This window comes from Actinacidiphila guanduensis (genome assembly GCF_900103985.1).
In the GTDB taxonomy this organism is placed as follows: Bacteria; Actinomycetota; Actinomycetes; order Streptomycetales; family Streptomycetaceae; genus Actinacidiphila; species Actinacidiphila guanduensis.
This window is the reverse complement of sequence record NZ_FNIE01000020.1, coordinates 1-55,555: the sequence shown is the minus strand read 5'-3', so window position 1 is coordinate 55,555 and position 55,555 is coordinate 1. Positions and strand designations below refer to the sequence as shown.

The window sequence follows — 55,555 nt, the reverse complement described above, 5'->3', positions numbered from 1 at the left end:
GCGCGACGCCGGGCTGCGGCACATCGCCGCCCGCGCCTGGACGATGCCGGACGGCACCCGCACCGAGGTCTACCTGCTGCAGTTCATCACCGCCGGCTACGCGGAGACGTACCAGGACGACATGCAGGGCATGACGCTCAAGGCCGCGCCCGAGGCGAGCGAGGACGTCGGCCCGCAGCGCACAGGTGTCCCGGTCGGGGTGTCCGTGGACGGCCAGGCCGAGGACAAGCCGTACGGCGCCGCGGCGGTGAAGTTCGCCCGTCTGCGTTCGGGCGACGTGGTCGGCCTGGTGGTGCAGACCCGCAAGGGCGCCCTGGGCGCGGTGCCCGAGGTGCCGTTCGAGCAGACGGTCCGGCTGCAGGCCCAGCTGCTCGGCTGAGGCCGGGCCCGGTCCCGGCAGGGGTCCGGGCGGGGCCGGGGCGGCCGCGACCGCCCCGCCCCCGCCCACTAGACTGGTACAGCCCGCCCGACCAGCCGCTAGGAGCACGTCCGTGGAGATCCAGTACTTTTTCGACGCCCTGCTCATCCTGGTCTGCCTGGGCGTCGCCGCCTTCACCTTCTACGCGGTGAAGAAGCTGTACCAGGGCCAGCGCTGACATGATCGAGATCCCCTCCGACCTGCACCCGGAACTCGTCCCCCTGGCCTTCCTGCTCGGCCGCTGGACCGGCGCGGGCGTGCACGACTTCCCGGGCGCGGAGAAGTGCAACTTCGGCCAGGAAGTCGTCTTCAGCCACGACGGCCGGCCGTTCCTGGAGTACACCTCGCACACCTGGGTGCTGGACGACAAGGGCAACAAGGTCCGCCCGCTGGAGTCCGAGAGCGGCTGGTGGCGGATCGACGCCGAGCGCAAGGTCGACGTGACCACCACCCGCGACGAGGGCGTGGTGGAGATCTGGACCGGCGAATTGGCCGAGGGCAAACCGCAGATCGACCTGGTCACCGACGCCGTCGCCCGTCTCCCGCAGGCCGCCGAGTACAGCGGCGGCAAGCGGCTGTACGGGTACGTCAACGGCGACCTGATGTGGGTCGGCGAGAAGGCCACCCCGGCGGTGCCGTTGCGCGCCTACATGTCGGCCCACCTGAAGAAGGTGGTCGACCCGCGCGAGTGGGCGGCCGATCTGAAGGATCTCCCCGACGACGGGATCGCCTTCTTCAAGTAGGGCGGTCCTACACTTGCGGTGTGGCGAGCACCGACTGGAAGAGCGACCTGCGGCAGCGCGGCTACCGGCTGACCCCGCAGCGGGAGCTTGTCCTGGAGGCGGTCGACGCCCTTGAGCACGCGACGCCGGACGGCATCCTGTGCGAGGTGCGCAAGACCGCCTCGGGCATCAACATCTCCACGGTCTACCGCACCCTGGAACTGCTGGAGGAGCTGGGCCTGGTCAACCACGCCCACCTCGGCCACGGCGCGCCCACCTACCACCTGGCCGACCGCTACAACCACATGCACCTGGTCTGCCGCGACTGCGACGCGGTCACCGAGGCCGACGTGGAGCTGGCGGCGCCGCTGCGGGACACCCTGCGCGAGCGGTTCGGCTTCGAGACCGACATGAAGCACTTCGCGATCTTCGGCCGCTGCAAGGACTGCGCCGGCAAGTCCGGGACGGGGACCGGGGCCGGCGGCCGGGCCGAGGCGTAACCGGGTGACCCGGCGGTCGTACGCTTGACGGCATGACGAAGAGCCCTTTGCTGTCGCTTCCTGGCGCCGTCCCCGCAGAAGGCCCTGACGAGGGGGTCGCCGCCCACTACGGCGACCTCTTCCGCGAGCAGCGCGCCCTCGCCGACGGCACCGGCTTCGTGGACCTGTCCCACCGCGGTGTCGTGGCGGTCTCGGGCGCGGACCGGCTGTCCTGGCTGCACCTGCTGCTCACCCAGGCCGTGGAGCAACTCCCGCCGCACCAGGCCACCGAGGCGCTGATCCTCTCCGCCCACGGCCACATCGAGCACGCGCTCTACCTGGTGGACGACGGCGCCACCACCTGGATGCACGTCGAGCCCGGCACCCAGGAGGCGCTGCTCGCCTATCTGGAGAGCATGAAGTTCTTCTACCGGGTCGAGGTCGAGGACGCCACCGACCGCTACGCGCTGGTGTTCCTGCCGGCCGGCTCCATCACCCGGGTCCCGGAGGACTGGCCGGTGCGCGAGACGGCGTACGGGCGGGACGTGTTCGTGCCGCGCGCCGAGCTGGAGTCCTTCGCCGCGACCGCCGGGCCCGCGATCGGCGTCCTCGCCCACGAGGCGCTGCGCATCGAGGCGCACCGCCCGCGGCTGGGCCTGGAGACCGACCACCGCACCATCCCGCACGAGCTGGGCTGGCTGGACTCCGCGGTGCACCTGCACAAGGGCTGCTACCGGGGCCAGGAGACGGTCGCCCGGGTGCAGAACCTGGGCCGGCCGCCGCGCCGGCTGGTCTTCCTGCACCTGGACGGCAGCGAGGTGCGGCTGCCCGCGCACGGGGCTCCGGTGCGGGTCGCCGAGGAGGGCGCCGAGGGCCGCGCGGTCGGTTTCATCACCTCGTCGGCCCGGCACTGGGAGCTGGGGCCGATCGCGCTCGCCCTGGTCAAGCGCAGCACCCCGGAGCGGGCGACGCTGATCGCGGACGAGAACACGGCCGCCGCCCAGGAGACGGTCGTCGCGCCCTGAGCCCGCTGTCCCGGGTTGCTGGAGGCCGATGAGGTCCTTGGGTGAGGTTCTAGAGGTCGATGACCACCGTGAAGGGGCCGTCGTTCGTCAGCGACACCTTCATGTCGGCGCCGAAGACGCCCGTGGCCACGGTGGCGCCCAGCGCCCGCAGCTGGGCGACGACCTCGTCCACCAGCGGCTCGGCGACCGGGCCGGGCGCGGCCGCGTTCCAGGTGGGGCGGCGCCCCTTGCGGGCGTCACCGTAAAGCGTGAACTGGCTGATCACCAGGAGGGGCGCGTCGATGTCGGAGCAGGAGCGCTCCTCGGGCAGGATGCGCAGCGTCCACAGCTTGCGGGCCAGCGCGGCGGCCTTCTCCTTGGTGTCCTCGTGCGTCACGCCGACCAGGACGCACAGCCCCGGCCCTCCGATGGCGCCGACGGTCTCGCCGTCGACCACGACGCTTGCCTCGCTCACCCGCTGTGCCACCGCTCGCATGGCGTTCATTGTGGCGCCTGGGTCCCGGCCTCCCTCACACGGGTGGGGGCGGGGGCGGTTCGGCCGGTCGGCGGCGTCGCACAACTGTTGCGACGGCCGTTCGGGTGCAGGGCGCCTGCGCGGCGCCCGCGGCAGGTGGCAGCATCGAGCCGGGCGGTGCGCACATACGCCCGGAGGGGACCGAGAGGCATGATCACCACCGGCGCCGGAGAGACTTCCGGCACCGCACAACCGGCGGTGTCCGGCACTGCCGCGACCAAGGCCGCCGCCTTGGCGGCGCCCAGCAGGAAGGGTCAACCCATGCTGAAGGCCGACGCGACGGGCCCGCTACGGCCGCCCGCCCCGCGCAGCCCGCTCGCCGACCCGCCGGTGCCGGACTTCGGCGCCCTGGGCCTGGACGCGCTGCGCGCCCTGCGCCGCGACGCCCAGCGCGAGGAGGCCGACCTGTCGTACCTGCGGCGGATGCTGCACGGCCGGATCGACATCCTGCAGGCGGAGCTGCGCCGCCGGGACGGGGCCGCCGAGCCCTCGCAGGGACCGGCGGTCGTGGACCGGCTCTCGGAGATCCTCACCGACGGCCCGGCCCCGGTACGGTCCTCCGCGCGGCACGTCACGCTCGGCACGCCGCTGACGGAGGGGGTGCGGGGGCTGGCCGAGGAGATGCTCTCCGAGGTCGAGCTCTCCGACCTGGCCGCCCGCACCGACCCCGAACTGCGGGCCGCGATGGCCCGCCTCGCCCGCCACGAGCAGCAGGTCTCCCGCCGCCGCCACGTCCTGCAGCACACGGTGGACGCCTGCTCGGCGGAGATCACCCGCCGCTACCGGGAGGGCGAGGCGCACGTGGAGGACCTGCTCTCCGGTGAGTGACACCGCCGGCTCCCCGGCGCTCGCCGGCCCGGTACTCCCCGGGGCGCCCCCCGGTGCTCCCGGCTCCTGCGGGCGCCCCCCGCTCCTCCCCGCGCGCTACCGGGCGAGCAGCAGGGCCAGGGCCACCAGCCCCAGCGCCGTGCACACCGTGTTCTTCGCCCGGTGCCCGATGCCGATCAGCGCCACGGCGAGCGCGCCCGCCGTCCCGTAGCGGTACTGCACGACCTCTTCGGCGACGTAGGCGCACACATTCAGTGCGAGCACGGCTGCCACCTCCTCCCCCGTACGGCCGGTTCCCGCTGCCGGCCGTGACTCCATGGTCGCGGGCCAAGGGGCCGGCCAACCATGGGAGAAGTGCGCCTGACCTGCACGTTCTTGGTGGTGCACGCAGTGACAGGGGAGGGTCAGGGCAGCAGCAGGGAGCCGACAGCGGACGATCACGCCGGTGCCCGGCACCGCCATGGCGGGCGGTGCCCGGGCCACATCCTGCGCAGGGTGCGGACAACCGGCCGGGGATGCACCCCAGTTGGCTCCTGCAAGCAGCCAAGTGGCAGTCATCTGGCTGAGGTTGGCCGCTGCATGTACCGTCGCGACATGGAGGTCTACACGGAGGCGATCGACGCCGGCCGCACGTACCAGATGGTGGCCAACGTGCTCCGCTCCGGCATACGGGACGGGACCTACCCGCCGGGCAGCGAACTGCCCAAGCAGGAGCTGCTGTGCCGCCGGTTCGCCGTCTCCCGCTCGACCGTGCGGCGCGCGGTCAAGCAGCTGGAGACCGACGGCCTGGTCACCCTCGGCGGCCGCGGCCGCTCGCCGGTGGTCCGCGGCGGCGGCTCGTCCTCGTACACCTCGGGCGAGGCGGGCGTGGTGCTCGCCGCGGCGCTGAAGGACGCCTTCGAGGCCGAGCACGTCACGATCGACGCCTATTCGCTGTCCGGCGAGACCCTCAACCACGCGATCGGCCGCGAGGTCATCCGGATCCGGCAGAAGAAGCAGAACGGCGAGCCGATCCCGGTGTCGGTGACCGTACGCGCGCTGCTCGCCGACTCCGAGGCGCGGCTGCTGGTCGGCGAGCCGGTGGACGACCCCGCCGACACCCGGCCCCGGCAGCGGATCACCGCGTTGCTCCGCCGCCAGGCGCCCTACCTGGCGAACTGCTTCGAGTCGCTGACCGACTCCGGGCCCGAGCCGCGGGTGTCGGTGCAGATCCGCACGCTGGCCGCGACCCCGCTGTTCAAGGTCTACCTGCTCAACCGGGGGGAGCTGCTGCACGGCCACTACTCCTTCCAGCAGCGCTCGGTGCCGATGCGGCCCGGCGAGCCCGAGGTGGCCTTCTACGACGCGCTCGGCACCGAGTCGGTGCTCTTCCGGTTCACCGCGGCGGGCGACGACCCGACGTCAACGGCGTTCGTGCGGCAGACCCAGACGTGGTTCGATCAGCTCTGGCAAACGGTCGCCAAACCCGCAACACTCGACCGGTGACCGATCCCTCGCACTCCGCTGCCGGGCTCCTGGACAACGTCCGCTGCCTGCTCTTCGACTTCGACGGCCCCCTGTGCGGGCTCTTCGCCGGGCACCCGGCGGAGGTCGTGGCCGAGCGCATGGTCGCCTGGCTGGAGGAACGCGGGCTGGACTTCTACGCCGGCGCCGCGCCCACCGACCCGATGGAAGTGCTGCGGGACGCGGGCCACAAGCTCGGCGAACAGGACGTGGCCCGGCTGGAGGAGTTCCTGACCGGCGAGGAGGTCGCCGCCGTCGACGCCGCCGAGCCCACCCCGGACGCCGACCGGGTCGTGCGGGCGCTGGCCGCCGGGGGCGTGCGGCTCGCGGTGGCCTCCAACAACGGCCGCGCCGCCGTCGCCCACTACCTCGACCGCCGGGGCCTGACCGCGTACTTCGGCGACCGCCTGCACGGCCGCGCCGCCGACCCCGCGCTGATGAAGCCGCACCCCGACTCCGTGCGGCGCGCCCTGCGCTCCGCCGGCACCGCCCCGGCCGAAGCCCTCATGGTCGGCGACTCGGCCACCGACTTCCAGGCCGCCGACCAGCTCGGCATCCCCTTCCTCGGCTTCGCCAAGTCCCCCCGCCACGACCTGGCCCTGCGCCACGCGGGCGCCACGCACACCATCTCCGCCTGGCGCCCGCTCCTCACCGCCCTCGCCCCCGCCTGACCTCCGCTCGCGGCCCGGCCGCCCCGTGCGTGGTAGACAGGGGCTTGTGTGGAAGCGGTACCTGCGGGCGCACAAGGCCGAGGGGGACGAGTTCTGGCTGCGGCGGAAGCCGCCCGCGCTCGACCCCTCGTACGGCGACGCGCGGCTGGCCCGGGCCCGGAAGGCCGCTGGGCGGCGGGACTGGGACGGGGTGCTGGCCCAGCTGGCGGCGGCCGGGGACGGCGAGGAGACCGCGTTCCTCGTCCAGGGCGTCGGGCAGGTCGCCGGGGTGGAGCGGTGGATCGGGGAGCACGAGGGGACCCGGGCCCGGCTGGTGGGCGGCGCCCGGCAGATCGCGTGGGCCTGGCAGGCACGGGGGCGGGGCCCAGAAGAGGCGGTGCCGCGGCCGCAGTTGGAACTGTTCCGGCAGCGCCTGGAGACGGCCGAGGCACTGCTGCGGGAGGCGGCGGACAGTGCTCCCGGGCAGTCCGCGCCCTGGTACTTCCTGCTGATGAGCGGGCACGGCCTGGACCTCGGGGCGGACGTCGCGCGTGAGCGGTTCGAGGCCGTACGGGCCCGGGACCCCCAGCACCACGCCGCCCACCGCGAGCGGCTGCTGCAGCTGCCCCTCGCGCAGATGCCCGCCTTCGCCCGGGAGGCCACCGCGTCGGCGCCCGAGGGCAGCCCGCGCGGGGAGCTGGTGGCCAGGGCCTACCTGGAGCAGTGGCGCGAGCGCGGGGCCGACCCCGACTCCGCTTTCCTGGCCGAGCCGAGCGTCGCGCAGGAGCTGTACGAGGCCGCGGGCCGCTCGGTGCTGCATCCGGCGTTCGCCCGCCGGCTGGACTGGCCGGTGCCGTTCAACACCTTCGCCCTGGCCTTCGCGCTCGCCGGCGAGCGCCAGGCCGCCCGTCACCTCTTCCGCCAACTGGGCACCCGGGCCACGGAGTTCCCCTGGCGCTACCTCGACGACCGCTCCCCGATGGTCCCCTACCTCGCCTGGCGCACCCGCCTCCGCCACTGACCGGCCGCGTTGAGTTCGCCGGGGCAGGGGTGGGGGCGGCGCCTTGGTCAGGGCGCCGCCCCCTGGGTGGGTCAGCCGGGGGTGTCAGGCGGATGGGCCGTAGGCCGACAGTTCGCTGACGGCCATCTGGCCGCCGGTCTGGCCGCCCTGGTCGGGGCGGTCCACGATCAGGCGCAGGTAGCGGGCCTTGACCGGGTGGTCGAGCTGGATTCCGGTGAGGCCGCCCGCGCTTCCGCCGTGCCGGGCCACGGTGTACCAGCTGGAGCCGTCCGCCGAGACGTCCACGTGGAACTGCGTGGCGAACTTGTCGTCCGGCTGGAGCAGCGTCACCAGGTCGATCGAGCGCTGCGCGCCGAGGTCCACCTGCGAGATCCACCGGTACTGGCCGGTGGCCTGCGCCCAGGTCGAGGCGTCGCCGTCGGTGGCGTACGAGGGCAGCGAGTTCGGCTGCATGTCGGCCTGCGTGCGGTCGATGAACAGCGCCTGCGCCGGCTTGCCCAGCGCGAGGTTGCTCAGCCCGGGCGCGTAGGCACCGATCTCGCTGATCGCCATCTGGTCGCCGCGCTGGCCCCAGTCGTCCGGCTTGTCGGCGACGACCCGCAGGTAGCGGGCGGTGACCGGCGAGCCGAAGAGGACCGGCACGGTGCCCCAGCCGCTGTCGTGCACGGTGCCGACCGTCGTCCAGGCCGAGCCGTCCGTGGAGGCGTCGACGTGGAAGTCGGTGGCGTAGTGCGGCTGCGGCATGCCGACCGTCACCGAGCCGAGGACCTGCGGCTGCTGCAGGTCGACCACCAGCTGCCAGCGGAACTGGCCGCTGGCCTGCACCCAGGTGGAGGGGTCGCCGTCGGTGGCGCTGGCGACCTGGTTGCCCGGCTGGAGCTGGGCCGGGCTGCCGTCGAGGAACTGCGCCTGCGCGGGCTTGCCCGTGGCGAGGTTCACCGGCGCGCTGCCGGCGGGGGCGTCGGCCAGGTGCGCGTAGGGCGCCTCCAGCCCGGCGGCGGCGAGCAGCGAGGCGGGCACTCCGCTGCCGTCCGAGCCCACCTTGATGTTGTCGCCGGTGAAGTCGTCGGGCGCGCCGCACGGCCAGTCCGGCGTGGTGTTCTCCACGTAGTTGCCGGTGAAGACGAAGTCGCCGTACGGGGTGCCGTCGCTCTCCCGGCAACCGCCCATCGAGAACTCGTCGTTGCCGTACATCGCGTTGCCGGTCATGGTGATGTACTGGCTGCCGCCGTCGGTGTAGATGGCGTGCCCGCCGCCGACACCGTCGTGCACCACGTTGCCGCTGATCAGCAGGCCGTCGGCGAGCGAGTCGCCCTCCTGCCCGAGGACGTAGATGCCGCCGCCGTCATTGCGCTGCTGCATGGCGTCGAAGACCAGGTTGTCCAGGATCTTGTTGCCGGCGGTCTTCGTCGGGGTGCGGCCCCAGCCCCAGTTGGAGCTGATGCCGCTGTAGGGCACGTCGTTGACCTGGTTGTGCTCGATCACGTCGTCGCGGGCGTAGCCCTGGAAGATGCCGACGCCGCCGGTGTACTCCACCGCGACGTTGTGCACCCAGTTGTCGGCGACCGTGTTGTCGTGCGGCAGCAGCGAGACGTCGTCGGGGTTCGCGTCGGTGCCGTTGCCGATCTCCAGGCCGTTGCCGGAGATGTCGGTGAAGACGTTGCCGCGCAGCGTCGATCCGGCGACATTGCGGCCGAGTTGCAGGCCCGCCGCGCCCAGGTGCTGGAAGGTGCTGCCGGTGATGGACAGGCCCTGGGTGTGGTCGAAGACGACATTGCCGGGCGTCATCGTCCAGTTGCCGTACGGGCAGGTGCCCGGGTCGGTCGTCGAGAAGCGGTCGCAGGAACCCTGCTTCTGCCACGCGTCGTCGCCGGTCAGGCGCATGTTGGCCTGGACCTCGGAGAAGCCGTCGGCGGTGTCGGAGCCGGTCCAGTTGCCGTAGGCGAAGGTGATGCCGCTCAGGGAGAGGCCGGTCAGCGGGTGCGCCTCGGTGCCGGTGCCTGACACCAGGGTCTGCAGGCGCGGGAGTTCGACGTCGGCGGTGCGCAGGTCCTGGCCCTCGCGGGGCTTGTAGTAGAGGGTGTGCGAGGATTTGTCCAGATACCACTCGCCGGGGTCGTTCAGCAGCTCGCGGGCGTTCTCCACGAAGCTGGGCAGGTCGGCGTTGACGCCGTACTGCTTCTTCGTGGAGTTGTCGAAGCAGGGCTGGTCCATCACCACGGAGGTGCCCGAGACGGAGGCGACCCCGCATCGCATCTGCGTCCAGCCGACGTTGTAGACGAACTCCACGTCGCTGATGTTCTTCCAGCTGTCGAGCGTGGTGTCCGAGGTGGTGTAGCCGGTGGCGGTGCGGGTGAAGCCGGTGGGGTCCGAGCCGCGGGCGCGCTGGGCGCGCACGCCGTCCACGTAGAGCTGCCGGGCGTCCGCGGTCGCGGGCACCTTCGCCGACCACACGCCGTCGGCGCCCTGCTTCCAGCCGGACACCTGCTGCCCGCCGCTGAGCACGGGCTGCGCGCCGGGCGCCGCCTCGTAGGTGACGGTGTGCCCGTCGCTGCCGCCGTCGCCCTTGGCGGCGTCGAAGGCGAGGGTCTGGTCCAGGCGGTACGTGCCGCCGGCCAGCACCACGTCGATGTCGGTACCGGCGGTGCGGCTCACCGCTCGTACCTTCGCCTGCGCGGCGGTCAGCGTGCAGGGATTGGCCTGAAGGCAGGCGGCGCCGTTCCCGTCGGGGGCGGCGTAGATCCTCAACGCCGCCGCGTGCGGGCTGCCTTCGGGGGCCGGGGCGGCCACCGCGGCCGTGCTCGCCAGCGCGGCCACGACGGCGGTGGTCGTGCCGATGCCGAGCGCTCGCGCGAGGCGGCGGGGGCGCGCCGAGCGGCGGTTTTCGGCCGTACGGGGGGTGTCGTCGGGTGTATGTGCACGCGAGCGCGCAACAGGGGGTCTTGCCTTGGTCGCCACGGGCGGTCCCTTCGCCGGGTGAGACGCGTTTGACGAGCGATGAGTATGGATGGGGCAGGGGATGAATACAACTCATCGGACGGCAAAGATCGGGTCTTACGGGGGGTTCGGGGCTGGGTCTTGCGGTTCTTGATGTGCTTGCGGGGGTGTGTGGTGCCAATAGATCGGATTCTTTGGGTGCGGGGGGAGGGGAAGATGCGGGTTCTTTGGCGCGGCTCGGTATACGGCGACCGGTTCTCGCCGTTCGTGGTTGCGGTGCCTTTCCGGCCGCAGGCCGGTGGCCGGTTTCTCGCGCCGTTCCTCCCCCAGCGCTTGGCTCGCGGGCACCCCCAGCGCCCCTTGGGGGGCGACCCGTCTGTCCCGTTCCGCCATGGCCGGCCGCGGGCCCATGGGCGTGGGTGCGACCGGGGGTAAGGGGTGGGAATCGGTCTTTGTGCTGGTGGGGTTGGGCCTTTTCGGGGCGGTGCCTACTTGACACGCCGTCAACCCTGAAAAGAATCTGTGCGCAGCGCGCAAGCGCTGATCGTAGGGCGCCCTCAACTCCCTGTAACCGCAGAGCAAGGAGCACCGATGCGCGGGCCAGACGCGTACCCGACGGTCTCAGGGATCGCGGCCGCCGCGCGCGTACTGGCCCTGCGGCACCCGGACCTGTGCCGGATGCGGCTGGCGGGGGAGTCGCGGGCCGGGCGGCCGCTGTGGCTGCTGTCGGTCGGCCACGGCCGCCGGCACGTGCTGGTGGTGGCCGGGCCGCACCCGGACGAGCAGGCCGGCGGCGCCACCGCGCTGTGGCTCGCCGAGCAGGCCGTGCACGACCGCGAACAGCTCAAGGACGCCGACCTCACCTGGGACTTCCTGCTCTGCCTCGACCCGGACGGCGCGGTGCTCAACGAGAGCGGACCCGCGGGCCCGCGCCCCCCTGCCGTGCACTACCGCCACACCTACCGCCCGGCGCCCGCCGAACAGCCCGAGTGGGCCTCCTCCTTCCGCGAGCCGCTCGACCAACTCCCCGAAACTCTCGCCCTGTTCGCGCTCATCGACGAGCTGCGTCCGGTGCTCCAGTGCTCGCTGCACGGCACGGATGTCGGCGGCGCCTGGGTGCAGCTGACCTCCGATGTGCCGGGCCTGGCCGAGCCGTTCGGGAAGTTCGCCGCCGAACTCGACATCCCCGTGCAGTCCGGCACGTACGACGCGCTGTTCTGGCAGGAGGCCGGGCCCGGCGTCTTCGTCCGGCCGCCCGCCGGGGTGCCGGACCGGCTGCCCAGCGAGCGGGAGGACGTGGAGGGCTCGACGTGGATGCGCCCGCACCGCTACCGCGGCCGCACCCTGGTGGTCGAGGTGCCGATGTGGGCCACCCGCCGGGTCGCCTACGCCGAGCCGCACCCCGACCCCGGGCACGCGCTGACCGTGCTGGCGGTGCGGCTGCGCAAGGAGGGCGCCACCGCCGCGGAGTTCCTGGAGCGGGCGCTGCCGCTGCTGGAGGGCGCCGGCCTGCTCGCCGCCGACAGCCCCGCGGCCCCGCTGCTGCGCGGGGTCCGGCACGCCGTGGCCGTCTTCCCCTCGCTCGCCGACGACTTCGAGGGCCTTGCCGACGCCTCCCCGGTGGCGCTGACCATGGCGCACGTGGCCGCGCTCGACATCGCCGCCCGGCGCATCCCGCTGCGCGCCGACGGCATGCTGCTGCGGCTGCTGGACACCGCCCGGCTCGACGACGCGCCGCTGAGCGCTCCGGCCCGGCTGCGCTCCCGGCTGGAGCGCCGACTGGACGCGGGCGCACGGGAGTTGATGGCCGCGATGGATGCGCGCTGGGTACCGATAGCGGACCAGGCCGAGTTGCAGGCCCGTACCCTGCTCGCCGCCGTGGATCTGCTCAACTGACCGTGGCTTCCGATGAGTTGACCGTATCGCCGGCGCGGGGGCGGCCGATGGGCGCCGTCCGCCCGCTTCGGCTCGGCCGGTTGCCCGCTTCCGTGCGCGGCGGCAGAGCCGAAGGGCCTCTTGACAGTGCCTGCGCGCCCGCGCAGCCTTGGCAAGGCACCGGGCCAAAACGGGGGTAAACCACCAACTACCGCGCGTCGCCGCCGTCCTGGACTGGAAGGAGATCCCGTGCCGCACACGGCCGATCCCCACCAGCCGGACGAGCCGAGCACCGCGGGCGACAGCAACTCCGACGGGACGTGACATCGGCGATGGCCGACGCTTATCCGAGCGTCGCGGGGGTCGCGGCTGCGGCCTCCGCGTTCGCGGGCTACCACCCGGGCCTGTGCGACCTGCGGGTGATCGGCAGGACACGGGAGAACCGGCCGATGCACCTGCTGACCGCGGGCCGCGGACGGCGCAACGTCCTGGTCGTGGCCGGGCCGCACTCCGACGAGCGGGTCGGCCCCGCCACCGCCCTGCGGCTGGCCGAACTCGTCGCCCAGGACCCGCGGTTGCACGCCGGCGCCGACACCACCTGGCACTTCCTGCTCTGCCTGGACCCCGACGGCAGCGTGCGCAACGAGACCGGCCCGGCGGTCCGCCGCACCCCCGCCGCGCACTTCCGGCACGCCTACCGCCCGCCGGCCGACGAACAGCCCGAGTGGGCCCCCTCGGTGCGCCCCGCCGACGACCAACTGCCCGAGTCCCGCGTGCTGGTGGACCTCATCGACGAGCTGCAGCCCTTCCTGCAGTGCTCGTTGCACGGCAACGACGTCGGCGGCTCGTGGATCCAGCTCACCCGCGACCTGCCGGGCCTCTCCGAGCCGCTGGGCAAGCTGTCCGCCGAGCACGACGTGCCTGTGCAGACGGGGACGTACGACGCGCTGTTCTGGACCGGCTCAGGGCCCGGGGTCTTCGTGCTGCCCGAGCCCGGCGAGCACGACCGCTTCGACAGCCTGCCCGAGGACGTCCACCGCTCCACCTGGGTGCGGCCGCACCGCTACGGCGGGATGACCGCGCTCTTCGAGGTGCCCATGTGGGCCGGGCGCAAGGTCGCCGACCCGGGCCTGCACCCGGCGCCCGAGCCCGCGCTCGCCGCTCTCGCCCGGCTGCTGCGGCGGCAGAGCGAGCGCACCCGGGTGCTGCTCGCCGAGGTCCGCGCGGTGCTGCCGGCCGGGACGCCCGGCCGGGCGCACCTGCTGCGGGTCGTCGACACGCTCGCCGGGGTGTGCCTGCGGGTCGCCGACGACTGGGAGCGGCTGTACCCCTCGCCCGTACCGCTCACCCAGGCGCACCTGGCCGCCCTCGACATCGCCGCCCGGCGCATCCCGCTGCGGGCGCTGGGCATGCTGCTGCGGCTGCTGGAGGGCCGCAGCGGGATCGCCCAGGACCAGGTGCGGGCGGTGTGCGAACGCCAACTCGCCCGCTGGGCGGACGAGTTGGAGGAGGGGCACCAGCCGGTGTGGGTGCCGGTGTCCGCGCAGGCCGAACTGCAGGCGCAGGCGGTGCTGGCGACCTTCCGGCACCTGACCGAGGCGTGAAGGCGAGCGGGGCCGAGGTGCGGCCCCGCTCGAACCGCACGGCTCAGGCCGTGAGTTCGGCCGCCACCAGCTCGGCGAGCTGCACCGCGTTGAGCGCGGCGCCCTTGCGCAGGTTGTCGTTGGAGACGAAGAGCGCGAGGCCGTTCTCCACCGTCTCGTCCACCCGGATGCGGCCGACGTAGGAGGGGTCCTTGCCCGCGGCCTGCAGCGGGGTGGGGATCTCGGAGATCTCGACACCGGGCGCGGCGGCCAGCAGCTCGTAGGCCCGCTCGACGCTGATCGGGCGCTCGAAGCGCGCGTTGAGCTGCAGCGAGTGGCCGGTGAAGACGGGGACCCGCACGCAGGTGCCGGAGACCTTCAGCTCGGGGATCTCCAGGATCTTGCGGGACTCGTTGCGCAGCTTCTGCTCCTCGTCGGTCTCGAAGCTGCCGTCGTCCACGAGGTTGCCGGCGAAGGGGAGCACGTTGTACGCGATGGGCCGCTTGTAGACGGCCGGCTCGGGGAACTCCACGGCGGCGCCGTCGAAGGTGAGGGCGTCGGCCCGGTCGGTGACCTTGAGCGCCTGGCCGTGCAGTTCGGCGACGCCGGACAGGCCCGAGCCGGAGACCGCCTGGTAGGTGGTGGCGACCAGCGCGACCAGCCCGGCCTCCGCGTGCAGCGGCCGCAGCACCGGCATGGCAGCCATCGTGGTGCAGTTCGGGTTGGCGATGATGCCCTTGGGACGGTGGGCGAGCGCGTGCGGGTTGACCTCGGAGACGACCAGCGGCACCTCGGGGTCGCGGCGCCACGCGGAGGAGTTGTCGATCACCACGACGCCCTGGCCGGCCACCCGCTCCGCCAGCGCCCGGGAGGTGGCGCCGCCGGCCGAGAAGATCGCGATGTCCAGGCCGCGGTAGTCGGCGGTGGCCGCGTCCTCGACGGTGACCTGGCCCCCGGCCCAGTCCAGCGTGCGGCCGGCCGAGCGGGCCGAGGCGAAGAGACGGAGCTCGGTCACCGGGAACGCGCGCTCGGCCAGCACCTTGCGTACGACCCCGCCGACCTGGCCGGTGGCTCCGACGATTCCGATCCTCATCGCGGCGTTCTCCTTCTTACGGGGCTGCGGGTTCCCTCGGTACGGTGCTCGGCGCGCCTGCCGTGCTGCCGTGCCGGCCTGTCCGGCTGGTGCGGACTGCGTGGCTCATGCAGTGTGCGGTGCTTGCCGTGCTCGCCTTGCTTGCCGTGCTTCCGGCCGAGGGTTCCTTCGTGCGTGCGGGTCCGTTCGAGTATCCCTCGCCCCGCGAACCCCGCGCCCCCCGTTTCCACGCTGCGAGACGGCCCCGCCCGCACGGGCCCGCCCACCCCCCCTGCGAGGCGGCTCCGCCGGTCAGCGGGAAGCGGGTCCCGGCTCGGGCCCGTCGGCCAGCACCGCGTCCAGGGTGCGGCGGCCCACCGCGGCCATCAGCGGATTGTCGGCCGAATGGGTGAGGAAGACGAGGGCCAGGGCGAGTGCCCAGCCGCGGGCCCGGAGCCAGGTGGCGCCGTCCGCCCGCCCGTACGCGCGGCGGAACTCCTCGCGCGCGGCCCGCGCCGGCAGCAGCATCCACGCCACCGCCAGATCGGTGGCCGGATCGCCCCCGGTGACGTCGCCGAAGTCGATCACGGCCGCCACCGCGCCCGCGTCGATGAGGACGTTCGCCGGATGCAGGTCGCCGTGCAGCCAGAGCGGCGGGCCGTCCCAGGCGGGGGCCGCGACCGCCGCCTCCCACAGCCGCCCGGCGGCCGCCCGCTCGGCGCCCTCCAGGTGCGGGAGCTGCCGCCCGACCCCGGCGGCCCGTCCGGCGAGCGGGATGCCGCGCACCGGATTGGCCGGGGCGTCCGGCGGCGCCGGCACGTGCAGGGCCCGCAGGAAGCCGCCGAGCGCGAGCGCGGCCGCGTACGGGTCGGCCGGCGGCGTACGGGCCGCGATCTCCCCGCGCAGGTAGGGCACCACGCTCCAGGCCCACGGGTACCCCGCGCCGGGACGGCCGGTGCGCACCGGCGCCGGGACGGGCAGCGGCAGGCGCGCGGCCAGCTCCGGCAGCCAGCGCTGCTCGTGCGCCACGAGCGCGGCGGAGGCGGCCCGGCGGGGGAGCCGTACCAGCAGGTCGTCGCCGAGCCGGCAGACGAGGTTGTCCCACCCGTTGGCCAGCACCTCGACCGGCAGGTCGGCGAGGTCGGGGTGCTGCTCGGCCAGCAGCCGCCGCACGAGCGCGGGCGAAAGGGGCAGCTCTGCGGCGGGCATGGCGCGAGGGTCCATCGGATCATCCTGGGGCTTATGCGTGGCCGGGGCGACGTGCCTACGCCGGTTTCGGCGACCAGACGTACGGGGTGGTGGTCGTCACGGCGTGGAAGCCGAGGCGGCGGAGGATGGGGGCGCTGTCGTCGGAGGCGTCGACCTGCAGGTATTCCACCCCGCGGGCGGCGGCGAGCCCGGCGCGGGCGGCGACCAGCGACCGGTAGATCCCGCGACCCCGCCAGGCGGGCAGGGTGGAGCCACCCCAGAGGCTGGCGAAGCGGGTGCCGGGCCGGTGGACGAGCCAGGCGGCGCAGACGACCTCGCCGCGGGGGCCGGCATCGGGGGCGAGTACGGGCGCGGCCGAGGGGCCGGACCCGGTACGGGCTTCCGCCGCTCCCGGTGCGGCCCCCGGTGCGGCTTCCGCCACCAGCACCGTGATCTCGTCGGGAGTCGCTGCCACGCGGCCGATCAGGTCGTCGGCGAGCCAGCTCCAGTCCTGGCCCCAGACGGCCGACTCCATCGCGGCGATGCGGTGCATGTCCGCGTCCGCGGTGACCTGGCGCAGGGTGACGCCCTCCGGCGGGGCCGCCGGCCCGGCCAGCTCCGCCGTGCGGCCGATGAGGACCGTCTCCTGCTCCTCGGGCACGAAGCCGGCCGCGCGCAGGCGTTCGGGCAGGTCGGCGGGCAGGTCGTGCCCGCGGGTCTTCCACTCCACGGCCTCGCCGCGGGCGGCGAACCAGTCCCGCTGCCGGGCGATCAGCCGGTCCAGCTCCGCGCCGCGCAGCCCCAGATCGCGCGGACCGGTGACGAAGCCGCGGTGCTGCCCGACGATCCGCAGCAGCGGTCCGTCCTGCTCGTGGGTGACGCCCGCGGGGGGATGCGGAGGCACGCCGCGCATCTGCTCGTCGTACGCGGCGCGCAAGGTCTCGATGTCGGTCATGCCTTCGACGCTACGGAGCGCCGCAAGTGGTTTTCCTCAGCGCGGCCGCACGGTGTACCGCAGCACGTGGGAGTCGCGGGGCTCGAAGCCGAGGCGGCGGTAGAGGCGGTTCGCCGCTTCGCGGGAGGGGCGCGAGGTGAGGTCCACGGTGCGGGCGCCGGCCCGCTCGGCCAGGCGCAGCGCCTCCTCGGTGAGCGCGGCTCCCACGCCGTGCCCGCGCGCGGCCCCGTCCACCACCACGTCCTCGATCCGGGCCCGCGTCCCCGTGAGCCCGGGGACGACCACGAGCGTCAACGTCCCCACGATCACGCCTTCGACGCGGGCGACCAGCACGGTGTTCGCCGCCGCGGCCGCCACCCGCGCGATCGCTTCGGCGTCGGGAACCGTCCCCTCGGGGGACAGTTGCGGCAGCAACTGCCGCAGCGCTGCCACGAGTTCGTCGCCCGCCTCGCCCGCCACCTCGACCACGACACCCATGCCGCCGACCTTACGGGGCCGCGGCGGCGAAGTCGTAGACGTCGATCGGAGCGATCGGGCGGTAACCGATGCGCCGGTAGAGGGCGTTGGAGGTGGGGTTCGCGGCGTCGCCCATCTCGCCGCCGGCCCCTCTGCGAGAGGAGCCTCAGGCGCCAGGGTCAGGTCGCAGCCGACTCAAGGCCGAGCCGGGGTGGAGGGTCGCTTCGGCTATTTCGCGGACGCGCTGCGTGGTGATGCCCGTGCGCTGGTCGACGGCCAGGGGGTGCGACGTCGGTTCGAGTTCGATCGTGGGGCGCCGGCCGACCGGCATGGTGTGGACGTGCGTCTTGAGATGGATGGTGGTGGGGGAGTAGAAGGGCAGGTCCGTGCACAGCCAGCCGAAGTACGGGGGCTCGGACTCGCGGCCGGGGGTGTCCCAGAGTTCTGCCGCGCGGGCGAAGTTGGAGCGGCTGAGCGAGACCCAGACGCCCCAGGAGAAGACCTCGTCGCCGTCGAGGACGGGTATCTCGATGAGCCCCTTGACGAAGTAGTGCTCGTCGTTGATGACGCACTGGTCCGCCGACAGGAGGCACCCGGGCGCGTCGGCAAAGCCCGGCTGCCAGACATAGGGCGCGGGAGCCGTGAAGCTCATGGGCACCTCCGCGTGGTACTCCCCGCAACACGAACAAGTGAACCCGGCATCCATGCTCATGCCGCGCACCCTACTGAGCAGCGCGCGGGGTCCACGCCTCAGCCCGGCCTTCCGGTCCTCGGGGCGCCTTCAGCCCGGGGCGTCCTCGGGTGGTACAGGGGAGGGCGGCTCGCTCGGGAGGGCTACAGTTGCAAGCGGGGTGCTTGCAAAAGTTAGCGGGGTGGGGGATCGTAGGGGGATGGGTGCGTTGAAGGTCGGGGAGCTCGGGGAGTTCCTGCGGGAGCAGCGGCGCAGCGCGCAGCTGAGCCTGCGGCAGCTGGCGGACGCCGCCGGGGTGTCGAACCCCTATCTGAGCCAGATCGAGCGCGGCCTGCGCAAGCCGAGCGCGGAGATCCTGCAGCAGCTCGCGAAGGCGCTGCGGATATCCGCCGAGACGCTGTACGTGCAGGCCGGCATGCTCGACGCCCGCGAGCGGCAGGAGCTGGAAGTGCCGGCCGCCATCCTCATGGACCCCTCGATCAGCGAGCGCCAGAAGCAGGTGCTGATCCAGATCTACGAGTCCTTCCGCAAGGAGAACGCGGCCGCCGCCGACCCGGCCCCCACCGGCGGGCCCAGGAACGGCCCGGGCGGCCCGGACGACCCGAAAGCACCCGACGGCCCCGACGACGCGGCCGCCACCGCGTGACGAAAGGAACGGAACGACAGCCATGGCTATCACCGACGACATCGTGAAGGGCCTGCGCAACCCGACCCCGCTGTACGCGGTCGCGGGCACCGCCGACCTCGCCGCCGAGAAGCTCAAGGAGGTGCCCGCGCTGCTGGACAAGTTCCGCGAGCAGGCGCCCGAGCGGATCGGCAAGCTGCGGGCGACCGACCCCAAGGAGGTCCAGCAGCGCGTCACCGCGAGCGCCAAGGACGCCCAGACGCGGCTCAACGAGACGTTCTCCGACATCGACCTCAAGGAGCTGCGGGACCTCCGCAAGCTCGGCGAGTCCGTGCAGGGGATCGCTCTGCAGGGCGTCGGCCGCGCGGCCGAGTACGCCGTGCGGACCCGTGAGACGTACGACGAGCTGGCCGCCCGCGGCAAGGGAGCCGTCGCCAAGTGGCGCGGCGAGGAGGCCGACCCCAAGGGCGAGCTGAGCGCGAAGCCCGCCGCCAAGCCGGCCGCGAAGCCCGAGGCCAAGCCGACGCCCGCAGCGGCGAAGAAGCAGGCCCCCGCGAAGAAGACGACCCCGCGCAAGCCGTAGGGCTCCCGCCGGGCAGGAGGGTTCCCCCGCTGTAGGGGGTTCCCCGCCGTTCCCGGCCCCGGAACCGCCGTGGCCGGTCACGCAACCCCCCGGAGCGTCACCCGGGCCCGACCCCGGCGCCCCTTGGGCGATACGCCGCACCCTTCGTACGAAGGGCGCCGTCCAAGGAGCGCCGGGGGGTGCTTGCTAGGCGAGGCTTCCGGGAAGGAACCGCGCCACCCGTTCCTGCGAGAGGTTCCACAGCCGCTGCGCCCCCGCCGGGTCGACGGCGTACCGCGCCACGCCGTGCAGCGTGCCGGAGCGCCGGTCGACGACCTCCGTCTCGTTGCAGTCGACGAAGTAGCGGCCGCCGATGCCCTCCAGGAGCGGCGAGGCCGCGAGCAGGACCGAGGTCGCCGCGCCCTGTTCGACGGTCTTGATCAGCTCGGCGGGCACCCGGCGGCTTCCCCCGCCGCCTGTGTGGCGCTGCAGATTGGTGTAGATCGCGCCGGGCATCACCGCGTTGGCGGTGATGCCGTCGCCGGCCCAGCGCCGGCTCGCCTCCACCGCGAAGAGGACGTTGGCCGTCTTGGACTGGCCGTAGGCGAGCCAGGGGTCGTAGGGGCGGAAGGCGAAGTCGATGTCGTCCCACACGATCGGCGACCGCTGGTGCCCGGACGAACTCACCGCCACCACCCGGGCATTGCCGGCCGCGGCCAGCGCGCCGTGCAAGGCGGTGGCGAGGGCGAAGTGACCCAGGTGGTTGGTGGCGAACTGCCACTCCCAGCCCTGCTCGGTGTGCTGCTCGGGGCAGGCCATGACGCCCGCGTTGTTCACGAGGATGTGCAGCGGCCCCTGCCAGCGGCCGGCGAAGGCGGCGACCGACGCCAGGTCGGTCAGGTCGAGGGGCGCCACGCGCACGTCGTGGTTGCCGGTGGCCGCCGTGATCTCCTTGGCGACCTTCTCGCCCGCGGCCGTGTCCCGCACGGCGAGGGTGACCTCCGCTCCGATGGCGGCCAGCGCGCGGGCCGTCTCCGCGCCCAGCCCGGACGAGGCGCCGGTGACGACCGCGCGGCGGCCGGTGAGGTCGATCCCTTCGGTGACCTCGGCCGTGGTGGTGCCGAAGCCGAAGGGGGTGGTGAGGGCAGTCACGGGGAGAACTCCTTGCAGTGGTGCGGTAGGGGTGCGGTAGGGGCGCGGTAGGGGTGCGTCGGACGCGGGGTCACGGGACGAGCAGGTCGTTCTGGGCAGTCGGCGGAGTGCCGGCGTGCCAGTCCAGGGCGTGGCCGAAGCGGACCAGCTCCCCGTACAGGGCCGGGTCGACGTGCTCGGCGAGGATCAGGTCGAGGACGGCGGCGGCGGCCTGCTCGGGGGACTGGGCCTGGCTGTAGTCGTCGAACCAGGGGCGCGAGGTGGGGGTGTCCACCATCCCCGGGCACACGGCGGCGACCAGGGTGCCGGCCGCCAGGTCGCGCTCGCGGCGCTCGGCGGCGACCGCGCGGACCGCGGCGACCTGGGCCACCTTCGAGGGCACGTTCAGCCACAGCGGCCAGCCCTCCTCCACGGCCGTCCCCCGGTGGACGGCCGTGCGCCAGGACTCGACGGCGTACTCGACCTGGTCGAGGCTCGCGCCGTCGAAGAGGGGGTGCAGCCGCGCGGGGAGGTGGCCGAGGGTGCCGAGGCTGCTGGCCACCACGATGAGCCGGCCGCCCGGACGCAGGATGGGGCCGAAGGCGCGCAGGATCGTGTGGGTCGCGGTGTTGGAGACGTCGATGAACTCGTCGGCCCGCTCGGACTGCGACTCGCCGGGCAGCAGGCGGGCCACCGCGTTGGACACGACGATGTCGACCCCGCCGTGGCGGGTCCGCAGCTCCTCGGCGAGGCGGGCGACGGCGCCGGAGTCCGTGACGTCGAGGACCCGGCCCTCGACGCGGGCCCGGGTCGCGTCCGCCTGCGCGGTCTCGCGCGCCGCGTCGGCCACCCGCTGCGGGTTGCGGCCGGTGAGCAGGACCAGGTCGTCCGGCTCCATGCGGGCGGCCAACCCCTCGGCGAGGGCGCGGCCGAGTCCCTGGTTGGCGCCGGTGACAAGGGCGATACGGGAAACGTTCATGCCCTCCACGCTAAGAACGCCGCGTCCATGTCGCCAACGAAAGTTCGGCACACGTGCTATGCGTAAACGTCATGGACTTCACCGATGTGTCGCTCACCGCGCTGCGCGTCCTGCGGGCCGTGGCCGAGCAGGGCACCTTCACCGCGGCCGCCGTGTCGCTGGGCTACACCCAGTCCGCCGTGTCCCGGCAGATCGCCGCGATCGAGCGCGCGGCGGGCACCGAACTGCTGGAACGGCGGCGCGACGGCGTCCGGCTCACCGACGCCGGCCGTATCGTCATGCGCCGCGCTGCGACAGTGCTCGACGAGATCGAGGCCACCGCGCGCGAGCTGTCCGGCCTGCCGGAGCAGGGCGGGACGGTCCGCCTCGGCTGGGTGCCCAGCGCGGGCGCCGTCGTGGTCGCCCGGGCTCTCGCGGAGCTGAGCCGGACCGACCCCGGCCTGCACGTCGTCGGCCGCGAGGGCGGCACCCCCGCGCTCGCGCGCGCCCTTCGCTCCGGCAGCATCGACCTCGCCCTGCTCGGCTCCGCGCCGCCCTTCCGCGCGCCGGACACCGAGTCGCCCCCGCTCGCCCTGCAGACGCTGAGCGAACGCGCCCTGCGCATCGCGGTCCCGGCCGGCCATCCGCTGGCCCGCGGTACCTATGTGGACATCGCCGACCTGCGCGGTCAGCGGTGGATCGCCGGCTCCGCCTCGGAGGAGGAGCGGGTGATGGGCGTGTGGCCGGGCCTGGACGAGAGGCCCGAGATCGTGCTGACCGCGCGGGACTGGCTGGCCAAGCTCCACCTCGTCGCCGCGGGCTGCGGGCTGACCACCGTGCCTGCCACCCTCGTGTCCGTCGCACCGCCCGGGGTACGCGTCCTGCCGGTCCGCGGCGGCCCCCAGGAGCAGCGGCGCCTGCTGCTGGCCCGCCTGCCCGGCCCGCCGACGCAGCAGATCAGCCGCGTGGCCGCGGTGCTGCGCGCCGAGGCGATCGCCTGGCAGTAGCGATCGCCTGGAAGTAAGGGGTGCGGGGAAAGCTCAGCGGCGGCCGTTGTACGGACCGTAGGGGCCGTCCGAGCTGCTGCCGCCGCTGCGGGAGCCGCCACGGCGCCAGCCGCCCCGGCCCGAACCGCCGCCGCGGCCGCTGACGTTGCGCAGCGCCGGGCGGACGTCGACCATGTACACGATCACCGCGATCAGGCCGATGATCGGCAGGAACGACATGATGCTGAACAGCTTCATCACCACGGCCGCGATGCCGAGGATGATCAGCCAGAACCCCTTCGTGTTCTTGTCGGCGGCGCGGTACGCGTCCTCGCGGTGGATCGCCGCGTCGATGAAGGCGAAGATCGCCAAGAGCAGCAGTGCCCAGGAGATCAGGGCGATCACCGAGTAGAACCCTGTTACCAGCACGCCGTCCACCGCCTCACTTCACCATCGGAACCGTCGGGTCATGCAACCGTACCCGTCCTACCCCGACAACGACGCCTTCGCACCCAAGGTGCCCGTGCGGCCCGATTCGATCCCGCGCAGCCGTCCGGCCCGGCCCCGCCCCACCGGCGGCCGCCGCGCCCCAGCCCTCCGCACTCGCCGTCCCGGCCCGTACAAGGGGGTCCCATCCGGCCCGTACGCGACCTGCGACGGCCCCTACACACCCTCCAGCAGCACCATGGCCACGTCGTCCGTCAGCTCCCCGCCGTTCAGCTCGCGCGCCCGCGTCACCACCGCGTCCAGCAGCCCCTCGCCACGCAGGCCCGCGGCCAGCCGGTCCGCCGCGATCTCCAGCATCCCCTCCTGGCCCAGCCGCCCCGTGCCCGCGCCGATCCGCCCCTCGATCAGCCCGTCGGTGTAGAGCATGAGCGACCAGGGCCCCTCCAGAGCGATCGGCACCGGGATCCACTCCGCCTCGGGGAGCAGCCCGAGCGCCGGGCCGCCCTCCTCGTACGGCAGGATGCCGACCCCGCCGGGCGAGGCGAGCAGCGGCGCCGGGTGCCCGGCGAGGTGCAGGGTCGCACCGCGACCGCCGGGCGCGATGTCCACCACGCACAGCGTGGCGAAGATCTCCTCGTCGGCCCGCTCGTGCACCAGCACGTCCTGGAGCGTGCGGAGCAGGTCGGCCCCGCCGAGCCCGGCGAAGGTCAGCGCCCGCCAGGCGATGCGCAGTTCGACGCCGAGCGCGGCCGCGTCGGGCCCGTGCCCGCACACGTCGCCGATCATCGCGTGCACCGTGCCGTCCGGCGTGCGCACCGTGTCGTAGAAGTCGCCGCCGAGCAGGGCGCGGCTGCGGCCGGGGCGGTAACGGGCGGCGAACCGCAGCCCGGTGGCGCCCTCCAGCAGGGGCGTGGGCAGCAGGCCCCGCTCCAGCCGGCGGTTCTCCTGGGCGAGCAGCCGTGTCTCGCTGAGCTGGCGCTGCGCGAGGTCGGCGCGCTTGCGCTCCACCGCGTAGCGCACGGCCCGGGTCACGGCCCCGCCGTCCACCTCGTCGCGCGCCAAGTGCTCCTGTGCGCCCACCCGTACGGCCTCGGCGGCCTTGGCGTCGTCGGAGCCGTCGGTCAGGACCAGGACGGCGGTGCCGGGCGCGAGCCGCATGACGTACCGCAGGCCGTCCAGGACGTCGGGCAGGTCGAGCAGGATGCAGTGGACGTCATCGGTGAGCAGCCGCCCGGCCGCGGTGAGGGTCCGGGCCCGCAGCACGCGGATGCGCGGCCCGTTCGGCTCCTGGAAGTACGGCGCGGTGAAGGCGCCGGTCGCGTCGTCGCCGATGACGAGCAGGGTCAGCGTGGGCGGGGCGGCGTCCTCGGCGCGCGGATGCGGCAGGAGGAGCGCGCCTTCGCCGCCGCGGGTCTCCCCGGCGGGGGCATGGTGCCGCTCTGTGCGGTGCCCGGTGGTCGACATCACGGCTCCTTTCGCCTCCTGGTCCGGCGGGACGTTCGACGGTGCTCGGTCTGGTGACCCTAGTGGCTCACATGGGCGGTACGGGAGTGCCGCAAGTGAACGTGTCCTGTCATATGCCGCTCATTTGCCGTGGTGGGCGGGGGATTTCGGCACGGATGTGGGCGTCTGCACATGACCAAGCTCACGTGTATACGGTGCAACCGTGCGTCCTGCCCGGCCCTTAGCCGGACTTACGGCGTGCGCGGGCCGCGGGTGCGGCGCGCGATGCCGTGCACGTCGAGGCTACGGACCGCGGGTTATGGCGGCCCTAAGGACGCCTGAGAGGAGCCTGAGGGTTGATCGCCGCGGCGGAAGGTCGTGGTCGTACGGTCGGCTTGTCGGGCTTGCGGTGTGCCCGAGTTGCTGCTCGCCCTGGTAACGGTTTGTCCTGCTTACGGCTTGTCCGTGGCTACGGTCCGCGCGGCTGCTACGGCTTCTACGGCTTTCGCGGCTTGCAGCTCGCGCGGCTTACGGCTTACGGGGCTTGCGCGGCGCCAGCGCGTCCCACGCCACTGTCAACTCGCCCTGCCGCCAGCGCGCGGGACCGTCGAGCACGGGCCAGCCGGCCTCGCGCAGGTCCAGCGCCGTACGGATCCACCGCTGCCGGGCGCCCAGCGCGGACAGCGGCGCCGCCGAGGCCCAAGCGCGGTCGAACGCCGTGAGGAAGGCGTGCACCGGCTCACCGGGGACGTTGCGGTGGATCAGTGCCTTCGGGAGCCGTTCGGCCAGGTCGGAGGGGCGGTCCAGGGAGGCGAGGCGCGTGGCGAAGGTCACCGAGCGGGGGCCCTCGGGGCCGAGCGCGACCCATACGTGGCGGCGGCCGATCTCGTCGCAGGTGCCTTCCACCAGCAGGCCGTTGGGGGCCAGCCGCCGGCACAGCAGCGACCACACGGCCTCGACCTCGCTCTCGCCGTACTGCCGCAGCACGTTCGCGGCGCGGATCAGCAGCGGGCGCTCCGCGCGGGGGAGGGGCAGTTCGAAGCCGCCGCGTACGAAGCGGAGCCCTTCACGGGCGTACGGTGCCGCGGCCGCCACCCGCGCGGGATCGATCTCGACGCCGACCACCTCCGTACGCGGGTTCACCCTGCGCAGCCGCTCCAGCAGCTCTACCGCCGTCCAGGGCGCCGCCCCGTACCCCAGATCCACCGCGACGGCCCCCGCCCCGGCCCCCCGCAGCTCCCGCCCCAGCCGCGCCGCCACCCAGCGATCCATCCGCCGCAACCGATTCGGATGGGTGGTCCCCCTGGTCACCACCCCCACAGCCTTCATGCCCCCGAGCGTAGCCGCGCCCAACCGAGCCCCCAGGGCCACGACCCACCCGCCCCCGCGGCACCCGGCAACGTATGGAAGCCCCCGCGGCGGGCAGCCGCCCCGTAGTAACAACGCGGCAACATTCAGCCCACACGGAAATGCGCCGCCCCGCCCCACCGTTAGCCAAGGTTGAAGCGAAGGTTCCGGCCGCGGGAAGGAAATACAGGGTGACCACGTACACATCCCGGCCGAGGGGCACCGCCACGCCGAAGGCGGCCCCTCCTGCGGGGAGCCCACGTGGACCCCTCCTCATCCCCGAAGGCCACCGCCGGGCAATCCGCCGGGTCGCCATGCTGAGCGTCCACACCTCCCCCCTGCACCAGCCCGGCACGGGCGACGCCGGCGGCATGAACGTCTACATCGTCGAACTGGCCAAGCGCCTCGCCCAGCAGGACATCGAGGTCGAGATCTTCACCCGCGCGACCGCCGCGGGCGACCCGCCGAGCGTGGAGCTGGCCCCCGGCGTCCTCGTCCGGCACATCGCCGCCGGACCGTACGAGGGCCTGGCCAAGGAGGACCTCCCCGCCCAGCTGTGCCCCTTCACCCACGGCGTCATGACCGCCTGGGCGGGCCACCACCCCGGCCACTACGACCTGGTCCACTCGCACTACTGGCTGTCCGGCCACGTCGGCTGGCTCGCCTCCGAGCGCTGGGGCGTCCCCCTCGTCCACGCGATGCACACCATGGCCAAGGTCAAGAACGCCGCCCTCGCCGAGGACGACCGGCCCGAGCCGATGGCCCGCGTCATCGGCGAGCAGCAGATCGTCGCCGCCGCGGACAAGCTGATCGCGAACACCGAGGAGGAGGCCGCCGACCTGCGGCGGCACTACGAGGCCGACCCCGGCAAGCTCGCCGTCGTCCACCCGGGCGTCAACCTCGAACGCTTCCGGCCGGAGGCCGACGGCCGCGCCGCGGCCCGCCGCCGCCTGTCGATCCCGCAGAACGCGATCGTCCCCCTCTTCGCCGGCCGCATCCAGCCGCTGAAGGCCCCCGATGTGCTGGTCCGCGCGGTCGCGGTCCTGCTCGACCAGGAGCCCGCGCTGCGCGACCGGCTGGTCGTCCCCATCGTCGGCGGCCCCAGCGGCAGCGGTCTGGACAGGCCCGAGGCGCTGCACAAGCTGGCCGCGCGGCTCGGCGTGTGCGATGTCCTGCGGTTCCAGCCGCCGGTGGACCAGCAGAGCCTCGCCGACTGGTACCGCGCGGCCACCGTGCTCGTGATGCCCTCCTACAGCGAGAGCTTCGGGCTGGTGGCGATCGAGGCGCAGGCGTGCGGCACCCCCGTGGTCGCCGCCGCGGTCGGCGGCCTGCCGGTCGCCGTACGGGACGGCTGCACCGGCTACCTCGTACGCGGCCACGACCCGCGCGACTACGCGCAGGTGCTGCGCCGCTTCGTGGAGAACCCGGGCCTGAGCGAGAAGCTCGGCGCCGCCGCGGCCCGGCACGCCCGCTGCTTCGGCTGGGAGGCCGCCGCCGCCGACACGGCCGAGGTGTACGCGGCAGCGCAGGACGCGCACCGCCGTCACCTACGATCGGCCCATGGCTGACCAGCACGAGCCGCAGGGGCCCACGGCCGCCGGGGCGACCGCCCGCGCCTGCGAGGCCGTCGAACAGGCGCTGCGCGAGGCCGAGTTGACGTACGAGTCGCCACAACCGGGCACGTACGTCACCCAGTTGCCCGGCACCCGCAAGCTCTCCACGACCTGCCAGTTGATCGTCGGGGCGCACACGCTCTCGCTGAACGCCTTCGTGGTCCGCCACCCCGACGAGAACCACGAGGCCTTCTACCGCTGGCTGTTGGAGCGCAACCTGCGCATGTACGGCGTCGCCTACGCGATCGACCGCCTCGGCGACGTCTACCTCACCGCGCGCCTCCCCCTCGCCGCCGCCACCCCCGACGAGGTCGACCGCCTCCTGGGCGCGGTGGTCGAGCACGCGGACGGCTCCTTCAACACCCTCCTCGAACTCGGCTTCACCACCGCGATCCGCAAGGAGTACGCCTGGCGCGTCTCCCGCGGCGAACCCACCCGCAACCTGGACGCCTTCACCCACCTCACCAAGGACCTCACCCCACCTGACCCCACCTGACCCCGCGTCAGGTTCCGGCTTCTTCCGCACGCCGCCTCTTCTGCGGCTCCTGCTCAGCTGCCGCTTCCACGGGGACACTTCATGCCGTTGGGGCTTTGGGGTGGGGGCGGAGGAGGGTGGCGTAGCCCGTTGCCGCTGCCGTGCCGAGGACCGCGCAGGCGGACCAGACCGCTGTGCGGCCCAGGTGGTCCAGGGCGAGGCCGCCCGCCAGGGGGCCGGCGAAGGCGGCGCCGGACCAGGCGAGGGAGTACATGCCCTGGTAGCGGCCGCGCGCGTCCGCCGGGGCGATCTCGGCGACCACCGCCATCGCGGCCGGGGCGTGGACGATCTCGCCGAGCGTCCACACGACGACCGTCACCGCGTAGACGCCCGCCGAACTCGCGAGGACGGTGAGGCCGAAGCCCCAGCCGATCAGGAGGGAGCCGGCCGCGAGCAGGGTGCCGCTGCCGTGACGGCGCAGCATGCGGGTCAGCGGGATCTGGAGCAGCACGATGACCAGCCCGTTCAGGCCGATCACCAGGCCGTACCGCCCGGTGGACAGGCCGCTCGCGCCCATGTCGACCGCCAGGGTGGACGAGCCCTGCTGGAGGACGGAGCCGAGCAGGAAGGTCAGCGCGACCAGGGCCATGAAGCGCGAGTCGCGCAGGACACCGCCGAGGGTGGCCGGCCGGGGCGCGGGGCCGGCCGCGTCCAGGGGGACGGGCGGCGGCAGCGTCTCGCGCACCTTGGCGAAGACGACGAGCGCGCACAGCAGGGTGGAGGCCGCGTCGCCCAGGAAGAGCCAGGTGTAGCCGACCGTGGCGATGAAGCCGGCGGCGGCCGCGGAGACGCCGAAGCCGATGTTGACCGCCCAGTAGTTGACGGAGAAGGCGCGGGCGCGGTCCTCGGGCCGTACGAGGTCGGCGATCATCGCGGAGGTGGCGGGCCGCGAGGCGTTGCCGACCAGGCCGAGGCCCGCGGCGGTGGCGGCGAGGGCGGCGGGGTGGGTGATCAGGGCGAGCGAGGCGGTGAGGGCGGCGGCGCCGAGCTGCGAGGTGAGGAGGGTGACGCGGCGGCCGAGGCGGTCGGCGAGGACGCCGCCGACGACCGCGCCGGCGGCGCCGCCGAGACCGTAGAGGGCGGCGACGAGGCCGGCGTAGGAGGGGGAGTAGCCGCGCTGGACGGTGAGGTAGAGCGTCAGGAAGGTGGCGACGAAGCCGCCGAGGCGGTTGACCAGGGTGCTGGTCCACAGCCACCAGTAGGCGCCGGGGAGGCCGCCGAGGGTTTCGGTGAGGGGTTCGGTGAGCTTTCCGGTGAGTTTTCCGGCGAAGGGGCCGCGCAGGGTGGTGGGGAGGGAGCGCTTCTGGCGGCGGGTCGGGGAGGTTGTCCCTCGGGGCGGTCCCGGAGACGTCACTCGAGGCGTTCCCCGGGGCGTCGGGTGAGGTCTCCCCGGAGGCTCTTCCTGAGGTGTCGGCGGAGGCGTCGGTGTAATAGGTGCGGGCACGCCGTGATGATTACAGAGGGCCGCTCGGGGGCGCCACGGGATTTCCCCTTAAGCTCAAGGCATGGCTGCTGCTGCGTACAAGGTGATCCTGCTCCGCCACGGCGAGAGCGAGTGGAACGCGAAGAACCTGTTCACCGGGTGGGTGGACGTCAACCTGAACGACAAGGGCGAGAAGGAGGCGGTCCGGGGCGGCGAGCTGCTCAAGGACGCCGGCCTGCTGCCCGACGTCGTCCACACGTCGGTCCTGAAGCGGGCGATCCGCACGTCCCAGCTCGCGCTGGAGGCGGCCGACCGGCACTGGATTCCCGTCCGGCGCTCGTGGCGGCTCAACGAGCGGCACTACGGTGCGCTGCAGGGCAAGGACAAGGCGCAGACGCTGGCGGAGTTCGGCGAGGAGCAGTTCATGCTCTGGCGCCGCTCGTACGACGTGCCGCCGCCGGTGCTGGCCGACGGCGCCGAGTTCTCGCAGTCGGACGACCCGCGCTACGGCTCGATCCCGCCGGAGCTGCTGCCGCGCACGGAGTGCCTGAAGGACGTCGTCGAGCGGATGCTGCCGTACTGGTACGACGCGATCGTCCCCGACCTGACCGCGGGCCGCACGGTCCTGATCGCGGCGCACGGCAACTCCCTGCGCGCCCTGGTCAAGCACCTCGACGGCATCTCGGACACGGACATCGCGGCCCTGAACATCCCCACGGGCATCCCCCTGGCCTACGACCTCGACGCGTCCTTCCGCCCCCTCACCCCGGGCGGCACCTACCTGGACCCGGAAGCGGCAGCAGCATCGATCGAAGCCGTCAAGAACCAGGGCAAGAAGTAGCTTTCGGGTCGAACATGCCCCTTACCTCTGGCGAAGCCGCGAGGTAAGGGGCATGTGTGCGTCCGGGGCTGTGCGAGTGCCGTAAGCCGTTCAGGGGCGGCGGATGCTTGGAGGTGTCGGTGCCGCCCTGGCGGTTCGGACAGGTCAGCGCTGACGCGGGGGCGTGAGGAGCGAGCGCAGAACAACAGCGACGACGGCGACCGAGACGGCCGCCACGGCGACGGCGACCAAGAGGGCGGTCAGGAGGACGGCAACCGTGACGGCGACGGCCGCGGCTCCGGCGATGGCGCCGAGGGCGGGTGCGGTAGGACGGACCGGGGCGGGTGCCTGGCAGGGGCAAGCGGGAGCGTGCGGGTGCCGGAGGGGAGGCGCCGGCAGGGCGGGCTGGGACGTCGGGATGGTCGGGGGCGGGGCGTACTTGGGACTGAGGAGCACCTCGAAGACTCCTCTCAGCTACTCGTCTAGGTGTGTTCGCCATTCGCTACCTGAACACCGCCGCTGGTACTGGCGTTGATGGCAGAGGTGAGGACGGCGTGGGCGAGGCAGAAGGAACAGGGCTATGGCGACGGCGCCCCACAAGCGGATGCCGAGGAATTTGGTGGCAACCCAGGCGATGACGCCAAGGACGACGACCAGGGGCAGGCTGACAGTCACGGGCGGATGGGTTCCTTTCGGTCGGCGGGGCGGCGGGTAGGGAACTGCCAGTTCGTCTGGAACGAGCCTTGGATGGAATGCAAATGCCACGTCTTCCATCCCATGACGACTAGTCGTCTAGACGACTGTGATCCGATGCCCCGGGGAAGCGGGTACGAACTCCACTGTGCCACACAACCCAGCTACTCGTCTATATGAGTTGGCGGGTTGAGGTGTACGAGTCGGCGGAGACGGGCTCCCCGCCGCACGTCACGCACCCCATCGGCCCTGGCCACGGGCCCTGTCACGTCGCCGGGAGTTGGTACGACAGGACGTACGCGTCCGCAGCCATGACGGTGTCGCAGACCTCCACGGCGCGCCCTTCGGTGTCGAAGGCGGTCCGGACGAGGTGGATGACGGGCACGCCGGCGGCCAGGTGGAGGGTCTTGACCTCGCCGGGTGCGGGCATGCGGGCGCGGATCTCCTCCTCGAAGTGGTCCAGGCGGTGGCCCAGTTCCTCCAGCCGGGCGTAGATGCCGCCGGGTCCGGGGTTCGGTTCGGCGATGGGGGTCCCGCGCGCCAGGTCCAGCGGGAGGTAGGAGGTGGCGAATTCCACCGGCCGGCCGTCGAGCAGGTACCGGCGGCGTCGGGCCAGCACCTTGCGGGGTCCGCCGAGCCGGGCGGCGATGTCGTGGGTCGGCCGTTCCTCCTTGATCTCCAGGCTGTCCACGCTCGGGTGGCTGCCCGCCGCGTCGGCCTCCACGATGAACGCGGACCTGCCCTGCTCGCGGTGGCGGCGGGCGAACCGGTCCGAGGCCAGGCGCCGCACGGGCGGGCGGGGGCGGACGAAGACGCCCTTGCCGTGCTCGGACACCACCAGGCCCTCGCCCTGCAGTACCGACAGGGAGTTGCGGACGGTCATGCGCGAGACGCCGTAGTGGTCGACCAGCTCCGTTTCGGAGGGCAGCTTGTCGCCCTCGGCGAACTTGCCGCGGTCGATGGCGTCGCGCAGTTGGTCGGCGATCTGGCGGAACACCGCACGATCACTCGTGGGGTCCAGCGCCCCGAGCGTGCTGGAGGGGATACCGGGCACAGGTACTCCTTTGGATATCTAGACGAGTGGCCGACCGTTGTTGCTACGGTGGGAAGCCTAGCCACCCGCGAGGACCGGTTCGGAAGGATCACGCACGTGCCGATGGAGCGCCCCCACTCGGTGAGCGTCGCCGGGGTCATCGTCGATGACACCGGCCGCGCCCTGCTGATCCGGCGCCGCGACAACGGCCACTGGGAACCACCGGGCGGAGTCCTGGAAGCGGGGGAGACCATCCCGGACGCGCTCCAGCGTGAAGTCCTGGAGGAGACCGGCATCAAGATCGCTCTTCCGGCGACCCTGACCGGCGTCTACAAGAACATGACCGGCCTGATCGTCTCCCTGGTCTTCCGCTGCGAGGCGATCGACGGTCAGCCCGTCACTGGGGACGAGACCAGCGCCCTGCGCTGGGCCACCCGCGACGAAGTCACCGAACTCGCCGACGAGGCGTACGCGATCCGCGTCCTGGACGCACTCGACGCGGCGTCCCCGCCGGCCGTCCGCGCCCATGACGGCGTGAAACTCATCTAGCCCGCACCACCCTTCCATAGCCGCCCACCAGCAGAAAGCAACTTGTATGGACGAGTATACGAGTAGGCATCGGATGTGGGAACTCACCTGCGCAGGTTCACCCGAAGAAGTGGGCCGCGCACGCCGCTGGACCCGTACCGTCCTGCGTGGCTCCCCGCACGCGGAGAACGCCGAGGTGATCGTCAGCGAACTGGCGTCCAACGCCGTTCTCCACTCCGACAGCGGCAGGCCCGCAGGCACCTTCCGCCTACGCCTGGCCGTCACCTTCGACGCCGTGGAGATCTCCGTCACCGACGCCGGAGGCAGTCCGAGCGCCCCTCGTCTGGCGTGGCCGGACGAGGAGGACACGCACCACCGCGGGCTCCTGGTCGTCAACGCCCTTGCCCAGCATGTGGAGATCCGCGGCGACCGCGCGGGCCGCACCGTGACCGCCCGCCTCTTCCACGACCGGGGACGAGCGGTGCTCCCAGCAGAGGACGGACAGCGAACAACGCCGGGGAGGGACCCTCGCCCCTTATCCGGACCGGGAGGGCGCCGGCAGTCCGAGGCGGCAAGCGCCGTCCGCAGTTGCTCAGCGAGTCGAACGGCTCTTCTGCGGGTTTCGGCAGGTGCGGCATGAAGCACCGTACGGAGGCGCTGCCGGTCGGTGTGTTCCCGCAGCGCGGGTTCGACCCCTAATCACCGCCTGGTCCTCCGAGCGTGGGCGGCCGGTCACGCTCACCACCCGGGGCAGCGGACTGGGCTACGCCGATGAGGACGCCTACGACCGGGACCGTGACGGCATCCTGTGGCGCCGTGTCGGCATCAGCCCCGGCAAGGGCCGCCCGACGTTCGGCACCGTCCACAGCATCCGCCAACGCCGCGCCATGCAACGCGTCCTGTGCCAGGTGTGCAGCGACACCATGAAGGACGACCCCGAAGGGGTGCTGTGGCTCATGGGCACCGACGAGTACGAGCAGGACCCCTGGCCGGCACCGATCGACACACCCCACCCGCCGATCTGCCTCCCCTGCGCCGAACTGTCCATCAGGGCCTGCCCGTTCCCGCGCACCCAGTACACAGCCCTGCGCGTCACCCGCTACCACCTGTCCGCCGTGTACGGAGCCCTCCACCAGCCCGGCCTCTTGGGCCCCGAACCCATCGACGTCTGCTCCGTCGCCCTGGACGACCCCCGCGCACGCTGGATGCAGGCCAGCCAACTCCTCACCCGCCTCACGGAATACCGCGTCGTGGACCTCGACGCGGAGATCGGCGCCTACAGAAAGGAGAGGCGCCGCCGCTGAACACTGCTCGGCCGCAGGAAGCCGGAACCAGCACATGAGCCAGCCCAGGGATGCACCAGCTTGTTCCGGCCCAGCCGCCCAGCCATCACAGTCACCTTCCGCGGCGGACTTCCGAGCGCGTCGGCGACGCCGCAGACCCGCGGACCAAGGTGCGAGTAACAATCTTCTCTACAGGTTCAAGGCCCCGGCTCCGCTACCGCTCGCCGCGCGCTCCCCGGCTCACCGCGAGGGACGCCGCTCCTGTCTCCGCCCCGCTCGGCCCGGCCGACACCGCGCGCGCCCACGAGGCACAGCCGGGCTTGAGGCAGGACCGCACAGCCGAGGCCAAGACGATGCCTCCGGCGGGGGCGCTCAGGCTCCGGGATGGACCGGGCCCGGCCGGCGCCTGCGCGTTCGTCGTGGGAGGGGTGCGGGTGCTCCCATCCCGCCTGCCATCGACCCGGGCAAGCCGAGCAGTCGCGGCCCAGGGCGTCAAGGTCGTTCGTACAGTGGCGCGCTCCACCTGGACGCCAGGAACCACGCCCGCTCCACTGACGTGCGGGCCGACGGCACACGGGATGGGAGCTGGGGACGCTGGTGGTTGTTGTAAGGACGTCGGCCAACCGTGTGTGAGATCATCGGGTCGCTGCTGGGTTGAACTCGATCCCCGAACTGTGCTTGCTTGTTGCTCTCTGCGCGATCTCTGCCACCACCATCAACACGTCCTTCGATCTGACGAAGCGACTCAAGAGGGGCAAGGTGATCGCTATGAAGTTGATGATCAAGTTCAGTGGCCGGACGGCGGCCGCTGCGTCTCTGCTGGGCGTTCCTGCCAGGAACCTCGTCGGTACCGCAGGATCGGGTTGAGCCCAGCAGCGCGTGCCCGTCGCGTGCCCAATAGGGCGGGGACCCACGGGGAAACACAGTGGTCAGCAGCGCCGAAGCGAGCGGCCACCATCAGGACGTTTCCGCAGGTCAGCTGGCACACGCTAGGCGAAATCGCCCGCGATTCATGAAGCTGATGACGTCTTCACCAACAAGCAGGTTCGGTGTCTCAATCTCTCACCCAAAGCCGCCCCACCAACCTCAGACGCAACAGGTGTGTACCACACTGTCTTAATTTTCCCGATCATGCCTGCGGAATCGCCGAATCTTCGGGCTCTGTTGGCTTGGAGGTAAAAAACGCGCCCACTCCGCCAAGAAGACTCAAGAGAGCCAACACTCCAAGCGCGACTACAGGTATCCACATGAATCCATGCACGGGCCAGAACTCCCGAATGCCAGCCGCGGATCCAGCAGCAATCACCACACTCAAGATCAAGCTGCCCCAGTTGTACGTTCTCTTCGCAGCTTCCTCTTGGCGCGAACAGTAGTCATCAACCTGCTTGTTCACTAGGATCTCTACTCGCTCCGCCGCCGTGGAAAGATCCCGTTCCTTTAGCAAGGCATGCAGCCTTACTTCGCGACCAATTGCGGCACGGCGACGAGCCGCCGGAGAGAGCCCCAGGGCTCCGGTCACGAACTTCAGAGCGGCACCTGACAGAGTGGCCAATTCCACGGTGACCTCCACTAACACCTTGGCCCAGCCTAGACTACACGGCACCCATGTGATCATTTGACTACTACGGAATTCGCCGTGAGAGAGTCCATTGAGAGTCGGCGCCAGCAAGATGAGGGACTATCGCCTCCGGGGTCGTCTCTGGGTCGTCCTAGGCCGCACAATGACGACCACCGCTGACAACCATTGACGGCTCAGCCGCAGGTTATAGCGTTGATCGTTGGTAAGGCCCCAGGTCAGCGGGGCCCCACGTCACTTCTTCGACTACTGAGTCCCAGTTCAGGTCAAAGTGGGCTTGATCTCGCCCTACTACTCTCCGCGCACATGTACTCACACCCGAACCTATGGGGAGAGAACGCACCAACCAGGAGCTTGTGTGCGAGGAGTGCCACGACCCCGCGCGGCCGGCGTACGCGCGGGGGGTCATACCGCTAGGTGTGGTGCGGTGCGACCCGTGTTGGCAACGCTTGGCCAACGAGCTTGGGGAGATCGACGGCATAACGGACTCACCCAGGCCCGACCCCGATCCGGAAAGCGTCGAGTGGATCGAGCCCGAGGGGTGCCCCGGTGCGGCCCGGTGGGTGCATCTCTCGACCGTCCCCATGCGCGCCAAGGAGGTACCCCGGCGGTACCGGTGGCGCGTGGAGACACGCCCCGCACGGCACTCGTCGTACCCGGTCGCCATGATCGCGGTACGGGTTAGCGGACTCGATCCGTTGCCGGACGACATGGTGATCCCGGCGCACACCGTCGAGTGCCAGCACCCGGCAGCAATGGCCGAATTGGAGGAGGCATGGCGGGCCGACCGCGCACGGCAGACATGGTTGCCCCCAGCCATCGAGGAGTTCGAGGACGACGAGTAGCCGGCGTGCCCCGCGTGCCCGCCACGTGCCCGTCTGAGGGGAGAACGAGGGGGAACCACGGGAAACAACAGCGGGCCGGGCGCCCCGTAGGCCCTACGCAGGGCCGTAGGAGGTCACCACGGGGCCGCCGCACCCGTCTTCCTTGTGCTGTACAGCTGAGAAGTACCGCAACCTCGGCAACCACTACCACACCGCGGTGCCTCTCGGCGTACCAGCCGCAACCTGTATGACCGCCCGCGCCCCTTCCGGCCAGAGCTACGGATCAAAAGATGACGCCCTCGGCATGCCAGGTGCTTATGCGACTTGCGACCACGGCCCCTCGGTGTCGGACTTTTGGATCCAGAGCAGCGGTTGGCTCCTGCGGCAGTAGTGGTCCACCCCGTCCTCCCAGGGGAAGCGGCCGGACTTGTCGGGCCAGAACAGTTGCGTGACGGGCCAGGGTGGGGCCTGGCAGAAGTCGACGCCGGCACCGAAGAAGTCCAGGTACCAACTGGGGTGGACCGGCCGTACGGCGACCTCGTAGCCGTTGAGCACGTCGTCCCTGCGCTGATCCGGTTCCAGCGGTCGGCCGCCCCGGATCCCATCTCCGGCTGAATTCACGATCGGCATACCCACGGGAATAGGCAAGCCGAAGACGCAGACCTCGGGGCTGCGCAGCGTGTGCCACAGTCCGATTGAGTACGCCCAGTCGGCGGGTGCTTCGTCGCCGGCGCCCACGCCCATGACGTGCCAGCCATGGTCGGTGACGCTCTGGGCTATCTGGCTGTCTCGCTCTGCCCAGGCCGGGCCTTCCGCGGGCGGTGCGCAGAGGAGACAGAAGCAAGGGGGGTCGTCCATCACAGGAGAGTAGATCACGGCGGGGCCTGGGCCGTCGCTGGGCCGTGCGAGGGCGCTCGTGGGTAGCCAATAGCGACAAACGACGACGGAGGGGGAGTGGTCGGCAGGCCGTCTGAGCAGGGGTGACGCAGGTGGCAACGTCCCCCCGCAACAACCAGGGCAAGAAGTGAGCCGGCCTTCGGCTCTTGCCTGAAGCCTTTGCACGAAAGGGTGCCCCCTCTCCCGCGGAAGTTTTCGCGTGGGTGGGGGCACCCTTGTGCGTTGGGGAGATCGGTCAGAGGGTGAAGTGGGCTGTGGTCGAGGTGGTGGGGGAGACGCCCTGGGGGAGGAATTCGGCATCCACCGGGGGGATGTCCGCGGAGGTGTTCGCGGGGACGCTCGCGTCGGGGGCGCCCGAGTCGTCGAAGACGTACCAGGTCTGGTCGGTGGCGTTGTCCACGCTGTGGATCGAGGCGCCGCTGATGTCGAAGGCGCCGACGCTGTCGTCGCCGGTGAAGATCAGGATGGCCTGCCCGGTCTCGCCGTCCCCCGTGTAGGCGGTCAGCGTGCCGATGCCGTCCGCCGCTGCCAGGGTGCGGACCTCCTCCACGGCGGCGGCCGGACCCGTGACGGCCTCCCACCCGTTGCTCACCTGCACGCCCAGCTCCTCGGCGGCCTGCCGCACGTCCGCCGGCAGCGCCGGGCCGGCCGCTTGCGCGCCCGCGGCGCTCAGCAGCACGTACCCGCCGAGCGCCCCGAGAGTCCCGGCCACGGCGGCGCCCCGGCGCACCCACGTCCCCATCGTCGTGCTCATCCGCACCCACCTCCGGCGGTTCCGCACCGCCCTGGAAGACGTCCCGCCCTCGATCGGGGCGGCTGCCGATGCGTCAGTGGATCAACATCCCCGCTCACGGCTTCGCGACGCACCGCCGCCCGTAGCCGAAAGAGCCCTACCGGCCCAGCGGCCCACGAGGAAAGGGCTGGGTTTCGGCGCGGGGGTCTGTGAGGGTGGGGGGATGGATGGAACGGGTGAGTGGGAGCAGCGGGTCGGGGCCCTGTGGGGGGAGTTCGACCGGCTGGAGGCGGGGGAGTTCCGGGCGCGGGCCGACGCGCTCGCGGCCGAGCTCGGGGAAGGGCACCCGCTGGGGTACTTCGAGCGGGCGTCCGCTCGGGACGCCACCGACGAGGGGGCCGAAGCCGTGCCGCTCTACCGGAAGGCGCTGGCGGCCGGGCTCGACGAAGGGCGCCGGCGGCAGGCCGTGATCCAGCTGGCCAGCACGCTGCGGGCGCTCGGCGACGCCCAGGCCGGCGTGGACCTGCTCCTGGCCGAACAGGCCGCCGGCTCCGACCACTTGGACGACGCGGTCACCGCCTTCCTCGCCCTCGCCCTGATCGACACCGGCCGCCCGCGCGAAGCCGCAGCCCTCGCCCTGGCCGCCCTCGCGGCCCATCTCCCCCAGTACAGCCGCTCCGTCACCCACTACGCGACATCCCTCCTCACCGACCAGTCGGCAACCTGACCCGCAGAGAGGGGACTTCGCCTCGCCGTAACGGCTCGGCGCGCCTCACCTCCTGCGGCATATCGGACCGCACGAGGGCAACTCGGGCGCAGCCTACGCCGGGAGGGCTGAAGTTTTCGTTATCGGGGGTGCCGGGCCGGCGTCTCCTGGGCATGGCGAACGGTAAGAGGCGCAGAGCGCACCGGCAGAGGTGGCGCGCGGCCTGGGTGGCGGGCGTGGCGACCGCCGTCGTACTCGTCGGCCTCGGCAGCTGGGCCGTCCGGGGCAGCGGCGACGGGCACCCCGGCGCACCCGTCGCGGCCGGCGCCCCGAGCGGCACCAAGTCCCCTGCTCCCACGGTCACTTCGACCACGAACAGCCCCGCCGTCGAGGCCGGCGAGGCAACCAAGGGCCTGCACAAGGCCAAGTCGACCGCGACCCCCACGCACTCCGCACCGGCGAACACCGGCGGAAAGGGCACCACGGGCTCGGACGCGAAGGCCCCCGCCCAGCAGACCGCCCCCGCCGGCATGCGCAACATCACCGTGGTCAACCGGACCTCGCAAACCCTCTGGGCCGTCGTCACCAACTCCCCGCTCTACCCGCGCGGAGCGCACCTCGCCCCCGGCCAGAGCGCGTCCGTCACGGTGGGCAACTCCTGGGGCGGCCGCATCTGGGGGCGCACCGGATGCTCCGGCGACGCCTCCGGCCACTGCCTCACCGGCGACTGCACCACCACCTGCGGCGGGCCCACCACCCCCACCACGCTGGGGGAGTTCAGCTTCAACGCCTACGACGGCATGGACTTCTACGACGTCAGCATGGTGGACGGGTCCAACCTGCCGATGTACATCAACATCTCGCACACCTCGACCACCGATCCGCTGAGCGCGAGCGGCTGCTACCAGGGGAAGTGCACCTTCGCGGTGGATTGCCCGGCGGCGATGCAGGCGAAGAACGGTTCGCAGGTGATCGGGTGCGAGCCGCCGTGCGCGGCGTTCGGCGGCGATACCTACTGCTGTCGCGGGGCGTGGGCAGGGCGGGACAACTGCGTTCCCTCGAAGTGGCCGGTGGACTACACGCAGGTCTTCAAGAAGGCCGAGCCGTACGCCTATTCGTACGCCTTCGACGACGGGGCGACGATGCCGTGCAAGGGCTCTTGCTTCTACCGCGTGACCTTCGGTGTGACGTAGCGCGGCGCCCGGTTCCACGGCGGTGCCCCCTCGTGGCCGAGGGGGCACCGCCGTGCTGTGTACCGCCTAGCTCAACGCGCCCTTCAGGGTGGAGATCGCGAGCTGGATGGCCGACTCCGCGGCATGGGTGGGGCGCAGGGCGTTGACCATGACGAAGTCGTGGATGATGCCCTGGTAGCGAACCGCGGTCACCGGCACCCCAGCGGCGCGGAGCTTCGCCGCGTACGCCTCGCCCTCGTCCCGCAGGACATCCGCCTCACCGGTGATGACCAGGGCCGGCGGGAGGTCGGCGAGCTGCTCGGTGGTGGCCCGCAGCGGCGACGCGGTGATCTCGGCCCGCTCGCCCTCGTCCGTCGTGTACTGGTCCCAGAACCACTGCATGCCCTCGCGGGCGAGGAAGTACCCCGTGGCGAACTGCCGGTAGGACGGCGTGTCGAAGTTCGCGTCCGTGACCGGGTAGAAGAGCACCTGCGCCTTCAGTGGCACGTCCCCCCGCTCCTTGGCCTGCAGGGTGAGCGCGATCGCCATGTTCCCGCCGACCGAGTCGCCCGCGACGGCCAGCCGCGACCCGTCGAGGTCCTTGCTCGCGCCCTCGGTGACCACCCAGCGGGCCACCGCGTAGTTCTGCCCGATCGCTATCGGGTAGCGCGCCTCGGGCGAGCGGTCGTACTCGGGGAAGACGACGGCCGCGCCGGTGCCCACGGCGATCTCGCGCACCAGCCGGTCGTGGGTGTGCGCGTTGCCGAAGACCCAGCCGGCGCCGTGGATGTAGAGGACGACGGGCAGCGGGCCGGCCGCACCCTTGGGCCGGACGATGCGGGCCTTGACGCTGCCGGTCGGGCCGCCCTCGACGGTGATCCACTCCTCGTCCACCTCGGGCTTGGCCACCTCGCCCGACTGCACCTCGTCCACGGCCGCGCGGCCCTCGGCGGGCGGCAGCTGGAAGAGGAACGGCGGCTTGGAGGTGGCCTCGGCGAAGGCGGCGGCCTCGGGCTCCAGGACGGGCGTCGGGGCTTCGAACAGCTCGGACATGGAGGTGTCCTTCTCTCTGGGAGGGGGCCTCCTGCGGAGGAGGTCCCTGGCGAACCCTGCAGGCGAGATACTAGGACACGATTCCCTCGCGTGCAAGGTAAGTGTGGGCGAGGGGATACAGGGCGAGGAAATCGTCCGATGGGGGCTACAGTGGGGAGATGGACGCGATCGAGCCGCGAGGAGGAGAAATGGGCCAGAACGAGAACCAGGACGGGCAGGAGTTCCCCCTGCTCCTGGACGACCAGCTGTGCTTCGCGCTGTACGCGGCCTCCCGCGCGGTGACCGCCCGCTACCGCCCGCTGCTGGACACCCTCGGGCTCACCTACCCGCAGTACCTGGTGATGCTGGTGCTCTGGGAACGGCAGGAGGTCTCCGTCAAGGAACTCGGCGCCGCCCTCCAGCTCGACTACGGCACCCTGACCCCCCTGGTCAAACGCCTTGAAAGCAACGGGCTGGTACGGCGCGAGCGGCGCCCGGACGACGAGCGCTCGGTCCGGGTCCTGCTCACCGCGGAGGGCACCGCCCTGCGGGAGAAGGCGGAAGGGGTGCCGCCGGCGATGGGCGCCGCGATGGGCCTGGCCCCCGAGGAGTTCGACGTCATGAGCGGTCTGCTGCGCAAGCTCACGGCGAACGTGACGGCGTGACGCGGGCCCGGGCGACAGACCGGCAGGCGGCAACGGCCCGGCAGATGACAGGTGGCGCGCCCGTAATAAAAGGGGACGCGCACGCGGGACGCATAAGAGGGGACGCGTAAGAGCGGCGGCCCCCTTGCCCAGGGGCCGCCGCTCCGGCGTGTTCAGGGCTGCCGCTCCTACGCGCTCAGCCCCGTTCAGCGCGGCTCCCGCCTCAGTGCGAGCAGCCCCCGCACTGGCAGGGGCCGCCGGACTGGCAGCCGCAGCCGCACCCCGAGCCGCACCCGCAGGCACCGAGCAGCGGCAGCGGGGTGCGCACGGGGGCGACGGGTTCGGGAGCGTGGGTCGGCGGGGGAGTGGGCGAATCCGGCATGTGCACCCTCCTGTGAACGTGGGGTCACCACCAGTGAACGCCGCCGCCCTCGCCCGCAGCAAGGGCGCGCGAACGCATCGGCGCACTGCGCCCCGGCGCACGCGCCCCCGGAGCGACCGGAGCGACCCGCGCACACCACGCCGGACCGTAGGAGAGAAGCCTCACACGCCTTCGACGGGCGTCGGCGCCGGCGTCAGCTCGTCCGCGTGCTCGCCTGTCACCAGGTAGACGACCCGCTTGGCGACGGAGACCGCGTGGTCGGCGAACCGCTCGTAGTAGCGGCCGACGAGCGTGACGTCCACGGCCGTCTCTATGCCGTGCTTCCACCGGTCGTCCAGCAGGTGCTGGAAGAGGGTGCGGTGCAGCTCGTCCATGCGGTCGTCGTCCGCCTCCAGCTGGAGGGCGTCGTCTATGTCCTTGGTCACGATGACCTCGGCCGCCTTGGCCATCAGCCGCTGCGCGAGCTGGCCCATCTCCAGGATCGTGCTGTGCAGGTCGCGCGGCACCGCCGACTCCGGGAACCGCAGCCGGGCGAGCTTGGCCACGTGCCGGGCCAGGTCGCCGGCCCGCTCCAGGTCCGCGCTCATCCGCAGGCTGGTGACGACGATCCGCAGGTCGGTGGCGACCGGCTGCTGCCGGGCGAGCAGCGTGATCGCCCGGTTCTCCAGGTCGCGCTGCAGGTCGTCCACCTTCTCGTCGGCCGCGATCACGCTCTCCGCCACGTTCAGATCGGCGTCGAGCAGCGCGGTCGTCGCCCGCCCTATCGCCGAGCCGACCAGGCGGGCCATCTCGACGAGCTGCTCACCGACCGAGTCGAGCTCCTCGTGGTATGCGTCGCGCATCGCTTTCCTTCCGTAGCCGGCCGCGCGGGGCAGCGCGCATGCCATGGCCGAAACATGTCCACGGAGGCTTCTCCTCCAGCTCACACGCTGATGGGCCTACGCGTACCGGCCGGGCATCGCAGGTGAATCCGCACCTTCGTCGAGGTGAACTCTTGGCAACGTACATCCGAGAGCTCTCTTCCGGGGTTGTAAAGCAAATGAGCCGCACACCTACCCTGGATGCGTGGACGTGAACGCGGCAGTCGCCGCAGCCAGCGGGATAGTCGGTCTCCTGACCGGCGCCAGCGCCGTGCTCGCGTTCCGGTGGAGCGAGCGGGAGCAGGCCCGCCCCACACGCAAAGCGCAACGGACCGAGACCATGACAGCCGTACTACCCCCGGGCGTGGACACCGTACTGTCCGTGCTCCGGTCCTCCGCCGTCGTCCTGGACGAGGGCGACACCGTGGTGAAGGCCAGCTCGGCGGCGTACGCGCTGGGGCTGGTGCGCGGCGGCCGGCTCGCCGTCGACCAGATGCTCCAGATGGCCCGCGAGACCCGCAGGGACGGCGAGATACGCCAGGTCGAGCTGGATCTGCCGCGCCGCGGCGCCGGCCGCGGCGAGGGCCTGGCGGTCTCCGCCCGGGTCGCCCCGCTCGGCTCGCGCCTGGTGCTGCTGCTGGTCGAGGACCTCACCGAGGCCCGCCGGATCGAGGCCGTCCGCCGGGACTTCGTGGCGAACGTCAGCCACGAGCTGAAGACCCCGGTCGGCGCCCTGTCGCTGCTGTCCGAGGCCGTGATGGACGCGGCCGACGACCCCGAGGCGGTCAACCGCTTCGCCGGCCGGATGCAGGTGGAGGCGACCCGTCTGACCAGCCTGGTCCAGGAGATCATCGACCTCTCCCGGGTCCAGGACGACGACGTGCTCACCGACGCCGAACCGGTCACGGTGGACGACCTGGTCGCGGAGGCCGTCGACCGCTGCCGCCAGCGCGCCAACTCCAAGCAGATCACCATGGCCACCGGCACCACCCCGGATCTGGTGATCTGGGGCAACCGCGGCCAGCTCGCCGCCGCCCTGGGCAACTTGGTGGAGAACGCCGTCAACTACAGTCCGGCCCGCACCCGGGTCGGCATCGCCGCCCGCCGCATCGCCGCCCCCGGTTCCGGGGGCGGCGATCTGGTGGAGATCTCCGTCACCGACCAGGGGATCGGCATCTCCGAGAAGGACCGCGAGCGGGTCTTCGAGCGCTTCTACCGGGTGGACCCGGCGCGCTCGCGGGCCACCGGCGGCACCGGCCTCGGACTGTCCATCGTCAAGCACGTGGCCGCCTCGCACGGCGGGGAGGTCACGGTGTGGAGCGCCGAGGGGCAGGGCTCCACCTTCACCCTGCGCCTGCCCGAGGCCGGGCGCGCCCGCCCCGCAGAACCCGACCCCGGTCCCGACGACGACCTCGACGAGCCGCGGGACGACCAGCTGTTCCAGACCCTCCCCGAACACATCCCCGCCCCGGAGGTCCTTCCGTGACCCGCGTACTCGTCGTCGAGGACGAAGAGTCCTTCAGCGACGCGCTGTCGTACATGCTCCGCAAGGAGGGCTTCGAGGTCGCGATCTCCGCGACCGGGCCCGACGCACTGGACGAGTTCGAGCGCAACGGCGCCGACCTGGTGCTCCTGGACCTCATGCTGCCGGGCCTGCCCGGCACCGAGGTCTGCCGTCAGCTGCGGCTGAAGTCCAATGTCCCGGTGATCATGGTGACCGCCAAGGACAGCGAGATCGACAAGGTCGTCGGCCTGGAGATAGGCGCGGACGACTACGTGACCAAGCCGTTCTCCTCGCGCGAGCTGGTCGCCCGCATCCGCGCGGTGCTGCGCCGCAGGGGCGAGCCGGAGGAGATCTCGCCGGCCGCCCTGGAGGCCGGTCCCGTCCGCATGGACGTCGACCGGCACGTGGTCACCGTCGGCGGCGGCAAGGTGGACCTCCCGCTCAAGGAGTTCGACCTGCTGGAGATGCTGCTGCGCAACGCCGGCCGCGTGCTGACCCGCATGCAGCTCATCGACCGGGTCTGGGGCGCGGACTACGTCGGCGACACCAAGACCCTCGACGTCCACGTCAAGCGCCTGCGCGCCAAGATCGAGCCGGACCCCGGTGCCCCGCGCTACTTGGTGACGGTCCGCGGCCTGGGCTACAAGTTCGAGCCGTAAGCCGGGCCGGCCGCCGGACGGAGTCCGGCACAGCGCTCCGAAGCCCGCGCAGCGGTGCGAGGGGTGCGTCGGGGATGTTGTTCGTGCCGGACCCCGGTGCCCCGCGCTACCTGGTGACGGTCCGCGGCCTGGGCTACAAGTTCGAGCCGTAGGCCGGGTCGACCGCCGGACGGAGTCCGGCACAGCGCTCCGAAGCCCGCGCAGCGGTGCGAGGGGCGCGTCAAAAGCCGTAAGGGGCTTGCCACCTGGTGGCGAGCCCCTTACGGCGTCTGCTTGCGCGGCCCTTACGAGGTCGGCGTGGCCGTCCCGGTCGGCGTCGCGGTGCCCGTGGGAGTCGCCGTGCCGGTCGGCTTGCCCGTCGGAGTGGCCGTGCCCGTCGGGGTGCTCGGAGTGGTGGGCGCGGCCGTCGTCGGGAGGGCGCCCGGGCCGTACGGGGCGAAGTAGCGGGCCGCCGGCATCACGGTCACCTGCATCTTCACCGCGCCGGCCTGGCTGAAGGTGAAGGCGGCGTTCTGCACGTCGCCGTCGCGCAGCGACTCGCTGCTGTTCTCCAGCACCGCCGCCGGGTTGCCCTTGCCGCCGAGCAGCACGCTGCTGTGCGCGGGGACGGCCACGGTCGAACCGCCGTCGGCGCCCTGCAGCTTGGCCAGCAGGCCGCTGCCGATCTCCACCGACTGCAGGTCCTGCTCGGAGTTGCCGTTGTTGAAGAGCCGGGCGGTCACCGTGGCGGGGCCGCTGGTGTCGGTGAGGACGAACGCGTTCTGCACCTTGACGTCGCCCTTGGCACCCGATTCGGTGTCCGGCTTGACCTCGGTGCTCGCCGCGTTGCTGCCGGCACCGCAGGCGGCGGCCAGAGGCGCGAGCGAGAGCACGAGTACGGCGGCGACGGCGCCGCGACGGATGCTGCGGACCACGGCGGGGCATCTCCTCGGTCGGGTACGGACGATCTTCCGGCGGCCATAGATTACCGACGCGGTCCCCGCCGCCCCGCACCGCCCCCGGCTTTGACGGCGCGTCGATTACCCGGGTGAACCCGTGGAGGCCGCGTGAACCGCCGTGAACGCGCACCCGTGGGAGCCGTGTGAACCGCCGTGAACGCGCCCGCCGGACGCACGGCATTCGCCGTTCACCGGAGTTCGGGCAAAATTCGATCTTCGGCCGCCGGTATCCGGCCACGCGTCCGAACGGCGTAGCGATGATCCACTCTTGTGGGAGGGGCAAACCGGGACGTACCGACCTCTGTTCGGGGCTGTTCGGGGCTGTAACGGCGGCGTTTCAAGCTCCCCGCATACCCGCTCCGACCTGCGGATACCTCTTCCGGGCCGCCCCCTCCAGCACGTTCCGGGGGCGGTTGTCAAGCCCTGAGATATGCCCTGACCTGCGGAAACGCCATTCAGATGAGGGCGTTCCCGTGTTACCCTGGATAGCCACGGAAGGGGTACCTGTCACATGACGTTCAAGGTTGGCGACACCGTGGTCTATCCCCATCACGGGGCCGCGCTGATCGAAGCGATCGAAATTCGCCAGATCAAAGGCGTGGACAAGACCTACTTGGTGCTCAAGGTCGCCCAGGGCGACTTGACGGTACGCGTGCCCGCGGACAATGCGGAGTTCGTCGGCGTACGCGACGTGGTCGGTCAGGACGGTTTGGACCGGGTCTTCGAGGTGCTGCGCGCGCCGTACACCGAGGAGCCCACCAACTGGTCCCGCCGCTACAAGGCAAATCTGGAGAAGCTGGCCTCCGGCGATGTCATCAAGGTCGCGGAAGTGGTGCGCGACCTGTGGCGCCGGGAGCGCGAGCGCGGCCTGTCGGCCGGCGAGAAGCGCATGCTCGCCAAGGCCCGGCAGATCCTGGTCAGCGAGCTCGCGCTCGCCGAGAACACCAACGAGGACAAGGCCGAATCGCTGCTCGACGAGGTCCTCGCGTCGTAAGACCGTCCCCTTTCGGACGTTCTCGTGATCGCGTCTCCTGACGGAGTGCCACCGCACGCCCCATGTGACGTCACGACCTACGCAGACGCACCCCCCGGTTCCTCCCCGGCTCCCATCGGCCGCGAAAGCGGCTGAAAGGAGCCCCCAGGGACCTTCCGGGGACATGCCGCGGCACCCGGCCCAGCACGACGGCCGGGTGCTGCGGCATGCTGGTGCCGCGGCACGGCCCGCCGTCGCGGCGGACGGACCGCGGGGCGCCGGCCGCGCTCCTCCGGATGTCACGGAAGGGGTCCGAAGGAGCGGCGGACCGGGCGGGCGCGCTCGCGGCCGCACCGTACGGCCCGGGGTCCTCCCAGGCCATACCCACCTCATGCAAGGACACAAACCTGCGTACCGCTGCTGTCATTCCCGCCGCCGGACGAGGAGTCCGGCTCGGCCCCGGCGCGCCCAAGGCGCTGCGCACGCTGGGCGGGGTGCCGATCCTCGTGCACGCCGTGCGCGCGATGGCCGCCGCCCGGGCCGTCCAGGTGATCGTCGTGGTGGCGCCGCCCGACGGCGCCACCGAGGTCCGGGCGCTGCTGGATGCCCACGGGCTGCCGGAGAGCACCGACATACGCGTCGTCCCCGGCGGCGAGCAGCGCCAGGACTCCGTGCGCCTGGGGCTGGCCGCCCTGCCCGACGACGTGGACGTGGTGCTCGTCCACGACGCCGCCCGCCCGCTGGTGCCGGTCGAGACCGTCGAGGGCGTGGTGGCCGCCGTACGCGGCGGTGCCCCCGCCGTCGTGCCCGGGCTGCCGCTCGCCGACACCGTCAAGAGCGTCGACCCCGCCTCCGGCGCGGTCACCGGCACCCCGCAGCGCGCCCTGCTGCGGGCCGTGCAGACCCCCCAGGGCTTCGAGCGCGACCTGCTCGCCAAGGCCCACGCCACCGTCACCCAGGACGTCACCGACGACGCGAGCATGGTCGAACAGCTCGGCGTCCAGGTCCTGGTGGTGCCCGGCCACGAGGAGGCGTTCAAGGTGACCCGGCCGCTGGACCTCGTGCTCGCCGAGGCCGTACTCGCCCGCAGGAGGGCCCATGGCCACTGAAGGGGCCACTGAAGGGGCCACTGAAGGGGCCACTGAAGGGGCCACTGAAACAGCTGCTGGAGGAGCCACTGTGGAAGCCGCCGGGGACGCCGCTGGGGAAGCTCGCCCTGCTGCCGAAGAGGCCGCCGGGCCCACGTCGGAAAGGGCCCTCCCGGTGCTGCCCCAGGTGGGCATCGGCACCGACATCCACGCCTTCGAGGAGGGCCGCGAGCTGTGGTGCGCGGGTCTGCTGTGGGAGGGCGAGGGACCGGGGCTCGCCGGGCACTCCGACGCCGACGTGGTTGCCCACGCCGCCTGCAACGCCCTGTTCTCCGCCGCCGGCCTCGGCGACCTCGGCGCCCACTTCGGCACCGGCCGCCCCGAGTGGGCCGGCGCCTCCGGGCTGACCCTTCTCACGGAGGCCGCGCGGATCGTCCGGGCGGCCGGGTTCACGGTGGGCAACATCGCCGTCCAAGTCGTGGGCGTGCGGCCGAAGATCGGCAAGCGGCGCGACGAGGCCCAGCGGGTGCTCTCGCAGGCGTGCGGGGCGCCCGTCTCGGTCAGCGCGGCCACCACCGACGGCCTGGGTTTTCCCGGCCGCTCCGAGGGCCTGGCCGCCATCGCCACCGCCCTGGTGGTCCGCACTCCGTAGGGCGGTGCCCGGCCATCTGCCCGGTGCGGACCCCGGGCCGGGGCCCGGCCGATTGCTTCAGGAGTGTGTGCTCTGTGCCAACCGCACAAGGCACACGCTCCGGGCCACTACCCTTGAGGGGTGACCATTCGCCTGTACGACACCGACGCGCGCCAGGTTCGTGACTTCGTCCCGCTCACGCCGGGCTGCGTCTCGATCTACCTGTGCGGCGCGACCGTGCAGGCCGCCCCGCACATCGGGCACATCAGGTCGGGACTGAACTTCGACATCATGCAGCGGTGGTTCCGCTACCGCGGCTACGAGGTCACCTTCATCCGCAACGTCACCGACATCGACGACAAGATCATCCGCAAATCCGCGGAGCAGCACCGCCCCTGGTGGGCGATCGGCTACGAGAACGAGCGGGCGTTCACCGACGGGTACGACGCGCTCGGCTGCCAGCCGCCCACGTACGAGCCGCGGGCGACCGGCCACGTGCCCGAGATGATCGAGATGATGCAGGGCCTCATCGAGCGCGGCCACGCCTACGCCGCCGACGGCAACGTCTACTTCGACGTGCGCTCCTTTCCCGGCTACCTGGAGCTGTCCAACCAGGAGTTGGACAACCTGCGGCAGCCCGAGGGCGAGGGCGAGACCGGCAAGCGGGACCAGCGCGACTTCGCCATGTGGAAGGCGGCCCGGCCCGGCGAGCCGTCCTGGGACACCCCGTGGGGCCGCGGCCGCCCCGGCTGGCACCTGGAGTGCTCGGCCATGGCGCACAAGTACCTCGGCCGCGCCTTCGACATCCACGGCGGCGGCATCGACCTGATCTTCCCCCACCACGAGAACGAGATCGCCCAGGCCCGCGCGTTCGGCGACGAGTTCGCCCGTTACTGGGTGCACAACGCCTGGGTCACCATGAGCGGCGAGAAGATGAGCAAGTCGCTCGGCAACTCCGTGCTCGTCTCGGACATGGTGCAGCGCTGGCGGCCGATCGTGCTCCGCTACTACCTGGGCACCCCGCACTACCGCTCCATGATCGAGTACAGCGAGGAGGCGCTGCGCGAGGCCGAGGCCGCGTTCGCGCGGATCGAGGGCTTCGTGCAGCGGGTGGTGGAGATGGCCGGCGTGGTGGAGCCGGCCGCCGAGGTGCCGCCCGCCTTCGCCGAGGCGATGGACGACGACATGGGCGTGCCGCAGGCGCTCGCCGTCGTGCACACCACCGTCCGGCAGGGCAACAGCGCGCTCAACGCGGACGACAAGGAGACCGCGGTCGCGCGGCTCGCCGAGGTCCGTGCGATGCTCGGAGTGCTGGGCCTGGACCCGCTCGACCCGCACTGGGCCGGCGCCGACCGCGGCGACGACCTGCACGGCGTGGTGGACTCCCTGGTCCGGCTGGTGCTCGACCAGCGCCAGGGTGCCCGCGCGCGCAAGGACTACGCCACGGCCGACGCGATCCGCGACCGCCTGGTGCAGGCCGGTCTGGAGATCGAGGACACCCCGACCGGCTCCCGCTGGACCCTGCGGGGCTGAGCGTCCACCCCACGGTGCCGCCGCCCCCGACCGGGCCGGCGGCACCTGCCCGTGTCAGCCGCCCGGGCCCGAACCGACCGGAGAAGTGAGAGACCCATGGCCGGCAACAGCCAGCGCAGGAACCGCCGTACGACCAACAAGAAGGGCGCCACGGTCGGCAGCGGCGGCCAGCGCCGCCGGGGCCTGGAGGGCAAGGGCCCCACGCCGCCGGCCGAGGCGCGCAAGGGACACAAGAAGAACCGGGTGGCCAACGCGCAGGCGAGGCGGTCGGTCTCCGCGCAGTCCCGCCGGCCGTCCGGCCGCGGCGCCAAGGACACCTCCGAACTCGTCGTCGGCCGCAACCCCGTGGTCGAGGCGCTGCGCGCGGAGATCCCCGCCACTGCCGTCTACGTCCAGCAGTACATCGACAACGACGATCGGGTGCGCGAGGCGATCAAGGCCGCCACCGAGCGCGGGGTGCCGCTGCTGGAGGCCGCCAAGCCCGAACTCGACCGCATCACCGCCGGGCTCAACCACCAGGGCCTGGTGCTGCAGATCCCGCCCTACGAGTACGCCCACCCCGACGACTTGGTCGCGGACGCGGCCGAGGCCGGCGAGGACCCGCTGATCGTCGCGCTCGACGGCGTCACCGACCCGCGCAATCTGGGCGCCGTGGTGCGCTCGGTGGCGGCCTTCGGCGGCCACGGCGTCGTCGTCCCCGAGCGGCGGGCGGCCGGCATGACCGCCGGTGCCTGGAAGACCTCGGCCGGCACCGCCGCCCGCGTCCCCGTGGCCCGCGCCACCAACCTCACCCGCGCCCTGGAGTCCTACCAGAAGGCGGGCCTGACGGTGGTCGGCCTGGCCGCCGACGGCGAGGTCGAACTGCACGAGCTGGAACTGCTGTCCGGGCCCGTGGTGATCGTCGCGGGCAGCGAGGGCAAGGGCCTGTCCCGGCTGGTCGGCGAGACGTGCGACCTGCGGGTGCGCATCCCCATGCCGGGCGGGGCGGAGTCGCTCAACGCCGGTGTGGCCGCGGGCGTCGTGCTCTACGAGGCCTCGCGCCGCCGCGCCCGCTGACGCCCCCGCGGCCCCCGCCGGCCGCCGCCGCTACGCAGTGCATATGACGGGGCACTGTCAGGCAGCGTCAGGCAGTGTCCTAACCGGGGTTCACTCGGTTAGATGAGTGTGGACACCAGAACACCCCGCACCACCACGGGGGGAGGGACACCCGGGTTCGACGAGCGCGTGCTGACGATGGCGCGGGTGCCCAGCGATCCCGCCCAGGTCATCGTCAACCACGCGAGTTTCCGGGTGCAGCTCGGCGCCTCCTCGGCGCGCTCGCTCGGCCTGGACGACACGGTGCGGATGCCCGCGGTGCGCCGCCGGCCGGTGGTCTGGTCGGGCAGCTCGGCACCGGAGTTGACGCAGGCCGTGCGCGAGGCGGGCGCGAGCGCGGGAGCCGCCACGCAAGTGCTGCCGCGGATCGGCGACACCGCCGTCCTGCCGCCGGCCGTGCCCACCGTCGTCGGCCAGCGGGCGCCCCACGACGAGCCGCTCGTCTCCCGCCAGCCCCAACCGGCCGGCTATGCGGGCGGGTTCGACACCCCCGGCGACCCGCTCCCGGACGAGGACGAGCGGCGCTCCGAACGCTCCGAGCGGCGCTCGGTGCGCCACGCGTACTACCCGCACCGGCGGATGAACCTCGGCATCGTGCTGCTGCCGCTGCGGGTGTTCCTCGGCTTCATCTCCATCTACGCCGGCATGGGCAAGCTGTGCGACCGCGTCTACTTCGACGGCGGCAAGCGCGGCTCCATGGTCACCTGGCTCTCCTCGCTCCACCCCTGGGCGGCCGCCGAGCCGTTGCGCGACGCCGCGCTCAACCACCCGGTGGGCGCCGGGCTTTCCATCGCCTTCCTGCAGGTCGTGGTCGGCGTGCTCACCGTCTGCGGCCTGTGGCAGCGGCTCGCCGCGTGCTTCGGCGCCGCCTTGTCGGCCGCGCTGCTGGTCACCGTGAGCTGGCGGACCGTACCGGTCTACGACGCGCCCGACTTCATCTACCTGGCCGCCTGGAGCCCGCTGATCATCGCCGGGGCGCCGGTCTACTCCGTGGACGGCCACCTGGCCGGCGACGCCTGGCGGCGGCTCGGCCCGCGGGTCACCCTGTGGGACCTGCGCCGCCGGGTGCTGCGCAGGGGCGCGGTGCTCGCCACGGTGACGATCGGCCTCACCCTGCTCGTCGGCTCCGTGCTCGGCGCCGCCGTCCGCGCCACCAGCACCCCGCACGGCCACGCCGGGCCCGCGACCACCCCCACCAACAACCTGCCGGGCTCCCCGCTGCCCGAGGTCACCGGCCCGGGCGGCTCCGACGACTCCGCCGGCGGCGGCACGCCGACACCCACCCACCGGGCGTCCACGGCGCCGGGAACGACCGCCCCCTCGGCCACCCACCGCCCCCCGGCGACCCACACCACCATCCCGGTCGGCGGCGGCTCCACCACCGGCTCCTCGCCGTCCTCCGGCGGCAGCCCGGCGACCCAGGCGCCGCCCCCGCCGCCGCCCGTCACCCAGGCCCCGCCTCCGCCGCCGCCCCCGGCCGAGACGAAGCCGACGACGGGCACGATCGGCGGGCTCCTCGGCAGCGGGCCGCTGCTGGGCCTGGCCGCTTCGAGCGCCCCGCCGCCGATGGCGTAGCCGGGCCGGACGGCCACCGAGGTGCCTCCTGCGTGCGACCGGCAGGGGGCACCTCGCCGTTCACGGGCTCACCTCGGTCCGGGCACCCCGGGAGTGGCCGGGGACAGCTCGCGGAGCCGCGCTTCGAAGTCCCGCACTGCCGGCTCCTCGGCTCTCGGGCCCAGCCGGGAGCGGAACACCTCCATGTGCTCCCTGACGATGGCCGAGCGCAACCCGGCCGAGAGGGCGGCCGCCTCCGACGCGAGGGCGCAGCCCTCGTCCAGCGTCCCGGCCGCCACATGGGCGGTGGCCAGGAGGAACAGGCCCACGGCCCTTCTGCGCACCAGGTGCTCGGGATGGGCGGCCAGGGCCTGTTCCGCGCAGCGCGCCGCCTCCTGCGGCCGGCCGAGATCGAGGTGGCAGTGCGCGAAGTCGTCGGCGAGATAGCCGGGGCCGAAGTGCCGGATCCACAGCGGCTCCTGGTCGGGTTCGGCCTGCTCCAGGGACTCCTCGGCCCGTGCCATGGCGAGATCGCACTGCCGGGCGTCCCCCAGCAGCGCGTAGCCGCGGGCCTCGGCCGCGAGCAGGCAGGACCGCACGGCGCCGCCGATGCGGTCGCGGCTGCCCTCCCGCGCCGCACGGGCCAGTTGCGCCACCTCTCGCGGGTGGCCCAGTTCCGCGGCCAGCCGGCCCAGGCCTGCGGCCAGGACGTAGCCACCGAAACCGCGGTCGTCGGCCGCATGGGCCAGCCGCAGGGCCTGGATGTAGTAGCGGTGGGCCAGGGCCGGCTTGCCGCTGTCCACGGCCATGTAGCCCGCGAGTTCGCTCAGCCGGGCGGCGGCCCCGCACAACTGCCTGCCGACGCCGCTGCCGTAGCCGCCCCGGAGCTGGGCCGACACCACCGCGTCCAGGTAGTGCACGGCGAGTGGGCGGACGTCTCCGCTGCCGAAGCGGTGGTCGAGGTCGGCGATGCTGCGGGTGACCTGGGTCGTGGTCTCGATGTCCGCCGACGTGACCACTCGCGTCCCCTCGTGCGCGGTTCCGCTCTCCGGTTCGGCGATCAGCCAGTCCCTGCTGGGCTCCAGGAGGGTCGAGATCGCCAGCCGGGGAGCGGACGGCAGCCGCCTGCCCGCGGCGTCGGTCCGCCAGAGGCCGGTCGCCTCCTCGACGGCCGCCGCCAGGGTCGGCGCGAAGGTGAGGCCCACCTGCGGGACGTCCTGGTGCTCGGCCGCGGTCATGCCGATCTCCTCCACGGAGACCCGGCGGCCGAGTTTCTGCCCGAGGACCTCGGCGATGATCAACGGCGTCTGACCGCGGGGCCGCTGTCCGCGCAGCCAGCGGCTCACCGACGTCTTGTCGTAGCGCAGGTCGAGTCCGCGTCGGCTCCCTTCGAGGTTCACTCGCCGGGCAAGACCCACGTTCGAGCAGCCTGACTCGGTGATGAGTTCCTGCAGGAGCTCGTTGCGTGCACGGGAGTCCAGTCGTCGGGCGGCCAACGAGGCACCCCATTTCGTTCGGAGGGGGGAGTCGGAGACGGGTGGCAGAACGGTTTGTGTCAAGTGGGCCCGCCGCTTCCGCGGCACGCGTGGGGGAACCGGCCGCCACCCGGACCGTCCCGCAGGGTGCGCTCCCCGGCAGGGCGGGATCGTCAGAGCCCGGCGCGGAGCGCACCGAGTCCGGTACTCCGCGGAGTACCGGACCCGCTTCTGGTGCGAGCCGCCCGTCGGGGCGGCGGGGCGACGGCAGGACAGAACTCGGGCCGCGGGAGAGCGAGTGGTTTTCGGAAGGTGTCGATAGAGCAGCCCGCGGTCGTGAGGAGTTATCAGTGGTCCCACAAACGGGCACCGACGTGGCCCCGTCGGTGCCGGAACGTTCTCGATACGGTTACCCGGCTGCCCGGGACCGGACAGGCTTACGGTGCCGCGGCCCCTGTCCCGGGGTCAGGAGGGAGAAGCCCTGCTGGTACTGCTTCCGCGGGTCGGGAGAACCGGTTCCGTACCTGTGGAATATTCCGCGGGCAAATGTAACGTAATCGCGATTCCCGTTCAAGCGCGGGTCAAGAGGGTCGATCTTTGAATTGATATGGATCACAAAATTCCCCGCACGGTTCGGTTCTGCCTGTGTTTTCTCCTCGCGGCACCGGTTGCACCCCCGGCCGAGGGAGCGCGCGCCGTTCCGTGCGCGCTCACCCGCCCCGCCGCACCCCGTCGCCGCGCTCACCGCGGGGCGATGTCGCAGACGACGACACCGATGCCGACTGCCATCCCGCACGTGGCAGTCAGACCAGTGACCCGGCCCGCGCAGGGCGCCGTCAGCAACTGCTCGGTCTTCATGGCTTCGAGGACGACGATGAGATCGCCCTCGGAGACCTGCTGGTTCTCCTCGACCGCGACCTTCACGATCGTGCCCTGCATCGGCGCGCGTACCAGGGTGTCCGCCGAGGGACGATCGGCAGAACCGGGGGCATACCGTGCCGGTCGCCGGCCCGGCGGCGGCCCGGCGGCACTCAGGTGGGCGGGCAGCGACACCTCCAGACGCTTGCCGCCCACCTCGACGACGACGGTCTCGCGCTGCCCCTCGTGCCCGTCGTCGTCGCCTTCGCCTGTGCCGGTGGGGGTGAAGGGGGGGATGGTGTTGTCGAACTCGGTCTCGATCCAGCGGGTGTGGACGCTGAACGGGCCGCCGTCCTTGGGGGCGAACGCCGGATCGGCCACCACCGCGCGGTGGAAGGGGAGTGCGGTGGCCATTCCTTCGACGGTGAACTCGCCGAGTGCGCGGGCGGCGCGTTGCAGGGCCTGCTCGCGGGTCGCGCCGGTGACGATGAGTTTGGCGAGCAGGGAGTCCCAGGCGGGGCCGATGACACTGCCGGACTCCACCCCCGCATCCAGACGCACACCCGGCCCGCTGGGCGGCTGGAAGAGGGTGACGGTGCCGGGGGCGGGCAGGAAGTTCCGGCCGGGGTCCTCGCCGTTGATGCGGAACTCGAAGGAGTGGCCCCGCAGGGGCGGGTCGTCGTAGCCGAGGGCCTGGCCGTCGGCGATCCGGAACATCTCCCGCACCAGGTCGATCCCCGAGACCTCCTCGGTGACGGGGTGCTCGACCTGGAGGCGGGTGTTGACCTCCAGGAACGAGATCGTGCCGTCCTGCCCCACCAGGAACTCGCACGTGCCCGCCCCCACATACCCCGCCTCCTTCAAAATGGCCTTGGACGCGGAGTACAACTGCGCGGTCTGCTCGTGGGTGAGGAACGGTGCGGGGGCTTCCTCGACGAGCTTTTGGTGGCGGCGCTGCAGGGAGCAGTCGCGGGTGGAGACCACCACGACGTTGCCGTGGGTGTCGGCCAGGCACTGCGTCTCCACATGCCTGGGGCGGTCCAGGTAGCGTTCCACGAAGCACTCCCCGCGGCCGAA

55 protein-coding genes (1 of these 55 cut by a window edge) are annotated in these 55,555 nt (G+C 72.4%); 31 read left to right on the top strand and 24 right to left on the bottom strand.

The features are described from left to right. The 4 genes from BLR33_RS30975 to ygfZ form a co-directional block, all read left to right on the top strand. Positions 1-379, top strand: partial view of a hypothetical protein gene (locus BLR33_RS30975; RefSeq protein WP_176930665.1) — the end only. Its footprint begins 746 nt before the window's first position; the window shows 379 of its 1,125 coding nt (coding positions 747-1,125); its start codon lies beyond the left edge, outside the window; its stop codon occupies positions 377-379. Between the two features lie 218 nt (positions 380-597). Continuing rightward, entirely contained in the window at positions 598-1,161 is a 564-nt protein-coding gene (locus BLR33_RS30965; RefSeq protein ID WP_093787976.1) for an FABP family protein, read from the top strand. 20 nt (positions 1,162-1,181) lie between these two features. After that, on the top strand, positions 1,182-1,640 hold the full coding sequence (locus BLR33_RS30960) for a Fur family transcriptional regulator (RefSeq protein ID WP_093787975.1): 459 nt from the start codon (positions 1,182-1,184) through the stop codon (positions 1,638-1,640). 32 nt (positions 1,641-1,672) lie between these two features. Next, a complete protein-coding gene (gene ygfZ / locus BLR33_RS30955; RefSeq protein WP_093787974.1) occupies positions 1,673-2,644 on the top strand; it encodes a CAF17-like 4Fe-4S cluster assembly/insertion protein YgfZ in 972 nt (323 codons plus the stop codon). A gap of 49 nt (positions 2,645-2,693) precedes the next feature. Here ygfZ and dtd read toward each other — a convergent pair whose 3' ends face one another. Continuing rightward, a complete protein-coding gene (dtd, locus tag BLR33_RS30950; protein ID WP_093788016.1) occupies positions 2,694-3,119 on the bottom strand; it encodes a D-aminoacyl-tRNA deacylase in 426 nt (141 codons plus the stop codon). Positions 3,120-3,419: 300 nt separating this feature from the next. Between dtd and BLR33_RS30945 the strand changes: the two genes are divergently transcribed. Next, the gene (locus tag BLR33_RS30945) at positions 3,420-3,986 is read left to right on the top strand and encodes an RsiG family protein (protein WP_093788015.1); all 567 of its coding nucleotides are present in this window, start codon (positions 3,420-3,422) and stop codon (positions 3,984-3,986) included. A gap of 96 nt (positions 3,987-4,082) precedes the next feature. On the opposite strand, the gene BLR33_RS35445 is transcribed toward BLR33_RS30945, so the two are convergent. Beyond that, positions 4,083-4,250, bottom strand: a complete 168-nt coding sequence (locus tag BLR33_RS35445; RefSeq protein ID WP_176930663.1) for a hypothetical protein — start codon at positions 4,248-4,250, stop codon at positions 4,083-4,085. A gap of 330 nt (positions 4,251-4,580) precedes the next feature. Here BLR33_RS35445 and BLR33_RS30940 point away from each other — a divergent pair, with 330 nt between their 5' ends. The 3 genes from BLR33_RS30940 to BLR33_RS30930 are packed head-to-tail and all read left to right on the top strand — an operon-like array spanning position 4,581 to position 7,160. Further along, on the top strand, positions 4,581-5,471 hold the full coding sequence (locus BLR33_RS30940) for a winged helix-turn-helix domain-containing protein (protein WP_176930661.1): 891 nt from the start codon (positions 4,581-4,583) through the stop codon (positions 5,469-5,471). Continuing rightward, positions 5,468-6,160, top strand: a complete 693-nt coding sequence (locus BLR33_RS30935) for an HAD family hydrolase (protein ID WP_093787972.1) — start codon at positions 5,468-5,470, stop codon at positions 6,158-6,160. Before BLR33_RS30940 ends, BLR33_RS30935 begins: the two co-directional genes overlap by 4 nt. A 46-nt stretch (positions 6,161-6,206) precedes the next feature. Then, entirely contained in the window at positions 6,207-7,160 is a 954-nt protein-coding gene (locus BLR33_RS30930; protein ID WP_093787971.1) for a hypothetical protein, read from the top strand. A gap of 84 nt (positions 7,161-7,244) precedes the next feature. On the opposite strand, the gene BLR33_RS30925 is transcribed toward BLR33_RS30930, so the two are convergent. Next, entirely contained in the window at positions 7,245-9,977 is a 2,733-nt protein-coding gene (locus BLR33_RS30925; RefSeq protein ID WP_093787970.1) for a discoidin domain-containing protein, read from the bottom strand. Positions 9,978-10,688: 711 nt separating this feature from the next. Between BLR33_RS30925 and BLR33_RS30920 the strand changes: the two genes are divergently transcribed. Both BLR33_RS30920 and BLR33_RS36825 read left to right on the top strand, forming a co-directional pair. Further along, positions 10,689-11,993, top strand: a complete 1,305-nt coding sequence (locus BLR33_RS30920) for a M14 family zinc carboxypeptidase (protein ID WP_093787969.1) — start codon at positions 10,689-10,691, stop codon at positions 11,991-11,993. Positions 11,994-12,304: 311 nt separating this feature from the next. After that, positions 12,305-13,576, top strand: coding sequence for a M14 family zinc carboxypeptidase (locus BLR33_RS36825; protein WP_093787968.1), 1,272 nt, complete (start codon positions 12,305-12,307; stop codon positions 13,574-13,576). A gap of 43 nt (positions 13,577-13,619) precedes the next feature. On the opposite strand, the gene BLR33_RS30910 is transcribed toward BLR33_RS36825, so the two are convergent. From BLR33_RS30910 to BLR33_RS30890, 5 genes are all read right to left on the bottom strand, one after another. Next, complete coding sequence (locus BLR33_RS30910; protein ID WP_093787967.1) at positions 13,620-14,648, bottom strand: aspartate-semialdehyde dehydrogenase; 1,029 nt, start codon at positions 14,646-14,648, stop codon at positions 13,620-13,622. Positions 14,649-14,939: 291 nt separating this feature from the next. Further along, on the bottom strand, positions 14,940-15,836 hold the full coding sequence (locus tag BLR33_RS30905; protein ID WP_176930659.1) for an aminoglycoside phosphotransferase family protein: 897 nt from the start codon (positions 15,834-15,836) through the stop codon (positions 14,940-14,942). 55 nt (positions 15,837-15,891) lie between these two features. Beyond that, positions 15,892-16,770 carry a GNAT family N-acetyltransferase gene (locus tag BLR33_RS30900; protein WP_093787966.1) on the bottom strand — a complete coding sequence of 293 codons (879 nt, stop codon included), beginning with the start codon at positions 16,768-16,770 and terminating at the stop codon, positions 15,892-15,894. A gap of 36 nt (positions 16,771-16,806) precedes the next feature. Further along, the gene (locus tag BLR33_RS30895) at positions 16,807-17,247 is read right to left on the bottom strand and encodes a GNAT family N-acetyltransferase (protein ID WP_093787965.1); all 441 of its coding nucleotides are present in this window, start codon (positions 17,245-17,247) and stop codon (positions 16,807-16,809) included. A 145-nt stretch (positions 17,248-17,392) separates the two neighbouring features. Then, positions 17,393-17,878, bottom strand: coding sequence for a DUF2199 domain-containing protein (locus BLR33_RS30890; protein WP_245771777.1), 486 nt, complete (start codon positions 17,876-17,878; stop codon positions 17,393-17,395). Between the two features lie 238 nt (positions 17,879-18,116). On the opposite strand from BLR33_RS30890, the gene BLR33_RS30885 reads away from it, so the two are divergent. Both BLR33_RS30885 and BLR33_RS30880 read left to right on the top strand, forming a co-directional pair. Further along, positions 18,117-18,563: a helix-turn-helix domain-containing protein gene (locus BLR33_RS30885; protein ID WP_093787963.1), complete on the top strand. Its 447-nt coding sequence runs from the start codon at positions 18,117-18,119 to the stop codon at positions 18,561-18,563. A gap of 22 nt (positions 18,564-18,585) precedes the next feature. Beyond that, positions 18,586-19,125, top strand: a complete 540-nt coding sequence (locus BLR33_RS30880) for a hypothetical protein (RefSeq protein WP_093787962.1) — start codon at positions 18,586-18,588, stop codon at positions 19,123-19,125. 186 nt (positions 19,126-19,311) lie between these two features. On the opposite strand, the gene BLR33_RS30875 is transcribed toward BLR33_RS30880, so the two are convergent. Together BLR33_RS30875 and BLR33_RS30870 are read right to left on the bottom strand one after the other, a co-directional pair. Further along, positions 19,312-20,256, bottom strand: coding sequence for an SDR family NAD(P)-dependent oxidoreductase (locus tag BLR33_RS30875; RefSeq protein ID WP_093787961.1), 945 nt, complete (start codon positions 20,254-20,256; stop codon positions 19,312-19,314). A 70-nt stretch (positions 20,257-20,326) separates the two neighbouring features. Next, positions 20,327-21,214, bottom strand: coding sequence for an SDR family NAD(P)-dependent oxidoreductase (locus BLR33_RS30870; protein ID WP_093787960.1), 888 nt, complete (start codon positions 21,212-21,214; stop codon positions 20,327-20,329). 71 nt (positions 21,215-21,285) lie between these two features. On the opposite strand from BLR33_RS30870, the gene BLR33_RS30865 reads away from it, so the two are divergent. Then, a complete protein-coding gene (locus BLR33_RS30865) occupies positions 21,286-22,200 on the top strand; it encodes a LysR family transcriptional regulator (protein WP_093787959.1) in 915 nt (304 codons plus the stop codon). 33 nt (positions 22,201-22,233) lie between these two features. Here the strand turns inward: BLR33_RS30865 and BLR33_RS30860 are convergent, their stop codons facing one another. The 3 genes from BLR33_RS30860 to BLR33_RS30850 form a co-directional block, all read right to left on the bottom strand. Further along, the gene (locus BLR33_RS30860; RefSeq protein WP_093787958.1) at positions 22,234-22,617 is read right to left on the bottom strand and encodes a DUF2516 family protein; all 384 of its coding nucleotides are present in this window, start codon (positions 22,615-22,617) and stop codon (positions 22,234-22,236) included. Positions 22,618-22,842: 225 nt separating this feature from the next. Continuing rightward, entirely contained in the window at positions 22,843-24,090 is a 1,248-nt protein-coding gene (locus BLR33_RS30855; RefSeq protein ID WP_093787957.1) for a PP2C family protein-serine/threonine phosphatase, read from the bottom strand. A 507-nt stretch (positions 24,091-24,597) separates the two neighbouring features. Next, positions 24,598-25,398, bottom strand: coding sequence for an SAM-dependent methyltransferase (locus tag BLR33_RS30850; RefSeq protein WP_093787956.1), 801 nt, complete (start codon positions 25,396-25,398; stop codon positions 24,598-24,600). Between the two features lie 332 nt (positions 25,399-25,730). On the opposite strand from BLR33_RS30850, the gene mshA reads away from it, so the two are divergent. Together mshA and BLR33_RS30840 are read left to right on the top strand one after the other, a co-directional pair. Then, complete coding sequence (gene mshA, locus BLR33_RS30845) at positions 25,731-26,984, top strand: D-inositol-3-phosphate glycosyltransferase (RefSeq protein ID WP_245771776.1); 1,254 nt, start codon at positions 25,731-25,733, stop codon at positions 26,982-26,984. After that, entirely contained in the window at positions 26,977-27,525 is a 549-nt protein-coding gene (locus BLR33_RS30840) for a type III secretion system chaperone family protein (RefSeq protein WP_093787954.1), read from the top strand. Before mshA ends, BLR33_RS30840 begins: the two co-directional genes overlap by 8 nt. Positions 27,526-27,604: 79 nt before the next feature. On the opposite strand, the gene BLR33_RS30835 is transcribed toward BLR33_RS30840, so the two are convergent. After that, positions 27,605-28,918 (bottom strand): MDR family MFS transporter, encoded by a 1,314-nt coding sequence (locus BLR33_RS30835; RefSeq protein WP_265737057.1) that lies wholly within the window; start codon positions 28,916-28,918, stop codon positions 27,605-27,607. Positions 28,919-29,069: 151 nt separating this feature from the next. Between BLR33_RS30835 and BLR33_RS30830 the strand changes: the two genes are divergently transcribed. Then, the gene (locus BLR33_RS30830; protein ID WP_093787953.1) at positions 29,070-29,828 is read left to right on the top strand and encodes a phosphoglyceromutase; all 759 of its coding nucleotides are present in this window, start codon (positions 29,070-29,072) and stop codon (positions 29,826-29,828) included. Between the two features lie 144 nt (positions 29,829-29,972). Here the strand turns inward: BLR33_RS30830 and BLR33_RS30825 are convergent, their stop codons facing one another. Together BLR33_RS30825 and BLR33_RS30815 are read right to left on the bottom strand one after the other, a co-directional pair. Further along, a complete protein-coding gene (locus BLR33_RS30825) occupies positions 29,973-30,263 on the bottom strand; it encodes a hypothetical protein (protein WP_245771775.1) in 291 nt (96 codons plus the stop codon). Between the two features lie 502 nt (positions 30,264-30,765). Next, complete coding sequence (locus BLR33_RS30815) at positions 30,766-31,554, bottom strand: GntR family transcriptional regulator (protein WP_093787952.1); 789 nt, start codon at positions 31,552-31,554, stop codon at positions 30,766-30,768. Positions 31,555-31,674: 120 nt separating this feature from the next. Between BLR33_RS30815 and BLR33_RS30810 the strand changes: the two genes are divergently transcribed. From BLR33_RS30810 to BLR33_RS30800, 3 genes are all read left to right on the top strand, one after another. After that, complete coding sequence (locus BLR33_RS30810; RefSeq protein WP_093788011.1) at positions 31,675-32,082, top strand: NUDIX hydrolase; 408 nt, start codon at positions 31,675-31,677, stop codon at positions 32,080-32,082. Between the two features lie 46 nt (positions 32,083-32,128). After that, the gene (locus tag BLR33_RS30805; protein ID WP_093787951.1) at positions 32,129-32,701 is read left to right on the top strand and encodes an ATP-binding protein; all 573 of its coding nucleotides are present in this window, start codon (positions 32,129-32,131) and stop codon (positions 32,699-32,701) included. A gap of 247 nt (positions 32,702-32,948) precedes the next feature. Beyond that, entirely contained in the window at positions 32,949-33,365 is a 417-nt protein-coding gene (locus tag BLR33_RS30800) for a hypothetical protein (RefSeq protein WP_245771773.1), read from the top strand. 1,108 nt (positions 33,366-34,473) lie between these two features. Here the strand turns inward: BLR33_RS30800 and BLR33_RS34865 are convergent. After that, positions 34,474-34,914 (bottom strand): hypothetical protein, encoded by a 441-nt coding sequence (locus BLR33_RS34865; RefSeq protein WP_143031793.1) that lies wholly within the window; start codon positions 34,912-34,914, stop codon positions 34,474-34,476. A 629-nt stretch (positions 34,915-35,543) separates the two neighbouring features. Here BLR33_RS34865 and BLR33_RS34860 point away from each other — a divergent pair. Next, positions 35,544-35,765, top strand: a complete 222-nt coding sequence (locus BLR33_RS34860) for a hypothetical protein (protein ID WP_143031792.1) — start codon at positions 35,544-35,546, stop codon at positions 35,763-35,765. 294 nt (positions 35,766-36,059) lie between these two features. Here the strand turns inward: BLR33_RS34860 and BLR33_RS35440 are convergent, their stop codons facing one another. Together BLR33_RS35440 and BLR33_RS30785 are read right to left on the bottom strand one after the other, a co-directional pair. Further along, on the bottom strand, positions 36,060-36,602 hold the full coding sequence (locus tag BLR33_RS35440; RefSeq protein WP_176930657.1) for a DUF4262 domain-containing protein: 543 nt from the start codon (positions 36,600-36,602) through the stop codon (positions 36,060-36,062). 274 nt (positions 36,603-36,876) lie between these two features. Next, on the bottom strand, positions 36,877-37,395 hold the full coding sequence (locus tag BLR33_RS30785) for a hypothetical protein (RefSeq protein ID WP_093787947.1): 519 nt from the start codon (positions 37,393-37,395) through the stop codon (positions 36,877-36,879). A gap of 202 nt (positions 37,396-37,597) precedes the next feature. Between BLR33_RS30785 and BLR33_RS30780 the strand changes: the two genes are divergently transcribed. Together BLR33_RS30780 and BLR33_RS30775 are read left to right on the top strand one after the other, a co-directional pair. Then, a complete protein-coding gene (locus tag BLR33_RS30780) occupies positions 37,598-38,101 on the top strand; it encodes a tetratricopeptide repeat protein (RefSeq protein WP_093787946.1) in 504 nt (167 codons plus the stop codon). A 215-nt stretch (positions 38,102-38,316) separates the two neighbouring features. Beyond that, complete coding sequence (locus tag BLR33_RS30775; protein WP_245771772.1) at positions 38,317-39,273, top strand: thaumatin family protein; 957 nt, start codon at positions 38,317-38,319, stop codon at positions 39,271-39,273. Positions 39,274-39,339: 66 nt separating this feature from the next. Here the strand turns inward: BLR33_RS30775 and BLR33_RS30770 are convergent, their stop codons facing one another. Beyond that, on the bottom strand, positions 39,340-40,305 hold the full coding sequence (locus tag BLR33_RS30770; protein WP_093787945.1) for an alpha/beta hydrolase: 966 nt from the start codon (positions 40,303-40,305) through the stop codon (positions 39,340-39,342). A gap of 188 nt (positions 40,306-40,493) precedes the next feature. On the opposite strand from BLR33_RS30770, the gene BLR33_RS30765 reads away from it, so the two are divergent. Next, positions 40,494-40,949, top strand: coding sequence for a MarR family winged helix-turn-helix transcriptional regulator (locus BLR33_RS30765; RefSeq protein ID WP_093787944.1), 456 nt, complete (start codon positions 40,494-40,496; stop codon positions 40,947-40,949). Positions 40,950-41,471: 522 nt separating this feature from the next. Here the strand turns inward: BLR33_RS30765 and phoU are convergent. Beyond that, positions 41,472-42,152 carry a phosphate signaling complex protein PhoU gene (phoU, locus tag BLR33_RS30760; RefSeq protein ID WP_093787943.1) on the bottom strand — a complete coding sequence of 227 codons (681 nt, stop codon included), beginning with the start codon at positions 42,150-42,152 and terminating at the stop codon, positions 41,472-41,474. A 223-nt stretch (positions 42,153-42,375) separates the two neighbouring features. On the opposite strand from phoU, the gene BLR33_RS30755 reads away from it, so the two are divergent. Together BLR33_RS30755 and BLR33_RS30750 are read left to right on the top strand one after the other, a co-directional pair. Beyond that, positions 42,376-43,656, top strand: a complete 1,281-nt coding sequence (locus BLR33_RS30755; RefSeq protein ID WP_093787942.1) for a sensor histidine kinase — start codon at positions 42,376-42,378, stop codon at positions 43,654-43,656. Continuing rightward, positions 43,653-44,333, top strand: coding sequence for a response regulator transcription factor (locus tag BLR33_RS30750; protein ID WP_031525271.1), 681 nt, complete (start codon positions 43,653-43,655; stop codon positions 44,331-44,333). The genes BLR33_RS30755 and BLR33_RS30750 overlap by 4 nt, the downstream gene beginning before the upstream one ends. Before the next feature lie 284 nt (positions 44,334-44,617). On the opposite strand, the gene BLR33_RS30745 is transcribed toward BLR33_RS30750, so the two are convergent. Beyond that, the gene (locus BLR33_RS30745; RefSeq protein ID WP_093787941.1) at positions 44,618-45,247 is read right to left on the bottom strand and encodes a hypothetical protein; all 630 of its coding nucleotides are present in this window, start codon (positions 45,245-45,247) and stop codon (positions 44,618-44,620) included. A 535-nt stretch (positions 45,248-45,782) separates the two neighbouring features. On the opposite strand from BLR33_RS30745, the gene BLR33_RS30735 reads away from it, so the two are divergent. The 6 genes from BLR33_RS30735 (at position 45,783) to BLR33_RS30710 (ending at position 52,166) form a co-directional block, all read left to right on the top strand. Beyond that, positions 45,783-46,265, top strand: a complete 483-nt coding sequence (locus tag BLR33_RS30735) for a CarD family transcriptional regulator (protein ID WP_093787939.1) — start codon at positions 45,783-45,785, stop codon at positions 46,263-46,265. Positions 46,266-46,540: 275 nt separating this feature from the next. Next, entirely contained in the window at positions 46,541-47,353 is an 813-nt protein-coding gene (gene ispD, locus BLR33_RS30730) for a 2-C-methyl-D-erythritol 4-phosphate cytidylyltransferase (protein ID WP_093788009.1), read from the top strand. 154 nt (positions 47,354-47,507) lie between these two features. Continuing rightward, entirely contained in the window at positions 47,508-47,984 is a 477-nt protein-coding gene (gene ispF, locus BLR33_RS30725) for a 2-C-methyl-D-erythritol 2,4-cyclodiphosphate synthase (RefSeq protein ID WP_093787938.1), read from the top strand. A 120-nt stretch (positions 47,985-48,104) separates the two neighbouring features. Then, a complete protein-coding gene (gene cysS / locus BLR33_RS30720) occupies positions 48,105-49,496 on the top strand; it encodes a cysteine--tRNA ligase (RefSeq protein ID WP_093787937.1) in 1,392 nt (463 codons plus the stop codon). A 96-nt stretch (positions 49,497-49,592) separates the two neighbouring features. Further along, complete coding sequence (gene rlmB, locus BLR33_RS30715; RefSeq protein WP_093787936.1) at positions 49,593-50,552, top strand: 23S rRNA (guanosine(2251)-2'-O)-methyltransferase RlmB; 960 nt, start codon at positions 49,593-49,595, stop codon at positions 50,550-50,552. A 102-nt stretch (positions 50,553-50,654) separates the two neighbouring features. Further along, positions 50,655-52,166 (top strand): DoxX family protein, encoded by a 1,512-nt coding sequence (locus BLR33_RS30710; protein WP_093787935.1) that lies wholly within the window; start codon positions 50,655-50,657, stop codon positions 52,164-52,166. Positions 52,167-52,234: 68 nt separating this feature from the next. Here the strand turns inward: BLR33_RS30710 and BLR33_RS30705 are convergent, their stop codons facing one another. Further along, entirely contained in the window at positions 52,235-53,641 is a 1,407-nt protein-coding gene (locus tag BLR33_RS30705) for a tetratricopeptide repeat protein (protein ID WP_093787934.1), read from the bottom strand. 720 nt (positions 53,642-54,361) lie between these two features. Continuing rightward, positions 54,362-55,555 (bottom strand): ATP-binding protein (locus BLR33_RS30700; protein ID WP_093787933.1); only part of this gene is annotated, 1,194 nt, incomplete at its 5' end.

Bases quoted from the DNA above. Each gene is read 5' to 3' on its own strand.
- BLR33_RS30900 (WP_093787966.1), bottom strand. From the start codon at position 16,770: ATGACCGACATCGAGACCTTGCGCGCCGCGTACGACGAGCAGATGCGC.
- BLR33_RS30765 (WP_093787944.1), top strand. From the start codon at position 40,494: ATGGGCCAGAACGAGAACCAGGACGGGCAGGAGTTCCCCCTGCTCCTG.
- BLR33_RS30785 (WP_093787947.1), bottom strand. From the start codon at position 37,395: ATGAGCACGACGATGGGGACGTGGGTGCGCCGGGGCGCCGCCGTGGCC.
- ispD (WP_093788009.1), top strand. From the start codon at position 46,541: ATGTCACGGAAGGGGTCCGAAGGAGCGGCGGACCGGGCGGGCGCGCTC.
- BLR33_RS30870 (WP_093787960.1), bottom strand. From the start codon at position 21,214: ATGAACGTTTCCCGTATCGCCCTTGTCACCGGCGCCAACCAGGGACTC.
- BLR33_RS30855 (WP_093787957.1), bottom strand. From the start codon at position 24,090: ATGTCGACCACCGGGCACCGCACAGAGCGGCACCATGCCCCCGCCGGG.
- BLR33_RS30945 (WP_093788015.1), top strand. From the start codon at position 3,420: ATGCTGAAGGCCGACGCGACGGGCCCGCTACGGCCGCCCGCCCCGCGC.
- BLR33_RS30770 (WP_093787945.1), bottom strand. From the start codon at position 40,305: ATGTCCGAGCTGTTCGAAGCCCCGACGCCCGTCCTGGAGCCCGAGGCC.
- ygfZ (WP_093787974.1), top strand. From the start codon at position 1,673: ATGACGAAGAGCCCTTTGCTGTCGCTTCCTGGCGCCGTCCCCGCAGAA.
- BLR33_RS36825 (WP_093787968.1), top strand. From the start codon at position 12,305: ATGGCCGACGCTTATCCGAGCGTCGCGGGGGTCGCGGCTGCGGCCTCC.
- mshA (WP_245771776.1), top strand. From the start codon at position 25,731: ATGCTGAGCGTCCACACCTCCCCCCTGCACCAGCCCGGCACGGGCGAC.
- BLR33_RS30865 (WP_093787959.1), top strand. From the start codon at position 21,286: ATGGACTTCACCGATGTGTCGCTCACCGCGCTGCGCGTCCTGCGGGCC.
- BLR33_RS30735 (WP_093787939.1), top strand. From the start codon at position 45,783: ATGACGTTCAAGGTTGGCGACACCGTGGTCTATCCCCATCACGGGGCC.
- BLR33_RS30800 (WP_245771773.1), top strand. From the start codon at position 32,949: ATGCAACGCGTCCTGTGCCAGGTGTGCAGCGACACCATGAAGGACGAC.
- BLR33_RS30890 (WP_245771777.1), bottom strand. From the start codon at position 17,878: ATGAGCTTCACGGCTCCCGCGCCCTATGTCTGGCAGCCGGGCTTTGCC.
- phoU (WP_093787943.1), bottom strand. From the start codon at position 42,152: ATGCGCGACGCATACCACGAGGAGCTCGACTCGGTCGGTGAGCAGCTC.
- rlmB (WP_093787936.1), top strand. From the start codon at position 49,593: ATGGCCGGCAACAGCCAGCGCAGGAACCGCCGTACGACCAACAAGAAG.
- BLR33_RS30910 (WP_093787967.1), bottom strand. From the start codon at position 14,648: ATGAGGATCGGAATCGTCGGAGCCACCGGCCAGGTCGGCGGGGTCGTA.
- BLR33_RS30830 (WP_093787953.1), top strand. From the start codon at position 29,070: ATGGCTGCTGCTGCGTACAAGGTGATCCTGCTCCGCCACGGCGAGAGC.
- BLR33_RS30710 (WP_093787935.1), top strand. From the start codon at position 50,655: ATGAGTGTGGACACCAGAACACCCCGCACCACCACGGGGGGAGGGACA.
- BLR33_RS30780 (WP_093787946.1), top strand. From the start codon at position 37,598: ATGGATGGAACGGGTGAGTGGGAGCAGCGGGTCGGGGCCCTGTGGGGG.
- BLR33_RS35440 (WP_176930657.1), bottom strand. From the start codon at position 36,602: ATGGACGACCCCCCTTGCTTCTGTCTCCTCTGCGCACCGCCCGCGGAA.
- BLR33_RS30850 (WP_093787956.1), bottom strand. From the start codon at position 25,398: ATGAAGGCTGTGGGGGTGGTGACCAGGGGGACCACCCATCCGAATCGG.
- BLR33_RS30885 (WP_093787963.1), top strand. From the start codon at position 18,117: ATGGGTGCGTTGAAGGTCGGGGAGCTCGGGGAGTTCCTGCGGGAGCAG.
- BLR33_RS30965 (WP_093787976.1), top strand. From the start codon at position 598: ATGATCGAGATCCCCTCCGACCTGCACCCGGAACTCGTCCCCCTGGCC.
- BLR33_RS30905 (WP_176930659.1), bottom strand. From the start codon at position 15,836: ATGCCCGCCGCAGAGCTGCCCCTTTCGCCCGCGCTCGTGCGGCGGCTG.
- BLR33_RS30805 (WP_093787951.1), top strand. From the start codon at position 32,129: ATGGACGAGTATACGAGTAGGCATCGGATGTGGGAACTCACCTGCGCA.
- BLR33_RS30920 (WP_093787969.1), top strand. From the start codon at position 10,689: ATGCGCGGGCCAGACGCGTACCCGACGGTCTCAGGGATCGCGGCCGCC.
- BLR33_RS30940 (WP_176930661.1), top strand. From the start codon at position 4,581: ATGGAGGTCTACACGGAGGCGATCGACGCCGGCCGCACGTACCAGATG.
- BLR33_RS30880 (WP_093787962.1), top strand. From the start codon at position 18,586: ATGGCTATCACCGACGACATCGTGAAGGGCCTGCGCAACCCGACCCCG.
- dtd (WP_093788016.1), bottom strand. From the start codon at position 3,119: ATGCGAGCGGTGGCACAGCGGGTGAGCGAGGCAAGCGTCGTGGTCGAC.
- BLR33_RS30895 (WP_093787965.1), bottom strand. From the start codon at position 17,247: ATGGGTGTCGTGGTCGAGGTGGCGGGCGAGGCGGGCGACGAACTCGTG.
- BLR33_RS30840 (WP_093787954.1), top strand. From the start codon at position 26,977: ATGGCTGACCAGCACGAGCCGCAGGGGCCCACGGCCGCCGGGGCGACC.